Origin of the sequence: Pontibacter ummariensis (assembly GCF_900188175.1) — a bacterium.
In the GTDB taxonomy this organism is placed as follows: domain Bacteria; phylum Bacteroidota; class Bacteroidia; order Cytophagales; family Hymenobacteraceae; genus Pontibacter; species Pontibacter ummariensis.
The window spans coordinates 230,379-288,049 of record NZ_FZOQ01000003.1 but is presented as its reverse complement, the minus strand read 5'-3'; the positions used below and the strand labels follow the sequence as shown (position 1 = coordinate 288,049).

Here is a 57,671-nt window from a genome sequence, read left to right as displayed (position 1 = left end):
TCCTACTTCCTTCTCGATCTCGCTTATCATTTCCGCCAGGTCCTGGTCCAGGCGGAGGAAGATATCTTCTGCCTCCACTGAGTTAGGACCGAATTTATGGCCTACATAGTCTGTAGAAGAAAAGCTAACCGCCAGAAAGTCTGTAAAGGCTCCCTTTCCCAGGTTCTCATTTTTAAGGGCCGCCAGTGCAAAGTCTTTGGTGAGGGTATTACCCGCCGGTATGGAACGGATCAACTCATAGTCTTTTCCACGAATAGCAGGAATGTTGTGTGGAAAAACAGGTTTTTCTTCCCCGGGTAGAGTTTCCTCCCACGGTACATCATCGGCTGTGCTTTCTGTGTACTGCTCTATAGGAAGCAAGGTGGTCCAGGGCTGGCTCAGGTACTTGTCCGGGTACTTTTGCTCGTTAAACTCCTCTACCCACTCCGGCAACTCCTCGCTATAATATGTGCTCGTTATCCAATTCCCCGAGGGCGAATCAAACCAATACGCGGCATTTGCCAGATGACCCGCCGGTAGGATAGATCCTCGGTCCTTAAGGGCTACCCCTATTACCTTGGCTCCTCTGTTGGTTGCCAGGCGCAGTTCATCTGTTACAGTCGTCGTGAAAAGGTTCTCAGGAGACATTTGTCCTGCATCTGAATCGCTGCCTACGGTACGAACGCTTTTATCCTCTACGCAGTAAATAACCTCGTTTTCATCGCGCTTGTACCAACTGTTCCCTATAATTCCATTTATAGCCGGCACGCTACCTGTGTAAATAGAGGCATGGCCAGGCCCTGTATAGGTTGGCACATAGCTGTACTGCGCATTCTTAAACAGAAAGCCCTGCGTAACCAGCCTTTTAATGCCATCATTGCCATACTTATCCCAGTATCGGAACAAGTAATCGTAGCGCATCTGGTCCACCACAATACCTACGACTAGCTTAGGTCTTGAAAACCTGTCTGGATAGGTTTGTGCGTTGGCCTGTACAGCATTTTCCGTGCTAGCAGACTGTGGAGCCCCTGCACAAGCGCTTAGCAGCACAAGGGTTACGGCTGCCAGTTTGTTAAATATAGGATGCTTTGCTCTTCTCACTTATCTTTTTTGCGGATTACTTATTACAAATATAGCAAGTAACCATTTAAATACTTCAAGATCTGTGTTCAGACCTAGTTTTTACTGTTTAATAATGTTTGTGTAGCCGTAAAAAAGCAGCGCCCACATATTTGTGGGCGCTGCTTTTTATTTCTGTTTCAGTTCTTACTCTGAAGCCAACGCCTCGGCACCACCAACAATCTCCAAGATTTCCTTGGTAATGGCGGCCTGACGCGTCCTGTTATACGTTAACTTTAATTGCTTAAGAAGTTCCCCAGCGTTTTCCGTCGCCTTGTCCATGGCTGTCATGCGGGCGCCATGCTCAGAAGCATTCGATTCCAGCACTGCCTTATAGATCTGTATTTTCAGTGACTTAGGGATCAGCTCTTCCACAATCTGCTCCTTAGAGGGCTCAAAGGTATAATCAATAAGGTTGGTAGAAGCCACCACTTCCTCTGCTGGTTTTTCCTCTATTGGGAGGAAAGCCTCCTGCTGCACAACTTGTGTGGCAACGTTCTTAAACTCGTTATACACTACATCCACCCTGTCGAACTCTCTGCTAACAAAACCATTCATGGCACGCTCAGCAGCCTCCCGTACCGAGTCGAAAGAAAGGTTAGAGAAGATGTTGGTGTAGTCAGTAATTACGTTAAAGCCTCTTTTACGGAAGCCATCTGCGCCTTTCCGGCCAATGGTCAGAATGGTAACGTTGCCGGCTGCAAACTGACTGCTATAACGCTCATTAATCAGGGCAACAACTCCTTTGATGATGTTGGAGTTAAAAGCACCTGCCAGACCACGGTCAGAAGTTACAGCAATGATCAATACCCTGTTTACGTCCCGCTTCTCTGCATATGGGTTTGAAACAGATCTCTCCTCTGTTACCGAAGACAGGTTAGCCAGAATACCGCTTAGGCGCTGCGCATAAGGGCGCATACGCAGAATATTGTCTTGAGCACGTCGTAGCTTCGCAGCAGAAACCATTTTCATGGCTTTTGTAATTTGCTGTGTAGACGATACGGACGTGATGCGGCTTCTAACTTCTTTTAAACTTGCCATATTTTTATAAGCATAAAGCTAAAGGTTAGCAGCTTGTGCTACTAACCTTTAGCTCTTTTACTAAGACTATTTGTTATACTTAGCTGAAACCTCTCTTGCTACCTGCTTCAGAGCTCCTGTAATCTGGTCATCCAGTTTACCCGCTCTCAGTGCATTCAATACATCAGCATGCTGTGCACGCAGGGCACGGATGTATTCCTTCTGGAAGTTTCTTACTTCAGCAACTGGCACATTATCCAACAAACCGTTTGTAGCAGCATAGATAACAGCTACCTGCTCTTCTACGGCAATCGGAGAAAACTGCGGCTGCTTCAGAATCTCGAGGTTACGACGACCACGCTCAATAGTCAGCTTGGTAGAGGCATCCAGATCTGAACCGAACTTCGCAAAGGCTTCCAATTCACGGAACTGCGCCTGATCCAGCTTGAGGGTACCGGCTACCTTCTTCATCGACTTGATCTGAGCCGAGCCACCCACGCGAGATACCGAGATACCCACGTTGATCGCCGGACGGATACCTGAGTTGAACAGGTTTGTCTCCAGGAAGATCTGACCATCCGTAATCGAAATCACGTTTGTCGGGATATACGCAGAAACGTCACCTGCCTGCGTCTCGATGATTGGAAGCGCTGTAAGAGAACCGCCACCTTTAACCAGGTGCTTGATAGACTCTGGCAGGTCGTTCATGTTACGGGCGATCTCGTCAGAGTTGTTGATCTTAGCTGCACGCTCTAACAAACGAGAGTGCAGGTAGAACACGTCTCCAGGATAAGCCTCACGTCCTGGTGGTCTTCTTAACAGAAGAGACACCTCACGATAAGCCACGGCCTGCTTAGAAAGGTCGTCATACACCACCAGTGCCGGACGGCCTGTATCGCGGAAAAACTCCCCGATAGCGGCACCTGTAAACGGCGCAAAGAACTGCATTGGAGCAGGGTCTGCAGCAGAAGCCGCAACTACTACCGTATAATCCATAGCGCCACCTTCCTGCAAGGCTTTCACCACCTGTGCTACTGTCGATGCTTTCTGGCCAACGGCCACATAGATACAGAATACAGGCTCACCTCTGTCGTAGAACTCACGTTGGTTCAGGATTGTATCGATGGCCACAGCAGTCTTACCTGTCTGGCGGTCACCGATGATCAACTCACGCTGTCCACGGCCAATCGGAATCATAGAGTCAATCGCTACGATACCAGTCTGCATAGGCTCATTTACGGGCTGACGGTAGATTACGCCCGGGGCTTTACGCTCCATAGGCATTTCGTACAGTTCACCAGCGATCGGGCCTTTGCCATCGATTGGTTGGCCAAGTGTGTTCACTACACGACCGATGATCCCGTCACCTACTCGGATAGAGGCAATACGGTCTGTTCTACGGACAGTAGCCCCTTCTTTTATTTCGCTGTAGTCGCCGAGCATAACGGCACCTACGTTATCTTCCTCCAGGTTCAGTACCAGAGCCTGAAGTCCATTTTCAAATTCAATTAGCTCGCCAGACTGTGCCTTTGAAAGGCCATAGATACGAGCGACACCGTCACCCACTTGTAGAACAGTACCTACTTCTTCCAGCTCAGCTTCTGAGCGGAAGTTCGACAGCTGTTCTCTTAATATGGCTGATACTTCGTCAGGTCTTACTTCTGCCATGATTATAGTTGATTGATATATGGGTTGTCTTTAAATTTATTTCTCAGCTTGCGAAGGCTGTTCTTCACAGAGCTATCTATTTGCTTGTCCCCAACACGAAGCAAAAACCCTCCGATAAGTGTTGAGTCCACTTCTTCTTCCAGAACAATTGTTTTTCCGGTTTGGGCTACCAGCTTTCTGCCCAACTCTTCGCGTAACGCGGCAGACAACGGAACGGCAGAGACCACCTTGGCCAGCTGAATTCCCTTAAACTCGTTGTACTGCTTTTCAAACTGCTCTGCTATGTCTTCTAACAGCGTCTCACGATCCTTTCGTGCCACGATGTTGAAGAAAGACTGTGTCATTTGCTGTATTTTCCCCGAAAAGACAGCGTTGATTACCGCCAGCTTTTTATCAGATTTGATAATGGGGTTCTGCAGCATCAGCTTAAAATCCCGGCTTTGCTTTACGGTTTTAGAGAACAGCTGCATGTCCTGCTGCACTTTCTCTAGTACTCCTTGTTCATCTGCCAGTTCGAGCAGTGACTTTGCGTATCTGGAAGCAACTCTAATGTCTGACATGGTGCTTAGTTTTGTTGCAGCTACTTGTTAGCAGCCACCCTTGTCTTTTCTACTGATTAAGAAAGTGTTACTTCACGAACATAATCCTGCGCCAGGGCCTCCTGTGTCTTCGGGTCGCTCAGTTCGCGCTTCAGGATTCGCTCCGCAATGTCAAGAGAAAGGACTGCCGCCATGTTCTTCACCTCGGTGATGGCAGCACGCTTTTCATTCTCTATCACTTCGCGCGCGTTAGTGATCATACGAGACCCTTCTTCCTCAGCCTTTTGTCTGGCAGTTTCAACAATGTTGTTGCCAGCCTCTGTTGCCTCTTTTAGAATTCTGTCACGCTCCAAGCGGGCTTCCGCCAACAGCTTCTCGTTGTCAGCTTTCAACGCCTGCATCTCCAGCTTTGCCTTCTCAGCAGCACTCAATGCATTCTCAATAGAAGCTTCCCGGTCATTAAGCGCTTTCATGATCGGCTTCCAAGCAAACTTAGCTAACAGGAACAGTACGATCAGGAATGTAACTGCCTGCCAGAAGATCAAACCTATACTAGGGGTTACTAAATCCATCTTGTATGAATATTGAAATTAGATTCTTTGAAAGAGGCCACTTTAACAGCAGCCCTTAACTATAACGTTACTATGTTTTAAAGATCTCAACGTCTGGGCCATGCGCCCAGACGAGAGATCAGCAAAAGCTTGTTAGCCTTTGATAATTAAGCAATAGCGATCAGAAGACACACTACCACACCGAAGAGGGAAACACCCTCGATCAGTGCTGAAGCAATGATCATGGCAGTCTGGATTTTACCACCAGCCTCTGGCTGACGAGCGATAGACTCCATAGCGGAACCACCGATTCTACCGATACCAAGACCAGCGCCAAGGGCAACTAGACCAGCACCGATACCAGCACCAAGAATACCAAGACCAGCACCTTCTGCAACAGCTTGAAGCAAGATTGCTAACAACATAGTTATAGTTATATATAGTTAAAAATAAAATTCTTAATGATGCCCCTCTGCGTGGTCGTGCTCTTCAACGGCACCACCAAAGTACATGGCAGAGAGCAGGGTGAAGATGTAAGCCTGTAACAATGCTACGAACAACTCCAGGAAGTTCATAAAGATGGCAAAGGCAACGCTAAGCGGCGCAACCGCCAGGCTTTCAAAGATAAAGATCAAGCTAAACAGTGACAGGATGATGATGTGACCTGCTGTGATGTTTGCAAAAAGACGAACCATCAGGGCGAAGGGCTTCGTAATGATACCCAGTAATTCCACCGGAATCATAATAGGAGCTAACCACCTTGGCACGCCTGGCGTAGCAAAAATGTGACCCCAGTAGGTCTTGTTACCACTAAACACAGTCACGACCAACACGATCACAGCCAAGACTGCTGTTACTGAGATGTTGCCTGTCAGGTTAGCACCACCTGGCATCAGGCCAAGCAGGTTATTGAACCAGATAAAGAAGAACACAGTAAGCAGAAACGGCATATAACGCTCATACTTAGGACCTATATTCGCCTTGGCAATATCGTCGCGGATAAAAATAATGATGGGTTCAAAGAAAGACTGTATTCCGCTAGGAGCCTTACCGGGGTTTTTCTTGTAGCGTGCAGCTATAACAAAGAAGATAACAAGCAGCAGCGCCACACTTATAAACATCGAAGCAATGTTCTTGGTAATGGAGAGATTGTATAGGCCCGGGTAATCCTCCAACACCTCGCCATCCGCACCTACTTTAAAGATATGCCCGTGCAACATGGCATAACCCTTATAAGGCACCCGCTCATGATCCTCATTATAAAAGTTGCTTGAAGAGAATGTCACTAACTCGCCATTGTCCCAAAGGATCACCGGCAGGTATAGCTCTACGCCATGTGCAAACTCCCACAGGTAATCATCTGCAATGTGGTGTAGAATCATCGGACCTGGCTCAAACTTACCGCCTTCTGCGGCCTCCTCAGCAAAAGCTGACGTAAGTGTCAGGAAAGAAAACAACAGAACTAATAACCGCTTCATTCAGAATTATTTAGGAGCAAAATTTAATCAGCAAAACCAACTTTTAATTCTGCCTTTTCAAATTGGGCCGCAAGTTAGCCAACAAACTGTAAATTTCAAACCCAGTAAACAGGAAATATAACGCGAAGAAGTTGAAAACGAACTGCAAGCGGCCTTCCTTATAAAAGTAAGCGAACAGGGCCACTACCCCAATGCTTAACACCATCCGGAAACCCATAGAGGCAAAGTAATATGCCTGAAAATTATCAGGGTCATTTTTATAGCCTAAATCCGTGAGATAATGGGTAAACCCAGTGACAAAAACAAAGAAGCCGAGCATGTGCCATATAAAGGAGTGCACCACTGCATTTCCGCTAAACTGTAGCAATACGGCAGCCACCACGCAAAGAGCCGCGGCGAGGATAAACAGGTTTCGAAAGAACTTCACGTTGATTATTTTTTATTTATAGACAAAATGGTCAGCACCATAGAGGCGACTACACCAATCAGGAGGAGGGCTATGGTGAACCAGGGTTTCTCGTTGCCCACGTACTCGTCCAGCTTTCTGCCAGCCAGAGCCACCACCACCAACACCCCGATCATCTGAAAGGCCATGCCCGAGTACTTTACGTAAGGCTTTATACCCTCCTCCCGTCGCTCTTCAGGCTTTTTATCTTCCGGCGTGTTTTCCATATTATGCAGTGGCTTACAAAGATACTTCTTTTTACGATGCCCCCTCAAAGCAGGCCCACTACTTATGTGGCCCTGTCTGAAACCATTTAGAATTTTGGTTAGTTCAATAGCAGGCTGTAGAACAGCCACTTGCTTTACTATTGGCAGATTATTGTATTTTTGTAGGAGGCTTTTGCTTAATTTAAGATTCAGCTACTTGCCGGCTCTTTTACAGTTGGCAGTTCCTATACTTTAAGCACTTGTCGCGTCGTTTATACTTTATACTATAGTGCTCAAACATCCTGCACGCCTTATTGCCTTGAACAAGAAACCACTGCACGTACTCTTTCTCCTGACAGGACTACTGCTGGCTGGCTGCTCTGCAGAGCGCAACAACCCGCTTAGCAAAGCTTACCACAATACCACGGCACGCTACAACGGCTATTTTCTGGCCAAGGAGAAGATGCGCCTGGTAGAAGAAGGGCTAAAGGAGAAAACGCAGTATGACTACAACCAGGTACTGCCGATTTACCCGCCTCTCGACTCTCTTACCGCTAAGGCAATGGCTGCTGAGTTGGAGGATATCAAAAAGAAAGCGTCTCACCCCATACAATATCACAAGAACAGTAAGTGGATCGATAACAGCTACATTGTTATCGGAAAGGCTAACTTTTATGAACTGAACTACCAGGAGGCCGTACGCACCTTTAAGTATGTAAACGCCAACAGCAAACAGGCGGCAGACCGGCACGAGGCCCTGGTGTGGCTTATGCGCTCTTTTATACAGCTAGGCGAAATGGAAAACGCGCAGCAGGTGTCTGAGCACCTGCGCAAGGAACGCCTGAACCGGGAGAATGCGCGCGAGCTTTACCTGGCCCGGGCCCAGTACCACTTTTTAGAAGGAGACACAACAAGCCTTATAGAGAACCTCGCCCTGTCGCTTCCCAACTTTGAAAATAGAGATGACCAATCGCGGGCAAGGTTTACCCTGGCCCAGCTCTATCAACTGACAAACCAAAACCAGGAGGCCTACGAGCACTACAGCCAGATACTGGGCAGCAACCCTCCTTACGACCTCGGCTTTTTCAGCAGGCTTTACCTGGGGCAGGTAACAGAGCTATCAGACGCACAGGATAAAGAGCGCATTGAGAAGTACTACGAAAAGCTGTTAAAAGACGAGAAGAACAAGGAGTACCGCGACAAGATCTACTACGAGATGGCGCAGTTCGAGCTCCGGCAGCAGCATTATGATAAAGCGCTGAACCTGTTGCAGCAGTCACTGAAAACACCGGGCACGTTAGCCAACCAAAAAGCTTATAGTTATGTAGCAGCTGGGGAGATCTACTTTGATAAGCTGCACAAATACGACCTCTCAGCCGCTTATTATGATAGTGCCGTGCAGGTATACCCTAAGGGTGCGCGGGAGTATGAGGCGGTGGCCGAGCGCCGTGATGTGTTGGCAGACTTTGCCCTGCAGTACAATACCATCCAAACACAGGATAGCCTGCAGCACATAGCACGTATGCCGGAAACAGAGCGGACCACTTACCTGGAGCAACTGGTACAGCAAGAGGAAGAGGCCCGACAGCAAGCTTTGGCTCTACAGCAAGAAAAACAGGAGCAGGAAAAGCAACAGAACAGGAGTAACAGCCGCAACCAAAACGATAGCGCCTTCCCAACAGAAAGTAGCGCCAATGGGGTGTGGTACTTTGATAACCCGACGGCGATGGCCTCTGCACACGCTGAGTTTGTGCGCCGTTGGGGCGACAGGCCGAATCAGGACTTCTGGCGTACCCGCCGCCGTGGAGAGAGCACAAACGAAGCAGAGGTAGTACGAACTCCTGCCGTAGCCACTATTGAAAAACAGCTTAGCCCAGAAGAGCGGGCGCAAGTTAAACTGCAGGAGTACCTCAAAGCCCTCCCGCTGACAACTGCTGCTATGCTCCGCTCTGAAAAACAGGTCGAGGAAGCCCTATTCAGGCTTGGGAATATCTATGCCCAGCATTTAGCGGATACGGAACGGGGTATCACCACTTACGAAGAGCTGCTAAAGCGATTCCCTAAAACAGAGCATGCGGCAGAGACTTACTATAGCTTGTACTTGCTCTATGGTAAGTCGGGTGATACGGCAAAACAACAGGCTTACTACCAAAACATTAAACAGCAGTTCCCGAACACCACCTTTGCCCGCCTGTTGGATGATGCGGGTTTTATGACCAAAAATGCAGCAGATAATGAAAAGGCGCATGTTCTGTATGATTCGGCCTATGCCCATTACCGGGCACAGGAATACGCTGAAGCCAAAAAGCAGATAGACCAGCTTGTTAGCCAGTACCCTTTAAATGACATCCAGGACAAGGTCGCCTTTCTGGAGGCCCTGCTTATAGCGAGAACCGAAAAGCCGGAAGTGCTGAAAGAGCACCTGCAGCGGTTTAAGGCCAAGTTCAAGGGCAGTTCGCTCCTGCCACAGGCTGACCAGCTTTTAGCAAGCTATCAGGAGTTGGAGCAAACGAACCAACTCCGAAAGGATGCCCCACCGGCTCCTGCACCTAAACTCGTTATTACGGCACAGGCAACGCCAGAGGAAAAAGTTAGCACAGAAATTGCTACTGCTACAGCATCGGTCAGCCATGTACTGCCGCAGACTCCGCCTGCTACCCCAACGGTAAAAGAGCCATTTAAGGAGGAGGCGAAAGCGGTGGCAGCGCAAGCTGAGGCTGCAGCCCCTAAACAAACGGCGATAGAGCCTGATATAAAAGAAGAAGCCGCAGGAGAGCAGACAAAAACGGCGGAGTTAAACTTACAGCCTGATTCCGCATCTACCTCTGCTGTACCCATTATGCCAGATGTAGATGCCCTGGCTTATGAGGCAGCTGTAGATTCTGCTTATTATTTCGTACTGGTTTATCCGTCTGGCGAAGCAGCTTTTAAGGATGTACTGCTGAAGTATGAGAAGTACAATAACACGTATTATAAAAACCAAGGTCTGGCAATTGATTCAGCGTCTTTTTCTGCCGGTAAGTCTATGTTGGTGATGCGCACTTTCACTGATCCGAAGCTGGCACTGTCTTATAACATCAAACAAAAAGCGCCACAGGCCCCTGTGGGTAGGATAAGAGGAGTAGATTTCACTACCTTTGTCATCTCTTCGGCAAATTACCAGAAGTTCTTGCAGAAGAAAGACTTGGACGCTTACCTGACCTTCTTCAAAAACAATTACTAAGTACATGACCACGCGTCAAAAAACCACTAAACCGAAAAATAACCTTTACCCTAAAGTTATTTCGGCTTTATGGCTGCTGTTTGTCGGCGGCTTCGCGGCCTTTATACTTTACCTGTACGCTGTTAGCATCAACTTCCTGAACCTGTTTGGGGAGCTGCCGAACCTGCGTACCCTTGAAAACCCTAAAAGTGAACTGGCCTCTGAACTTTACTCTGCCGACAATGAGCTCCTGGGCAAGTACTTCCGGGAGAACCGAACCCCTGTAGAGTACAGTGACCTGCCGGATAACCTGGTGAATGCCCTTATTGCAACAGAGGATATCCGTTTTGAAGAACACTCCGGCATAGACCCTGAGGCAATGGCTCGCGTGGCAGTTGCACTTGCTGTAGGCCAATCAAGGGGAGGAGGAAGTACCTTAACACAGCAAGTGGCAAAAAACCTTTTCCGTACACGGGGAGAAGAGTTGAACGGTGGCGTCTTGAACGACGTCCCCGGCTTGCGTATCCTTATCCAAAAGACAAAAGAGTGGCTGATGGCCGTAAAGCTAGAGCAGTCTTATACAAAGCGGGAGATACTGGTGATGTACCTGAATATCTTTGAGTATGGCAGCAACGCTTTCGGTATTGAGTCCGCAGCAAAGACTTTCTTCAATAAAAAGCCTAAGGACCTGGAGGTACAGGAATCCGCTGTACTGGTAGGGCTTTTTAAGAACCCTACCTACTATAGCCCAAAGTTTAACCCTGAGAACTCAAGGCGTCGCCGCAACGTGGTTTTGTCGCAGATGGTGAAGTACGGTTACCTGCCGGAAGAGGAATACGAGAAGCTGAAAAACACAGAGATCGCTCTTGATTACCGGGTAGAGAACCAAAACATCGGCCTTGCTCCGTACTTCCGCACCGAAGCGAGTAAGTTCCTGCGCCAGTGGTGCCGCGAGAACGGCTACGACCTTTACGCCGATGGACTGAAAATCTACACCACGATCGACTCCCGGATGCAGCAGTACGCCGAGGAAGCCGTAAAAGAGCACATGAAAGACCGGCAGAAGGCTTTCTTTGAGCACTGGAAAGGGCGCAACCCTTGGGTAGACAACAGTGGAGCAGAGATCAAGGACTTCCCAATGGCTGCCATAAAGCGCACCGAGCGTTACAGAAACCTAAACGAGCGCTTCGACGGCAACGAGGACTCTATTAACTACTATCTCAACAAGAAAGTCCCGATGACCATCTTTACCTGGGACGGGGAGAAAGAGGTAGAGATGAGCCCGATAGACTCGCTGAAGTATTACAAGCACTTCCTGCAGACAGGCTTTATGGCCATGGAGCCCCAAACAGGCCATATTAAGGCTTGGGTGGGTGGTATCAACTACAAGCACTTTAAGTACGACCACGTAAAGCAGGGCGCTCGTCAGCCAGGCTCTACTTTTAAACCATTCCTGTATACCACTGCTATCGAAAATGGCTACTACCCCTGCTATGAGGTAATTGACACGAAAACCTGTATTCCTTTACCTGATGGCAATATGTGGTGCCCAAGTAATGCTGACAATAAGTACAGTGGCGAGAAGTATACCTTGCGCAAAGCCCTTGCTGAGTCCGTGAACTCGATCTCTGCTTTCCTGGTGAATAAGCTTGGGGCAGATAACCTCGCACAAACAGCCAAGCGTATGGGTATCACCACACCCTTAGATGCTACGCCTTCCCTGGCCCTTGGCACCAGCGATGTGACCCTTTATGACATGGTTGGCGCTTATGGTACTTTCGTTAACGGGGGCACCTGGATAGAGCCTAATTTTATTACCCGCATCGAGGACAAGCATGGTAACGTTATTGCAGAGTTTGCCCCCAAGACAGTAGAGGCCCTTAGTGAAGAAACAGCTTACCTCATGGTGCACATGCTCAAAGCTACTGCTGAGCCAGGGGGAACTGCTTATTACGGGCTTCGCTATCGAAATGGCCTGAAGAATGAGATAGGCGCTAAAACCGGTACCACCCAGAACCAATCGGATGCCTGGTTTATGGGGCTTACCCCTAACCTGGTTACCGGCACCTGGGTTGGAGGCGAAGATCGCTCTATCCACTTCCGTACTCTTGCGGAAGGACAGGGAGGGAAGCTAGCCATGCCTATTTATGGTGCTTTTATGCAAAAGGTGTACAACGATAAATCGCTGGATGTTTCAAAAGAGCCTTTCCCTAAACCTTTGGCGCCTTTATCTGTAGAATTAGATTGTGCTAAGTACAACCATGGAATTCAACCGGACTCTACCCAACAGGATGAGTTCCTGAATCTGCCTACTGAGATAGACTTAGACGCGGAGATCTAACAGAAGAAATATTGTATGCCAGCAAATGAAAAGCTGAAGGAGAAGATTTCGCACCTGCCGCACAAACCCGGCATCTATAAGTTTTTTGACGAGAAAGGTATTATTTATGTAGGCAAGGCGGTTGATATCAGGAAGCGCGTCAGCTCCTACTTCAATCGCTCTGCCCAGCATAATAAGAAAACGCTCAAACTAGTGTCTCAGATAAAGGACATCGAGTTCACCATTGTAGACACAGAGGCAGACGCTTTTCTACTCGAGAACAATCTGATTAAGCAGTACCAGCCCAAGTATAACATCCTGCTGAAGGACGGGAAAACCTATCCTTACATTTCCATCTTAAACGAGCGCTTCCCGCGGGTTATCAGTACGCGTAATAAGGTGAATGATGGCTCCCGCTATTTTGGGCCTTATCCGAGCGTGACCACCATGAACGTTTTGCTGGACCTGATTCGTACGCTATACCCACTGCGCACCTGTACTTTTAACCTATCGCCTGAAAATGTTACGGCAGGCAAATTTAAAGTTTGCCTCGAATACCATATTGGTAATTGTAAAGGACCTTGTGAAGCGCTGGTGGATGAGACGGAGTACAACCAGAACATCTCTCAGATAAAGAACATCCTCTCTGGTAACCTATCTGTAGCCAAGAACTACTTTAAAGAGCAAATGGCTGCTGCCGCCGCTAATTATCAGTTTGAGGTAGCGCACCAGTTCAAGCAGAAGCTTGATTTGCTGGACGACTTCCAGGCAAAATCTACCGTGGTTAGTAATACACTTACCAACATCGATGTCTTTACCATTACCAGTAACGATGACTGTGCCTTTATTAACTATTTAAAAGTAATGAATGGCTCCATCATTCTGACACAGTCCCTGGAAATACAGAAGAAGTTGGATGAGGAGGATGCAGATATTCTAGCCTCTATTATCGTACGGCTACGGCAGGAGTTCGAAAGTACTTCTCGGGAGGTAATCACGAATATTGACGTTTCTCTACCTCTAGATAACATTACGATCACACATCCGCAGATAGGAGATAAGAAGAAACTGCTGAATCTTTCGCTGAAGAACGCCCTTTACCTGCGCAAAGAGCGGGAGGGACGCCAGGAAAAAAACAAAGGCCTGAGCGAACAGCGAGAGCTTCGGGTGTTGGAGACATTAAAGAAAGACCTTCGCCTAACAGAGCTGCCTCGTCAGATCGAGTGCTTCGACAATTCCAACTTTCAAGGGGATGTCCCGGTGGCGTCCATGGTGTGCTTCAAAAACGGTAAGCCAAGCAAGAAGGACTACCGCCATTTCAACATAAAGACCGTGGTTGGCCCGAATGACTTTGAGTCGATGTACGAGATTGTGACCCGCCGTTATAAACGGTTGTTGAATGAGAACCAACCACTGCCCCAGTTGATTATCATTGATGGGGGAAAAGGGCAATTAGGAATGGCTGTCAAGGCGCTGAAAGACCTTGACATTTATGGAAAAGTAGCTGTTGTAGGTATTGCTAAAAGACTGGAAGAGATCTTTTATCCAGGAGACTCCCTTCCCCTTTATATTGATAAAAAGTCAGAGTCTCTGAAACTTATTCAACGGCTCAGGAATGAGGCGCACCGCTTTGCAATCACCTTTCATCGAAGTAAACGGGATGCCGGCACGCTTAAAACTGCCCTTACCGATATAAAAGGAATAGGCCCTGCAACAGCCGAAGCTTTATTGTTAAAGCATAAGTCTGTAAAAAAACTAAAAGAACTCTCTTTTGAGGAAATTGCAGGGGAAATAGGCCAGGCAAAAGCTACTGTACTTTATGAGCATCTTCATGCCAACAACCCGGCTGGTTAAGCTTTAGGGAAACGACAGACAAGACAGAAGTAAGGTTAAATAAAAAAGGGGGGCTTTCGCCCCCCTTTTTTATTTAACCTTATTATACGCTTAATAGCTCCAAAGGCTGTACTCATACTCAATCAATGCTTCTGCAGCTTCCTGCGCAGCTAACAAACCTTTTTTCCCACCACCGTAGATGTCTGCCAAAGCTCTGTCTCCAGGATTCGCGATCTTTGTGATATAAGAGCTAAACAACCACAGATCAAAAGCATCAGCCAGGTTTTTATGCTGCGCATTGTTCTGAGTGTTATACCAAACGGCCATTTCTGGGTGGCTTCTGAAAACACGAACCAGATCGCTCATTTTAAAGCTTCCAACGTTTTGCTCAAAACCCAGTGGGTTAAGGGTTGCAGGTACTTTAACGCTAATGGTCTGAATATCATGGTACAGGCGAGAGCGTTTTTTATCAAACACGACGTTCTCCTTTAGCTCCAGAAGGTACAGTTGCTTGGGGAAGTACTCCATGCTTACAGGGGCAGCTTCTGTCTGTACTGCCTCTTCTCCTAAAGCAGCACCCCAGGCATCCAACTCTTCTTCCTCTTCCTCCTGACCAAACCCCGCGGCAATTTCTGCCTCACTTAAGCCCCCTCCAGTATTTTTAGGAGTCATATTAGCAATGAACTCCTCCCTCGTCAAAGGGGTGCTTACGGAGTCATTTTTATAGGCAGTCAATTCTCCACTTTTAACCGCATCGATGATAATCTTTGTGATTTCTCTGTTCGTGGAGAACATGGGGGTGTTCTGCTTCTCGCGGAGGTCAATTTTTCGCCACACGATCTTCTTGAACATAATGTCATGTTCAGGAATAGGTCTTGCAGAAGGACTGCTGGCGGTTGTATTTGACACCTGCTGCGCCATTGCGCCTACAGATAACATCAAACCAGCGGCAACTCCTATAATTTTAACTAATTTCATACTCCTTGTACGCTTCTTAAATTAATTTAACGGAACCGTGAAGTTGTCTTCTACATTAACATCAACCGCATCACCTCTATAGTTCAAGCGCTTCACGTCAAGTACTTCCATAATCACTCGGTCCCCTTTAGTAGCTTTCGCGGCAAAGCTTGTCAGGTTGGCAGATGGCCCGTTCACTTCTTGCTGCGCAATTGGCTGGTTGTTTCTTACCAGGTAAGCCATCCACTTTGTTACTCTGTAACGAGCTTCGTTAGGCAAAGCCTGTTTGAAACCCTCGTCTGGCACAGCCTGAATTTCTACAGCTCTAAAAGAGGCAGCAGGAACACCGCGTTTAAAGTCTAAAGGCTTTCCATTAACAAACGCTACCAGTTCTGGTTTTGGTATCGGACGCACTTTGAAAGTTTCTTTACCGATTGCGTTACCCCCACTGCTTACGTTGATAGTTACCTCTGTCGATGTAGGAATAATGGTTACCTCACCTTTTTTCGAACCTTTGATGGCAGAACCGCCACTGGCGCTAAAGCTTGGATCATAAACAGCTCCTAAAGCCGGAACCTGTATGTTTAGCTCATTGGCTGCCTGGAAGTACAACGCTTGTACTGCCGCTGACTGCACCTGAATAACTGGCTTAGCTACTACATATTCTTCCGTTACAGTAAAGGTGGTATCTTTACCGTTCTGGTTGATTGTTACCTGTCCTTTCCAGGTTTGCTTGGAGTTACCATCAGCATCATAATTAGAGGCTGCGGCTACGAACTCTACTTGTCCCATACCATTTACAACTTTCACAGGCTTGCCCTGGAAGGTCATTTTTGGTACGATGTTGTCAGAAGAGGCAGCAATAAACATGTCTGCCTTATACTTTGTACCGGCAGCCACTGTTTTAGACTCCGCACGGGCCATGGCAAAGATCTTCTCAAACTTGATGATGTCTGCACCAACCTGCTGTGCTAGCTTCTGCAGGGCGTCCGCCTCATACTTCAGCACTTCACTTTCTTTCTGAGAAAGCACTGCCAAAGCAGCGACCATTGGCGTTTCTTCGAAGTTCAGTTCAGCAAAATCCTTTCTTTTTTGCGCCGGATCATTGCTTGCCACTGGATCTTCAGCTCCACTTAGCGCTAACTTATCCGGCATTGCAGGATTGTACTCCTTCAGATACCTCGCATACTCATTCAGTTTCTGCTCTAATTCGTACGCTTTACCATTACGCTTATTGGAAGCACCAATCATGTTGATGGCCACTACATCATTCGATTCCGGATTAACGTAGTGTCCTTCCTCGTTCAAGCCTCCTGTTTCCTTAATCAGCTCTTCGCGTAAGCCACGGATATAGCTAACTATTTCGGAGGTTCTTTCGCGTACTTCCTGTGCATTCTTCAGAACGCGCTGGTCGTTAGCAGAAGGGTTTTTATTTTCTGCGACAGCAGCTTGTATATTAGATACTACCCCGGCGTTATCACTCACTGTCTTCTGATTCACGCTCTGTAAACTTTCGTCTAAGAACTGAAACTTTAACAGGATCGCCGAGCTCACGTTAAGGGCCAGAAGGGCGGTCAGTACGATGTACATCATACCGATCATCTTCTGCCGTGGTGTCTCTTTTCCTCCAGCCATTTCTTACTGTTTAACTGTTGTTTTCTTGTTGATTTTAGAACTATTAGAAAAAGACTAGCTTCTCATCGCCGTTAGCATGTTACCATACACATTGTTAAGGGAGTGCAGGTTCTGCGTTAAGCGGGCTACTTCTTCTTTGAACTGTTCTGTATCCTTGCTGGCATCTGTCAGGTTCTCCATCGCCATGCTCAGGTTACCATAGAACTTGTTCATTGCTTTCAGATGGTTGTTTGTGTCCTGCAGTTCAGCCTCGTAAACAGCATTAAGGGCACCCAGGTTCCTTGTCATGCTCTGTACCTGGCCATGGTATTCCTGAGCGTCTTTCGTAGAGACAGCCAGTTGTGAGATAGCATCAGCTGTTGTAGCGTATGCTTTGTTTATTTCACCTAACTGATCCGCTGCGGCTCTAACTTTAACAGTATAGTCGTTTGTGGCTACTACTGCTTTCCCCATATCGGTCATTTGAGCAGCTGTTTCGCTTAGTCTGTTAAGTCCCAATCCGAGGCTGTTAATTGTCTCAGGCGTGATGTCCGCATTACGCATCATTTCATCCAGTTTGCCTGTAACAGAAGGGCCTGAAGCGGCAGTTGCTCTGGCTGGCACAAGGGCTTCACCTGTATAGTCATCTGCCAACTGCGGATAAACCCTCGCCCAATCCGGATCATGTGGTTGTGGTTGGAAAGCACTCAGGAAGAAGATAATCGCTTCTGTACTAAGACCTATGATAAGCATGGTGTCTGCTCCGTCCCAGTGCTGAATTTTAAACAACGCACCCACGATTACGACAGCTGCACCGATACCATAAATCTTAGGCATCAACACGTCGTATAAAAAACTGCGGCCTTTAGCTTTGCTCATTGTGATTTGGTTAAGAATGTGAACGATTAAATAAGGTTAAAGGAGTTAGGGAGTTTTAAAGTATAGGATTATCTAAACTCATTGCCAGATGACCGGCCCAGGTAGAACATAACATTGCGGAAACCAATGTATGACCTGGCAGAATCCTGAAATTCAAAGTTACGGGTACCTGTCTCCAGGAAGTAAGCTATATCCTTCCATGAACCGCCCCTTACTACTTTACGCGGCTCGCTTGGATCATTGTATACCGGGTTCAAGTCCCACACGATCGGAACTGCGGCTTCTGCATAAGCATCCTCGCACCACTCGGCAACGTTACCAGCCATGTCATACAGGCCAAAGTCGTTCGGGAAGAACTGTGCTACCGGTGCCGTATAAGTAAAGCCATCGCTGTAGTAATCTCCACGCCCTGGCTTGAAGTTAGCCAGCAAGCAGCCTTTAGCATTACGCAGGTAAGGACCACCCCAAGGGTAAACAGACATATCGCGGCCACCTCTGGCAGCATACTCCCATTCTGCTTCTGAAGGCAAACGGAACGCTGGCATTGGTGCGATCCCCTCCTCAGCATTCGCCTGGTTCTTTAGCTTTGTACGCCACTCGCTAAAATACTTAGCAGCCCACCAGTCTACACCCACTACCGGATAATCATCAAAGGCTGGATGAGAAAAGTAATATTCCATCAGAGGGTCTCCCATGTGGTAAGAATAGTCCTTCACCCACACCGTAGTGTCAGGATACAAGCTAGTCATCACATACTCTTCGCCAAGCACGTCCAGTGAGTCCTGCATCATGACTTCAATGAACTGGCGATACTCATTATTGGTAATCTCAGTCTCATCCATGTAAAAGCCGCTAATGGTCACCTGTTTGTTCAGGTTGGCCATAGACGCAGCAATATCCTGATCAGCCTGTCCCATATGGAAAGTACCGCCAGGGCAAGCGACCATGCCGTAAGGAATAGCTTGCGGGTTATACTCTGGACGGTCGATAGCACCGACTAGATCTCCCTGCGGTCCTCGTCTTAACCCACAGCTCGCAAGCAGCACCACCGCCATGGCGAAGGAAGACAGCTTTAATAGTTTGTTCATGATGACTGTAAAAAGTAAAATTTTCTGTTACGTATTTTAGCACACTTTTACAAGTGTAGCAAATATATAAGAATAAAAAGCAAATTAAAAAACAATTCTTTCCAACAGCATTTTATAATTTCTGAACGCGGTAAGCTGCTGATTATTATAAGAATAAATAATTAATTTTTTAGGCAATACTGCCGGAGCAGATAGCCTTTCAGTACAATATTGTACCACCCGGTTCTGTCTACCGCGGAAAGTAGTATCGGGGAGTTCTAACTGGAGGTTTAAACCTAATGATTGGCTCTGGTAAACGGTAACTAAGCATTACCTCATGCGAGGTAGCAGCTTTTGCTGCTTCTTGGAAAGTTGTCAGATCCAGCGCATACCCAACTCGCAGTGCATTGTCCTCTAGCAGAGACACTCCCACAAGCGCACTAACAGCTTCTTCATATCTATAATTCACTCCTGCCCAATATTTTTCCAAATAAGTAACGCGTCCGCCTACATCAAACGAGAAAGTCTCCGTGTCATGCTTTAGCAGCACCGTTGGCGTTAGGGTAATATCGGTTGTAAGCGGCAGGTGGTACCCTGCAGTAACATAAATGTGATTTTCACCTAAAAGGATTCCTCTTCCAGAATAGGTTGTATCGGGGAACTCATACAGAGCAGACTCAAAGGCGTACTCGGCCTGCAAAAGGTTCGTTACACCGCCACCTCCGTAGAACGTCTCCGACTCGTACCAAATGCCTGCCCCTATATCAAACTTTGTGTCGGAACTGTTAAGAGGCACGTTAGGGTCACCTACGTCTATGACCCGGTAGCTCCCTTTCTTGATGTTGTTGATGTTACCCTGTACCCCCAGACCCAGCCTGCCTGTCTCCCCTATGTTGACATGGTAAGAGTAAGAAAGGGCGGCAGACAGAACAGTAGTGTTGGCGATCCTGTCCCGCATCAGGCTAAGCCCTACTCCCCCGTGCAGCAAGCGAACAGGAGTGTGGGCTGCCAGGAAAAGCGTTTGTGGTGAACCACCGTCGTCAAAGGTTGCATCGTACCCAAGCCACTGGTACCGGTAAATAGAAAGAAACTCCGGACGATTTGTAATACCGGCATAGGCAGGACTAATCTGTATGCCGTTAAATCCATAATGGGTGAATTGTGGCTGCTGCTGTCCTTGGGCATAGGTTCCCCACAGCAACATCAGCAACAACACAGGCAGTAACTTTTTCATAGATCGCGAACAGGTGGCAAGGAAGGCTCCAGAAAAGGGCACTCTTTCCAAATATAGCTATTAAACGCTAAAACGCAAATGCTAGCCTGCACCGGGCAGCACTTGCGTTTGCGTTTTAGTAATATGGAAAACAGGAATAAAAGTTACATTTGCAACTACTTTTTTAAATGTTGCATCTGGTTCTGAATGTACACCTCAATGGCCCCGGTCATAGAAGGAGCATTAGGCATAGGCGCTTCAATATCCAGCTCCAACCCTGCATCGCGCACAGCCTTGGCCGTAGTAGGTCCAAAAGCAGCAATCCGGGTGTTGTTTTGCTTGAACTCCGGGAAGTTGATAAACAACGAGCTGATACCAGACGGGCTAAAGAAGGCAATAATATCATACGTCACGTCATCCAGGTCGGACAGGTCAGCAGCCACCGTCTTATAGATGATAGCCTCTGTGTGCTTGATCTTGTTTGCCTTCAGGAACTCCGGAATATCGTCCTTCCGAATGTTAGAGCACGGGAACAGGAACTTCTCTCCCTTGTGCTTTTTAATTACCTCGAACAGGTCTTTCGCTGTTTTCTCGCCCACAAACAACTTGCGCTTACGCAAGGTGATGTACTTCTGCAGGTAATAAGCTGTTTGATCTGAAATACAGAAGTACTTCATGTCTGCCGGCATCTCAATTTTGCTCTCCTGGCAGATCCTGAAGAAGTGATCTACCGCGTTGCGGCTAGTAAAGATAACAGCCGTATGCGCCAGAATGTCCACCTTGTCTTTACGAAACTCTTTGTAAGGGACAGGCTCTACCTCGATAAAAGCCCTAAAGTCAACCTTGATGTCATACTTCTCTGCAATAGACAAGTACGGGGAGTTGTCTGTAGTAGGCTGTGGTTGCGTAACCAGAATACTCTTGATCGGGATCTTATGTCTCTCAGGGTTCGCAGAGCCCTTTGCTTTGCTTTCAGCCATGTTTAATAGATGCGGTTATTAACGTTTCACCTGCTGCAATACTGCCAGCACTGCTCCCTGTTTGTGCTTTTAAAAGTTAAAGACAATCAGTTTTAGCATTATCGCCAGCGGAATTACTTCTGTGGCGCAAAGGTATGAAAATAAATGCAAATTTAGTACTGATGCCTTTTTATTTACCGTTGTGAACACCCGCAGAAGGGTGATAACCAACACAAACGAAACGGCCAGGCTGGACACCAACAGCACCATTTCCGGCAGCATGGCGTTGAGCGACAGGTAGAGCAGCATGACCAATGGCAGAAATATTCCCAGAAATAGTATAGATCTTATAAACTCGCGGTACTGCACCTGCACGAGTTGCTCTAGTCCATAAATGAAAGCCATTACCTTCAGGAAAAGGTACTTTAACAGGATAACGACAAAGATGAGCAGGGTATAGAAGAGTATTTTGGTGGTAATGTCTGCCTCAGAAACCGGAAACAAACGGTTGAAAAGCTTAATCTGCTGCACATTCGTATGGATGGCGGCTATTAGCAGCGCCAACGAAAGCGAAAAGGCCAGCACAAACAGAATGCTGGAAAGTGCCCCTATTGGTTTAGCGAGTAGCCCTTCATCCAGCGAGTTTTTGCCTATAAACGAATTTACCCTAAAAAGGCTGCTGAAGTCGGCCGGATAGTTCACCCGGAGGGCGCCGTATAAAAGGCCAATAAGCAGCATAAAGATGATAAACGTGTTTTGATTGACGTACTCCCGCACCTGTACTGCCACTGGCCGCTCACCGGGTTCACGCACAGTAGCTGTTTCACGTGGTTGGTTCCGGAAGGAGCCAACATTTGGCTGCTGCGTCGGATGCCAAACAGAGAGGAGGTACTTCCCCTCTACAGGCTCCGCTTTCTGCGTAAACCGGTTCAGGTCTAAGGTATAATTGGCAGCGGAATCCGCTTTAAAAATTAGCTGGTTGTTCAGGAAGAGGCAGAGCCCACTGGGCGCTGCAAAGCCCACCTCAAAGGGTTGCGCCTGTGTAACAGACAGCCATTGGTGTAGTGCATGGTGGTCTGTGTGCAGGCCTGCTATAAATGGCACTAACTGAGAGCCGTCCTCTTTCTTTACCAGCCAGTCTCCTGTAAGCGTATTTTTCTGTTCTAGGGGCAGCACTTGCCCCCTTACAGGCAGCACCCTGAAGCCAAAGCAGACAAGAAGAAAAAGGGGAATACTAAACTTTAGAAACGACTTGAGCACTACGCAATCTATTAAACTCTAGTAAAGCACTAAGGATGGCAGAGAAAACCAGTAAAACCAACAATATGTAGTGATTACCCCATTCTCCGAAGCCCAAAACAAATAGAATAGCCAATGTGTTAACTGACCCCAACACAAGCACAGTGGTTACCTGACCTAATCCCATGGCGGTTAGCCGGTGATGCACATGATTTTTATCAGGGGCAAAAGGAGACTTCCCGCTCATAGCCCTAATGAGCATAACCCGAACAGTGTCGAACAAAGGCACAAACAAGACGCCCAGCGCTACAGAGGGCGTTGCGGGCACTGCCCGCATTTCTATGAACTGGATCGCCAGCACAGACAGAATAAAACCGCACAGAAGAGAGCCAGTGTCCCCCATAAAAATGGTGGCTTTATGGAAATTATACCGTAAAAAACCGAGTACGCCACCTATCAGGCAAAAAGCGACGGACGCATAACTACTGTAAGCGGTTCCCCCATAAAAGAAGAAGCATAATCCAAACGTAAAAGAAGCAATCAGCACAATAGTTCCGGCAAGACCATCCAGGCCATCGATCAAATTAATAGCATTGGTTATGCCAACAATTACGAAGAAGGTAAAGGCATAGCTAGCTCCTAATTCCAGCTCCCAGAGCCCAAAAATACCCTGAAAACTTGTGATGCGAATATCGCCCATGAACATGACAATGCCCGTGGCCAGCACTTGCACTGCAAACTTCTTTAGTGCCGATATGGTAATCATATCGTCCTTCAAGCCGATAAAGAACAGGATAATACAACCAGCCAACAACTGCTGCACCCCATTATTAAGACCTGTAAAGATGGTGAGTGCAGACATAAAGCCAGCAAACATAGCCATTCCTCCTAAGCGGGGAGTCGACTCCCCGTGCATGGTTCTCAAATTTGGCTTGTCCAGTATGTTCTTGAGATGTGCTACCCGGATAATGGATGGGACAGCAAACACAGCAATGAGAAAAGCCCAGCTAGAGGCAAGTACAAGGGGTAGAATTCTCTGCTCCATAAGCTCAAGGGTGAAGTAAAGGAAAGCTGCTCCTGTTAAGACTAACAAAAGTACCGAACACCTTTATGGTCAGCAACAAACAAATATAAATATACAAGCTTTTAGACTAAAAGGGCTCTTTCGCTTTACAAAAGCTGCAATACACTGAGTTTCAGGAATGCAACACGCCACGCATTTGCAGCATGCCTATCTCTATCAGGTTTTCCTCTACCACAGAATCAGGCACAAACACAAACTTCTTGTCGTATATCTTCCTGTCAACGTAATAGCTTACCCAATACTCGTTGTTGATATGAAATATAGCAGAGTCTATAGGCTCGATCTGTACAAAGCTCTTCTCTGATACCTGCTCGAACATATGCCGCAGCACAGAAGTCTTCACTTCTTCGCCATCTACTATACCATAACCCTTTGAAGTTACCAGCACGTTCTCAATAGGTAAGGGATTCGTATTAAGCAGGTACACGTTCCAGACGTCCTCTCCGGTGTCACCTGCGCTTCTGGCAATGGCGACGGAAACTCCCTCTACCTGGTCAAAATTAATATCCTTCTTCATGCGTTGCTGTTGTAACTGTAGCTCCAAACAATGCTGCTAAATGCTTAAGCAGTTTTTCCTCTACCTCTGCGAGGGGTACTTCATGCCCCAGCTCTTTCGCTAGGGATGTCACCTGCTTGTCCGAGATGCCACAGGGCACGATGTTATTGAAGTAACCCAAGTCTGTGTTAACGTTAAAGGCAAAACCGTGCATGGTTACCCAGCGGCTGCACTTTACGCCCATCGCACAGATCTTTCTTGGGTTTTGCTGCTGCTCGTGATCAAGCCAAACCCCTGTAAGCCCTTCTATACGGCCAGATGCTATGCCATACTCTTGCAGGGTCAGGATGATAGCCTCCTCCAGAAAGCGCAGGTACTTGTGGATGTCTGTAAAGAAGTTCTCCAGATCCAGTATAGGATAACCTACGAGTTGCCCTGGCCCATGGTAGGTAATGTCGCCACCACGGTTGATCTTGTAATAGGTAGCTTCTTTTTCCTTCAGCCCCTCCTTGTTGAGGAGCAGATGCTCTTCGTGCCCACTCTTACCCAAGGTGTATACGTGCGGGTGAGAGCAGAAAAGGAGGTAATTAGGCGTTGGCCGCTGTGCCCCCGGAGCAGCTTGTCGGTTCTGCACCTTTAAGTCCAGGATGCTGGTAAACAGCTTGTCCTGGTAGTCCCAGGCTTCTTTGTAGTCTATCAACCCCAGGTGTTCGAATTGTATCTCGGTATTCTTTTGCACGTTTATGCTTTAGAAAGCGCAGCTTTCAGGTAGTTAATATTTTTCTCTTGTGTCGGATCCACCCCGTTGGACTCTGACAGAGACCCAGACTCCCAGTCGGACAGGTGAACGAGGTATAGGACCTGCTCCAGAAAGGTAACATCTACGGTCTCAATCTCCAAAATGTCCTGTACTTTTTGCTCGAAAATAGTCTTGCATAAGTCCATACGCAAGCGCGTACACTCCTGCCATAGGAGAACTTGCTAGTAAGAACAATAACTTGCTTAAATAGTTTCTCGGGGCATAGCCAGACCGCCATTACGTTATGCCCCATCTCCGGAAAGACATTCTCATGCGCCAGTTGCTTTATACTTTCATTTTGCTGCTGCTGCTGATGCCGTGCAGCAACCTATTTAATAAGGGCACCAGCATACAGGGGCGGTAACTCTCCTTAAACACCCGCTACCACAACATTTTAGAAGGCCGGCCCCGTAAAAGGGACGGGGGCTTTTTCGCTGTTTCAATAGCGTGGCGCAGCTGCCGTACAAAGTCCCCAACCAATTACTTCATGGTCAGCTTACGTTGCTTGTTCTAAACTCATCTTTGCTTTATGCAAAGCATCAAACAAATTGGCATCTCAACCTAACTCCCACCTTCAGACCGGACAAGCCGGAGAGAATCGGGCTGCTGCTTACCTACAGCAACAAGGCTATACTATTTTAGAACGAAACTACAGGTACAAACGGGCAGAGGTAGACATCATAGCGCGAAGAGAAGACCTGCTCATTTTTGTGGAAGTTAAAACAAGGGCCACTGACAGGTACGGATACCCGGAAGCAGCAGTCAGCACGAAGAAAGAGGAGCTGTTGCTCTCTGCTGCAGACGCATTCATACGCGAGACAGGCTGGCAACACGAAGCAAGGTTCGACATAGTCGCCATTACGCTCACCACACCACCTTCGATTCATCACATAGAGGACGCCTTTTACTAACGCTGGGCCTGTGAGCGTTTATCCAACTTATCCTTCTCGAAGATCGTGGTGCCGTGCCGGTCATACTCCTTTACGAGATAGGGTTCGAAGGGCTTTTCATAAATGGTTTCGGGGTACTGGTATTCATAGTGGCGACGCCCTCTGAAATCATAGTAGTTAATCCAGATACCAACTTTTCGCCCCTTGTCATACTTGCCGGACCACTGCACCTGCCCGTTTTCGTAGAAGCGGTAATACATCCCCTGCACCTCGCCGTACTCGTAAGGAATCACCTCTTTTATTTTCTTGCCTGCCCCATCGTAGTAGGTCACCACAGCATCGCGCGGAAAGCCCTTTTCATAGTGCTTCTTGTCTGCCAGTGTACCCTCCTCATCACGGCGGTACTTTTCCCAGCGCAGGTGCTTCGTGCCCACATAAAAGTACCCTTCTTCCACCACTTGCCCGTCAATCTTCTTTACGTAGGGGCCATGCAACACTTTATAGCGGTCCGGGTCTTTCTCATCGCTGCCTGAGCGGTGCAGCACTTTCTTTTTGGTATCGTAAAAGTACTTCTGAGGGGCGTATGGGTTAGGCGCCTCATACTCGGGTAGGTAGCTAAACGTCTCCAGTTCTTCCCGGGCACGCCCGCCTGACCGGATAAAACCCCGCTTCACCTTGTAACCCAGGAAGTAGCGTTTGTTCCGCTTTTTCTTTCGTTTATTGTCCTGCTCTACCTCCTCCCGCTCCATCGGTGTCTTTACCTCCACAGTAGGTTGTGCAGTATCTGCTGAGGCCAAGGCATCTTCCTTGGCCCCGTCTTTGAGGCGTGCCTGGTTTAGGTTATAGTCGCTGTTCCACTTCGGTTTGCCACAGCCCCCCAAGGTGAGCAACCAAAGGCCTGCCAGCAGAGCAAAAACAAATCGAAGAGGGTACCTCATTTAATCTTGTGCGACTTAGTTTCAAACAATTCATTACTAGTTGCCGACTATCCCAACAAAAGACACCGACAAACCAAGCAATCAGCTAATAAGTGTAACGTAAAGATGTGCATAAATCATATAAGCACCAACACGCTAATTGCACCCTATAACTACACACCAGGTTGCTTAGTTTCATCCAGGCGGGCAGCAAAACAAAAGGCAGCCCCACCAGGAGGCTGCCTTTTAACTGTAGGTATAATAAATAGAGGTGTTATTCTTTTGTCATCAGCTCAAAGCTACGCTTCACAAAGGTGGTCAGCGCGGCGCCGGAGAGCATGTTCTGCGACAACAATGCCAGGTCGAAAGCCTGACGGGCAACAGTGGCCTTGCTTTCGCCCGCATTTAGCACCCGCTGGTTCAAGGGGTGGTTCGCGTTGATCGTCACGTTATACGTGTCCGGCATGTCGCCCATGAACATCATACCGCCACCGCCAGTACGGTTCATGTCCTTCATACGGCGCATGAATTCTGGCAGCGTGATCACCACTGGCGCATCGTCCGGCGACATCGGTGTTACTTCCACCGTCATGTTCTTGTTGTTGATGGCCTGCTCGTACACGCCCTTCAGCTCCTCCTTCTCTTTGTCGCTCAGCACGCTTTCCTTGGTCTCGTCGCGCTCGATCAGCTTATCGACGGTCTCAGAATCCACGCGCTTCAGGGTCGTTTTCTCCAGTTTCTGCTCCAGTAAGCCGATAAAGTGGCTGTCGATCATAGAGTCCAGCTTCAGCACGTCATAGCCACGGTTCTGAGCAGCCTCCACAAAGGCATGCTGCTTATCAGCATCCGTCGTGTATAGCATTACCAACTGCTCGTTCTTGTTCGTCTGGTTTGCCTGCACCAGTGCTTTGTACTCTTCTATGGTGTAGTACTTGCCCTCGGTATTCTGCAGTAGCGCAAAGTCCTTGGCTCTTTCATAGAACTTGTCGTCGGAGAGCATGCCATATTTCACGAATACGTTCACATCGTCCCAGTTCTTCTCAAATGTCTCGCGGTCTTTTTTGAAGATCTCGTTCAGCTTATCGGCTACCTTCTTGGTGATGTAGGTGTTGATCTTCTTCACGCTGGAGTCTGCCTGTAGGAAAGAGCGGCTTACGTTCAGCGGAATGTCCGGCGAGTCGATGATGCCGTGCAATAGCATCAGGAACTCCGGCACTACGTCCTTCACCTCATCAGTGATGAACACCTGGCGGGAGTAGAGCTGTATCTTGTTACGCTGTAGCTCAAACTCGTTCTTGATTTTAGGGAAGTAGAGGATACCCGTCAGGTTGAAAGGATAGTCTACGTTCAGGTGAATCCAGAAAAGCGGCGGCTCTGAGAAAGGATAAAGCTCTTTATAGAAGTTCTTGTAGTCCTCGTCTGTCAGGTCGGAGGGCTGCTTTGTCCAGATCGGGTTCGGGTTATTGATCACCTCACCCTCGAACTCCACTGGCACGGGCAGAAATTTGCAGTACTTGTCTAGGATGTTGCGAATGCGCGCTGTTTCGAGGAATTCGTCCGAGTCCTGGGCGATGTGCAGGATTACGTCGGTGCCCCGGTCTTCTTTCTGGGCGTCGGTAATGGCAAACTCCGTGCTGCCGTCGCAGGTCCAGCGGGCAGCTTCTGCCCCCTCCTGATACGACTTGGTCACAATGTCCACACGGTCGGCCACCATAAAGGCAGAGTAGAAGCCCAAACCGAACTGACCGATGATCTGGTCCTTGTTCTCACCGGCATCCTTGAAACGCTCCACAAACTCAGAAGCGCCGGAAAAAGCGATTTGGTTGATGTACTTCTTGATCTCCTCGGCTGTCATACCGATGCCGTTGTCTGAAATGGTAATGGTGCGGTCATCTTTGTTCACGGCTACCTTTACCTTCAGTTCGCCCAGGTCGCCCTTGTACTCACCAACAGCAGCCAAGCGCTTTATCTTCTGGGTGGCATCAACGGCATTACTCACCAACTCACGCAGGAAAATCTCGTGGTCAGAGTATAAAAACTTCTTGATGATCGGGAAAATATTCTCGGTGTGGATCGAAATATTACCTCTTTCTTCCATGTTTATACTTTATGATTTAGAAAATTTTAGAATCGACTGGATACTTCTGCCAAAGGGCTTTCAAATCCTGTTCCACTCTGGCAGCGGCAGGCATAAAGTGACAGGTTGTCAGAAAAGCCGTAGGATAAAATTTAAGAGTGGCTGCAAACGGCAGAAAAGCGGCAGGAGAAGCAGGCAAGGTTCTTGTACGGGCCTCTCCGGCCTAAAAGGCAACTTGAAGAATTTATCGTACCTTTGCTAAAGCTCTAGTTTAAAGTGCAGCGCTATCTAACCTATATCGCCCTCATCCTGCTCCTGCTTTTTTGCAGGGCGATGGTACCTGATGCCCTGCTGTCAGAGCTTCACCCACACACGCACACAGCTCACCCCGAACATACCGACTCCAACAAGGCACAGGTAGGGATGAAGCACAAGCACTGCCCGGTAGAGGACGTCTTCAACATTCCGTTCCTGGGCAGCAGCACGAGTATTTGGTTTAAGCCGGTGGTGCACGCCTCCGTGTATAACGGCACTTATAGTAGTAGCTGGCATAGCCTTTCTGTTTCTTTTCAGCCTCCCCGGGGCCCTCCCTTCCTCTAGTTTTAGTCTACGAGATGTTCCTGCCGCCACAGTAAAGCTTCACTTGTGGCAGGGCGCTGTTTTATCTTCCGTCTTTTGTTCATCTTCCTCTTTCGGGTGGGTGGCCATAAAGGCCTGGCTGTTGCTTTATAGCAGCCTTATATCACTAAAACTATCCTTGTGTTTAACTTAAGATACACTTCCAAGGCACTGTCACTGGTGCTGTTTCTCGGTACAGCCGTGTGGCAGCCGCTGCAGGCGCAGACCGAACCGGCTCCTGTTCCTGATTCAGAAGCTGGCGGCGTGCAGGACTGTGGCCTGACCTTGTCCGGTAAAGTACTGGACCATGACAACCGAACTCCCCTGGTAGGTGCTACCGTGTATGTTCCGCAGCTGAAAAAAGCTGCTGTGGCAGACGAGTACGGGAACTACCATTTTCACCACCTGTGCCAGGGCACTTATACCCTTCAGGTAACCTATGTAGGCTATGCCCCGGAAAGCTTCCCCCTCCGGCTCAGCTCCTCTACAGTAAGAGACTTACCCTTACATGTGGACGCGACTACGCTTGGTACGGTAGAAATTACGGGCGCGCACCTGCAAGAGCATGCACAGTCGTCACAAACACTGTCGGGCCAGGAACTGGAAGCAACACGCGGCCTTTCGCTGGCAGAGTCACTGAAAGGAATCGCAGGGGTAACGACGCTACAGACGGGGCCCACCATAGCGAAGCCTGTGATCCACGGCATGCACAGCAACAGGATACTGCTCCTGAACAATGGTGTGCGGCAGGAGGGGCAACAGTGGGGCTCAGAGCATGCTCCGGAAATAGACCCTTTTGTTGCCAGCCAGCTAACGGTGGTAAAGGGGGCCGCTGGAGTCCGCTATGGCTCTGATGCGATTGGAGGGGTTGTTCTGGTAGAGCCCAAATCACTGAGAAGAGAACCAGGCCTGGGGGGTGAACTGAGCCTATTGGGCAGCACGAACAACCGGCAGCTGGCCGCTTCGGCCATGTTGGAGGGGAATGTCTCCAAACTGCCGCCTCTGAGCTGGCGCCTGCAGGGCACTTTCAAGAAAACTGGTAACGCCAGAACGCCAGACTATTACCTGGATAACACCGGCTTTGAGGAACGCAGCTTCTCGGCAGCACTTGGCTATACAAAGAAAAAGTACGGAGCAGAGCTTTTTTACAGCCAGTTTAATACAGAACTGGGCATACTTGCCGGGTCTCATATTGGCAATCTCACCGACCTAAACTATGCCATTGCCCGTGGCAGGCCCGTTGGCGCCGAAGAGGTGGAGTTTACCTACGACATAGACCGCCCTTACCAGGATGTACAGCATGACCTGCTAAAAGCGAAAGGCTACCTGCAAACAGGCAACGCAGGGAACCTGGAGTTTGTCTATGGCTGGCAGAACAACATCCGGCAAGAGTATGATTTACATGGCAACCAGTCTACCCCCGCACTACAGCTTAACCTGAACACGCACACTGCGGAGCTCGTGTGGGAGCACGCTCCTGTTGGCAACTTCTCCGGCATGGTGGGTTTGAGCAGTATCTACCAGAAGAACACCTGGGATTACTCCTCCTTTCTGCCCTATTATACCAGCACCACTGCAGGCGCTTTTGCCATTGAAAAGTGGCGCAAAGACAGGCTACAGGTAGAAGCGGGCATACGCTACGACTATAAGAACCTGCTGGTGCAGAAATGGGAGACGAATCCCAGCACGAAGGAAAAGTACCTTGATGAACCGGAGTACGACTTTAACAACGTATCAGGCACTTTAGGGGCCTTGTACGACGTAGGCTATCATCTTACCTTCGGTCTTAGTGCTACCTCAGCCTGGCGTGCCCCGAGTGCCAACGAGCTTTTCAGCGATGGCATCCACCACAGCGCAGCCTCTTACGAGATAGGGGACCCGAATCTGAACCCGGAGCAAGCCTATAACTTTGAGGCCTCTGTGAACTACTTCGGCAATGCCCGCCTGAACGGGGAGCTAAGCTTGTACTACAACTTTATAGACGACTACATTTTTGTGGCACCGCTCCCGGAGCCGGTCCTTACCATCCGCGGTGCTTTCCCAGCTTTTAAATACAGGCAGACAGACGCCACTCTTAAAGGAGTTGACCTGAGCTTGTCGTACCATTTTCTCCCGAACCTGGCCTTTAGCGCCAAGGCAGCCATCGTACGGGCACGAAACACGGAGACAGATGACCACCTGATCAACATACCGGCGGACAGGCTCAGCAGCAGCCTGCGTTATGAACTTGGAGGCTTAGGCAGCGCAGGACGCTTCTCAGGGGCATATGTTTCGTTAGGGGGCACCTACGTGGCAGAGCAAACGCGGGTACCTACTAAGACTGTGGAAGACTTTGCCCCAGCGCCAGATGCCTACTTCCTGCTCCAGGCAGAGGCGGGCACTACGGTACACCTGGGTAAGCAGCCACTTGAGGTAGGCCTTACGGGCAACAACCTGCTTAACAGCTCGTATCGGAGTTATCTGAACCGTTTTCGTTATTTTGCTGCTGAAACCGGCCGCCTGATCATGTTCCGGGTAAAAATCCCGTTGGCCTTTAACAGGCCCTAACCATATCGTTTATCATAGAATTACCGTATTGTTGTATCATTCTTAAATCCATCCCATACTCATGAAAAAGTTATTCCGACCTTACTTTGCCTTCTTAATGCTAGGATCTTTGTTATTTACCGCCGCATCCTGCGGAGATGACGATCCTGCGCCAGACGAGGAAGAAGATCAGGAGTTGATTACTACTGCCACCCTTACGTTAGTGCCTGAAGGCAAAGGGCAGACTGTTACGGCTACTTTTAGCGACCCAGACGGTCCGGGCGGCACCAATGCCACCATCGAGACTTTGAATTTAGCGCCTAACACAACCTATAATGCGGCCATCACCTTTTCGGACGACAGTCAGACACCACCCGTGGATATTACTGCGGAGATAGAAGCAGAAGGAGATGAGCATCAGATTTTTTACGAAGTGCTGAACACAGTAAGTGGCCAAAACCTGCAAGAGAACCTTGCCGTGACAAACAGAAACAACGACGTTAACGGGCTGCCCCTTGGCTTAACAGCAACCGTTACGACAGAAAACACCAGCAGCGGTGCTTTGCGCGTGACCCTGAAACACCAGGGAGAGAAGAAAAACGCAAGCAGCGGAATTTCTGTGGGAGAAACAGACGTGCAGGCAGAGTTCCCGGTTGTAATTCAATAGCAATAAAATACCTGACAGGAAGGGGCAACTTGCGTTGCCCCTTTTTTATGCCTGTACCTGTTGCTTTTGGCGCAGCTGCTCTACAGCCTTACTGATACGCCTGGCCCGCGTCTCCGGCTTCTTGGCCTCCAACACAGACACGACGTACTCTTTCCGGTGTGTAAAGGCCAGGCTGTTGAAGTACTCCAGCAACTCAGCCTCTTCTAAAGCTACCCCCAGGTCTTCTGGCACAACCACGGTCTTTGCCCTCCTATCGATGCCGAGCATGTCTACACCAAAGCGTGAGGCTTCTTTCCGCTCTGAACGGGGCTTGAAACGAAGCGCAGACCAGGTTTCATCCATCGCGACCTGCCGTACCGCCTCAAACCCCAGCGTTGTGAGGGCACTCCAGCCTTTGTCGCGCGTCAGGTCTGTTTTCATACCAGACGATTTCTTTGGGTAAGCTATCCAGAGTACTGCGTCTGGCTTGCACGCAGCAGCCTTAGGAGCAAGTGCCTCCAATTCTGCTGCGTTCCTCACAAACGCCAGCACGGCCTCATACGTCCCTGTTCCCGCCACTTCTTCTGCTGTTGAAAGCAGGTACCCCTCCTCTGAGAGGATTTGGGCAAATACCTGTGGCTCATTTACAAGTAACAGTTTCTGTGCAGGCTTTAGCTGTAGTTTTTTCCCGAGCACTGGCATAAGCATATTTTTTAGAGGTTTTTTCAGCCCTAAGCTACAAAAATATCTCTGCTGCGGCACCTCCATATACCCTCTTTGCAGTATGCAAGACAAGAGCTATCTTAGGAGATATAAAAGGGACTATATATGCCAGACCTGAAAACAACTCCCCAGAACAAGTCGCTGTTTAATGCCTCTGTTATTGTGGCTGCGCTAGGCTACTTTGTGGACATCTACGACCTGGTGCTGTTTAGCATTGTGCGCATCCCCAGCTTGAGAGATCTGGGTATTGTAAGCCCGGCTGCTTTGCTCGAAGAAGGGGTGCTGCTATTAAACATGCAAATGGCTGGCATGCTCATCGGCGGCGTGATATGGGGTATTTTAGGGGATAAAAAAGGACGCCTGTCCGTGCTGTTCGGTTCTATTTTCCTGTATTCGGTAGCCAACATCATGAATGGCTTTGTTAACGACATCCCAATGTATGCTTTCCTGCGCTTCGTAGCCGGCTTGGGCCTGGCAGGGGAGCTAGGAGCAGGCATTACGCTGGTATCAGAGGTGCTCCCGAAAGAGAAACGCGGCTACGGCACCATGATCGTGGCCACCATCGGCATATCCGGTGCCATCCTGGCCGGCGTGGTAGGGGAGTACTTTGGCTGGCGCACGGCTTACTTTATCGGGGGTGGCTTAGGTCTGCTGCTGCTCTTCCTGCGGATTGGCGTGTATGAGTCAGGGATGTTTAAAAGCCTGCAGAGCTCATCCCATGTTACACGTGGAAACTTCCTGAGCCTCTTCACAAACGGCAAGCGCTTCCGGAGATATCTTAAGTGCATTTTGGTAGGAATCCCTATCTGGTACGTGGTAGGTATCCTGATCACTTTCTCTCCGGAGTTTGGTGTTGTGTTGGGCGTTACAGAGGCTGTCTCGGCGGCTAAGGCTGTTTCTTTCTGCTACCTGGGGCTGGTGTTCGGTGACTTTTTCAGCGGTTTCCTGAGCCAGCGCTTTAAGAGCAGGCGCAACATTATCCTTGTTTTCCTGCTCCTGACGGCCGGATTTGTTGCCCTCTATCTACTTAGTGGGGGCTTAGCTGTAAACTCTTTTTATGTGCTCTGTGCTGCGCTCGGCTTTGCCAGTGGCTATTGGGCTGTGTTTGTCACGATCGCAGCAGAGCAGTTCGGCACAAACATCCGAGCCACCGTTACCACCACTGTGCCTAACTTTGTGCGCGGCGCGGTCGTACCGCTCACCCTGGCTTTTGAGGCCTTCAAAGACAGCTGGGGACTTGTGCCGACAGCCATGGCCCTGGGTGGTCTGTCTCTTACAGTGGCAGCTATCTCCATACTTACTTTAGAGGAAACTTACTCAAAGGACCTGGATTACCTGGAACCAGTATAATTTGAGTTTGAACAGAGTTCCTTTCCTCATCCCACCTCAGAGCTAAAACCCCTATAACATTTTGGTAACCAGGCAAAAACAGCACTAAATAACAACGTTTTGCCCATAGGCGGGTATAAATAAGTATAATTTTTATACTTAAAATATTATGGCCTATGAAAGCAATTTATACCCCCCGTTCTTCCGCTTTAATTTTGTGGGCTTTACTTCTTTTTTTCCTGCCTTTCTTTTCTTCCTGTACCAGGCACAGAGAACCGGAGGCAGACGAACTATTAGCGAAGCGAGAGACCGTAACCGCTAAAGAAATGCCTCCGGTTACGCTGGCCGCCATTCACGATAGTGCTGATGAGGTTTACTTCGACCTGATTGCCAACACATCCGGTTGCTTAGGGGAGGACCTTTGGCTAGGCGGCAAGCTGGAAACTAACAGCAGAATAACGATGGCGAGCTCCGGAGCCCAATCTTCTGCCAGAGAGTACACAGTGACAGAGCTAACAGCAACAGGTCTCAACTCGAACAACAGCTTCTTTGTGAATAACCCTTCGGGCTCTCTAAGAGCTGTTTGTGATGCAAATGGTGTTATTCACCTACAGCTTAACGAAGGCCAACTACAATTAACCACTAAAAACAAGCTTACCCCTATTGTTGTGGCTTTTCAGGCAGACCAGGAGAATGAGACTGGTGAAATAGCGGGTAGCTGGAGCTGCCGGTAAACCTGCTAAGGTAAAGTAACAGCAGGCTCAGCCTGCCTTACTAGGAAATAAGCTGTGCTTACTCATTTCAGCTCCCAAAAACAACTAACTTCCCCTAGCTCCAAAAACCTGTAGCAGACCCCTCCCCAAAAGGGCTAAAATTCGTACCTTCGGATATGATTTTGTATAACGAAACAGTAAATATCGAAAACGGAGTAGCCGAGGAGTGGCTACAGTGGATGAAGGAGGTGCACATACCGGAGGTAATGCGCACAGGTTATTTTCTGCGCAACCAGGTTGCCCGTCTGATAGGAGAGGTAAACAACGGCGGCACGACTTACGCCGTGCAGTACTCCTGCCGTAACATGGCAGACCTGGAGGAGTACAAGCGGGAACATGCCGATGCGCTGTACCGCAAGCAGCTGCAGCGCTACGAAGGCAAGTTTGTAATTTTCAGCTCGATGCTGGAAGTTGTAGGCGTGGACGTAGAGCGCGACCAACAGGAAGACTAAAAGGAAATCCCTCTGCAGATACCTGCAGAGGGATTTCCTTTTATATATGCACAGCAACTAAGCTGAGAAATTCTGGATCTGTGCCTCTGTTAGCGTACAGTTGATCCATTCTTCACCTAAGTCTGCTCCTACGCTTTTATAGAAGGTAATGGCAGGCTCGTTCCAATCCAGTACCTGCCATCTGAAGCGCTTGGCCCCTGTCTCTTTTGCCTCCTGGGCTACTGCGTTAAAGAGCTTACGCCCGATTCCTGCCCGACGCAGGCGCTCCGTTACCACTAAGTCCTCCAGCCAAAGCGTTCGTCCTTTCCAGGTGGAATAGGCGGTGTAATAAAGTGCAATCCCCACAATCCTCTCTTCTGACTCTGCCACAAAAAACTTGTAAACAGGGTTCTCTCCGAAGCCGTCGCGGCGCATGTCCTCTACAGTATTCGTCACCTCTTCCGGCGCCCGCTCAAACACTGCCAGCTCCTGTATAAGTGCATACACCTGTGGGAGGTCCTCTTCTGTACCTCTTCTAATCTGTACCATGTAATCTGATTTGTCTCGTGTGTCTTTTATAATACTCTCTATTCCAGGGGGCTCCAGCTTGTTTTTGCCTGTACCAGTTCTTTCCCTGTCTCCTGGCTGCTCAGTTTGTGCAAGAAAACCCCTTCTTCGTCGGCTGGCGCCACGGTTGCCACCACGGTGTCTCCCAGCACACTTTCTGCCCGGAAGATGATGTCTACCTCGCACAGTTGCTTTTGCTCCAGCACTTCCAGTGGCGTTGTGTCCAAAGCCCACTGCAGAAAGCGGGTATTCGTCACGTGCCGGTTCAGGTCAATATCATGCCAGCGGACCAGGATCTGCTCCTCCACTGTTGGCTCCTGCAGCGCTGGCAACTTGCCTTTAGCAAAAGGAAGCGGCTCCTCCGTCGGCATTATCTCCAACGCAGTGATAAAGTCAGGCAAAGAGACCAGTTGGCGCTTCACCATGTCCATCACCAGCCATACACTGGTTGCCTGCCCCAGCAATTCCCTGTCCGGACCATATATCCGGAAGTCGCGGTGCATGAAAACACGTTCACGCGCGGAGGCCCAGGTTTCCACCCTTATTTGTTCCCCGTGCTTTGGATAACGGAACATCTCCACGCGCAGGCGCTGCAGCACCCAGGTAAGGTCTCGCTCTAACAGATCATACATAGATATACCCAGGGTAACCGTGTTATCCCAGGCAGACTCATGCATGTAGTTTACCAAGGCTGGCAGGGTAGCCTGCCCCCGGAAGTCTATCTCACTTGAGCGGATCGTAAACGTGCTAAAGCTTCCTACTGCTTTCATTGCTTTCTGCTTGTTCAGTTGCTAAGGTACGGAAGAATACCTGCCCCTGCCACCCTAGGCCTCTTAAAACAGAAAGCACACCCGCTGGCAGGTGTGCTTTCTGTACTAGAATATGCACGCTTACATCATCGAGCCAATGCCCATGCCAATAAACATGAACAGCAGCGCCAGCGCATAAAAGCCGAATACCACAATGGTCAGTATCCCCACAAACTTGAGCAGTGACTTCAGGTTCTTGAACGACGCTGTCACCAGGTCCTCATTTTGCGTGCGCAAGCCATCCTCCATCTTTGCTGAGAACCTGTAAAGGTACAGCACCGGGAAAAAGTACAACAGCGCAAACAGCAGGTAAAAGACGGTAAAGAAGCCTCCGCCCATCATACCTGCCATCCCCTCCATGCCTTCCATGGCAGAGCCAAACATGGTCCCGGCAAAAACACTCATCACCACCATCAGGCCAATTACCACAAAACCAACAATAGCTAAAAACTTACCCCATTTAGCCGCGCTACGTAAATAGTCGGCTGAAAGGGCGTTGATGCCTAAAGGCTGCGGGGCAGGGGCGTTGTCGTAGAAGTCGGCTTCCATAAATGAATAAGTTCGTTTTAGATGATGTTCTAAAATATGCAAAAATACCTATACTATCTACAACAGTAGCTGAATATTCTAAACCCGCTAAAAAGAAAGCCGGGCTGCCTGATACAGGCAGCCCGGCTTTTAGTAAAAATCAGACTTACACCCTACTACTGGTTCTCCGGGTAAGGGTTCACGCCCATGTTTTTATAAACGAAGGCCCAGGTATCGGCATATTCCTGTATTAGCAGGGAGGTCGGCTTTCCGGCACCATGACCGGCACGTACATCCACACGAATCAGATACGGATTGCCTGGAGCACCTTTCTCCTGTAGTTCTGAGATAAACTTAAAGGAGTGTGCTGGCACCACCCGGTCATCATGGTCAGCGGTCTTCACCAGGGTAGCCGGGTACTTCACCCCCTCTTTGATGTTGTGCAGCGGCGAGAAGGTATACAGGTTCTTGAACTGTGCCTCGTCCTCAGAAGAGCCGTACTCTGGTACCCACGCCCAACCAATGGTAAACTTATGGAAGCGCAGCATGTCCATCACGCCAACAGCCGGCAAGGCCACTTTAGCAAGCTCTGGGCGCTGGGTCATAAAGGCTCCTACCAGCAAGCCACCGTTAGAACCACCTGATACAGCCAGTTTTTCACTGGACGTATAGCCTTCCGAAATCAGGTACTCGGCAGCAGTAATAAAATCATCAAAAACATTCTGCTTGTTCGGCGTCATACCGGCTTTATGCCAGGCCTCGCCGTACTCGCCGCCGCCGCGCAGGTTCGGCATGGCATACACCCCGCCATTCTCCAGCCACAGCATGTTCGAAATGCTAAAGCTTGGTGTCAGCGATACGTTAAAGCCGCCGTAGCCATACAACAGGGTAGGGTTATCGCCATTTAGCTCCAGGCCTTTTTTGTGCACAATAAACATCGGCACCTTTGTCCCGTCCACGGAGGTATAAAAGACCTGCTTCGTCTCAAAGGCTTCTGTGTCCACGTTCACCTCTGTTTTGCGGAAGAGGCTTACTTTGTTATTCGGGATATCGTAGCGGTAGATGGTTGGTGGATAAGTAAAGGACGTGAAGGTGAAGAACACCTCTTTATCTTCCTTCTCACCGTTAAAGCCACTCACCGTACCGATTGCAGGAAGCTCTACTGTAGTCAGTTGCTTGCCGCTCTGGTCATACACCACTACCTGGCTGGCAGCGTCCTTCATGTAGGTCACAATGACCCTGCCACCGGCCGTAGACACGTTGGTGATTACATTCTGGTTTTCCGGCACTACTGTTTTCCAGTTCTGCTCCTGCGGCTTCTTCGGGTCAACCAGAACCAGGCGGTAACGCGGTGCATTCTTGTTCGTCATCACCAGCAGCTTATCCCCGAAGTTATCCACCACGTTGTACTCGTTCTCGAAATTCTCCACGATAGGCTTTATCGTCGCCTTCGGATCTTGCAGGTCTTTATAGTACAAGGCATTGGCACCACTGGCACCTTCAGACACATTCAGGACCAGGAAGCGCTCATCATCTGTCGTCTGCCCGTAAAAATTACGCAGGGCGTGTGCTTTATCCTCGTACACCAGCTTGTCCTGGCTTTGCGGCGTGCCTACTTTGTGGTAGTACACTTTGTGGTACTCGTTCTTGTTCGCCAGCTTGTTTCCTTCAGTAGGAGCATCATAGCGGCTGTAGAAGAAGCCGTCCTTGTACCAGCTCGGGCTGGAGAACTTCACCCACTCCACCTGGTCGTCCAGCTTTTTGCCAGTTGTGGCATCCATCAAATGATAGGTGTTCCAGTCAGAACCGCCGCTGGAAGTACCGTAGGCCACATACTTCCCGTCTTCGGAGAAGTTAAAAGCGGTAAGGGCTACCGTGCCGTCTTCCGACAGCTTGTTCGGGTCAAAGAATACCTTCGGCTCGTCTTCGAGGCTCTCCTGTACGTACAGTACGCTTTGGTTCTGCAGACCATTGTTTTTAAAGAAGTAGTACTTGCCACCCTCTTTAAACGGAGCCCCATATTTCGGATAATTCCAGATCTCTGTCAAACGGGCCTTGATCTTATCGCGGAACGCGATGTCGTTCAAATAGCCAAAAGTTACCTCATTTTGCTCCTCTATCCACTCGTCCACCTCTTCGGTATGTGTTTCCAACCAACGGTAGGGGTCTGCTACCTGGGTCCCGAAGTAATTATCCACCTGGTCCACCTTTTTGGTGTCCGGGTAATCAAACTCTTTCTCAGCTGAAGAAACAGCTGCAGTCCTATTTTCTGTCGTCATGCCTGTGGCAGTTGTATCTGTTTGGGTTGACTTACAAGCCGACACAGCCGTAAGGCCGCCGGCCAGCAACATTATTTTAGTTTTATTCATAAAGGGCTACGCCTGTAAAATTGTTTAAGATATAGTCAAATAGAATTGTCCAATATACGCATTTCACTTCTCTTTTCAGAAACCTTGCCATTTATGCCCCTTGTTACACAGTCTACTTTCAGCCTTAGAACCAGCTTGTTATAGGTTGATGATTTCTTATTGCCTTACCTGTACAAGTGATGTATTTAGTCACTACTTTTGCCCACTTTTTACCTCTCATGTAGCCTAAAAAGGAATCTGTAAGTATAAAAGGACAAACAAGAAAGAGGGAACCACATGGTCGAAGAACTGGACGAGAAAACACTGCAGAAGTTTGAGCAGATCGCCGACAGGCTTTCTGAAAAGGGCTATGCCATCATTGATAACTTCCTGACACCACAGGAGGTGCATGACATTTTGGGCGTACTGGCACACCACCAGGAGCAGGGCACCTTCAGAAAGGCGGGCATAGGCGCTGCCGATCAGTTTACAGTGGACAAGGAAGTACGGGGTGACTATATCCGTTGGATTGAACCAAAGGAGGCTCTGCCCCCTACAAAAGTGTTCCTGGAGCGAATGGATGAAGTGATGCGCTACATAAACCGCACCTGTTTCCTGGGGCTAAAGGATTATGAGTTCCATTTTACGGTCTACCCTCCGGGCACCGTGTACCAGCGCCACATAGACCAGTTTCAGGCGAATGACCACCGCCGTCTTTCTTTTATCTGTTACCTAAACGAGAACTGGCTACCTGAGCATGGGGGTAATCTGCGTTTGTATTTACCGCAAGAAGACGGCGCAGAGGAGGAAGTGGACGTTCTGCCAATCGCCGGTCGCCTCGCCTGTTTCCGCGCCGACCTGATTCCACACGAGGTACTGATGGCGACCCGCCACCGCTATAGCCTTACCGGCTGGATGCTGGACCAGCTGAACGAGCTGACGTTTTTGTAACAGTCCCGGCGCTATAAGTTGAACGCCACCCTTCCACACACTTTCAGAACCTGCAGATGCTACGAGATCTACCAGCTACTGCCCAAAATTAATCTCGGTGCTGTCGCCGATGTTCAGGCTGTGGCTGAAGCCTCTAAAGGAAGCATCACTGCCAATGATAGAATCCTGCATTACGGCGAAGCGCAGCTCGGCATAGGTACCAATAATGGAGTTGCTCAGGATACAGTTCTCGATAGTCGCGTTGTCCCCGATCGCCACATTCGGACCAATAATCGAGTTGTAGATGGCACAGTCGCTGCCAATACTAACAGGTGGAATGATAATGCAGCCCGGAAACTGGTCGCTAGGGGGATGCGCGCGGAACTTAGGGCGGTTCAGCAGGGTAGCGTTTGCCTCCAGTAAGGTTTCTTTCCGGCCACAGTCAAACCAATGGTCCACGCTCCAGGTCACCATTTTCTCTCCGTTCTTGATCATGTGCATCAAGGCATCCGTCAGGTGATACTCCTCCTGCGTGCGAATGTCTTCCTTGATGATGTGCTCTAAAGAGGCAACCAGCTTCTTCGGTTGCACGATCTTGTAAAGGCCTACCAGGGCAAAGTTAGATTTCGGGATTTTTGGCTTCTCCACCAGCTTTACGATAAACTCATCGTTTCCTACCTCTGTCACCCCAAAGAGGGAGGGCTTCGCTACTTTCTTTATTCCCAGCACTGAGTAGGGGGCCTCTATAAAAGCTTTCAGGTCTACGTCTACAATTGCATCCCCGAGCATGATGAGCACACTCTCGTCTTGCTCATAAGTATGGCGAGCCACCCACAGGGCATGCCCCAGGCCTTCGCGCGGCTCCTGCACCACAAACTCGGCATGCAGTTGGGGGTAGGTACTGCGCACGTAGTGCTCTACCTTCTCACCTAAATACCCGATTACAAAAACAAACTCCTGCAAGCCCGCCTCCAACAGCTTGTCGATGATATGGCCAAGTATAGTTTTATCCGCTACAGGCACCAGTGACTTGGGTTGTGTATGCGTGTGTGGCCGAAGCCTTGAACCAACGCCTGCTACGGGAATAACTACTTTCATATACTATACTTTTCCTGCAATATATCTATACAAAACTATAACTTCAAGAAAGGCAAAAGGTTCGCGTACCGGTTAACAGCTTTACGAACAAGTGAACCACCCAGCGATAAAAAACCGCTGTACCCTCTACAAAAGTAAAAGCAAGCCGGGCTTTTGCCCCTCATGAAAGACAGGTTAATATAGACATTATCAAATATTAATAGCCTTCTTAACGTTGCCTTCTTAACTTCGTAGTTACAATGCCCGCAAAAACAAAGGGAAACGTATACCACCTTATACCCATACTAACTTATGAAAAAACTGTTTTTTTACCTTCTCGGATTTGTGATCCTGGCTTCTCAGTCTTCCTGCGGATATAACGAGATCGTACAGAAAGACGAAGGCGTGGAAGCCCAGTGGGCCAACGTGCAGAACGTTTACCAACGTCGCGCCGACCTGATCCCGAACCTGGTCAACACTGTAAAGGGTGCCGCCGACTTTGAGCAGGAAACGCTGACACAGGTCATAGAGGCACGTGCAAAGGCCACCAGCGTCAACATTAGCCCCGACAACCTGACCCCGGAGAACATAGAGCGCTTTCAGCAGGCACAAGGGGAGCTCTCAGGTGCCTTAAGCCGTTTATTGGTTTCTGTGGAGCGCTATCCGGAGCTGAAAGCAAACCAGAACTTTCTGGAGCTGCAGGCCCAGCTGGAAGGAACGGAGAACCGCATTGCCGTAGAGCGCCGTAAGTTTAACGAAACGGTACAGGACTACAACTCCTATATCCGCGCATTTCCGCGTAACCTAACCGCTAATATGTTTGACTTTGAGCGAAAAGGCTACTTCGAGGCCGAAGCAAGTGCACAGGAGGCACCAACTGTGCAGTTCTAATGAAGATTGAGTAAACACGAACGCCATGCCGAGAGACACGATAACACCAGCTGACGAGCAGCAGATTATGGCCGCCATACAGGAGGCCGAAACAAACACCTCCGGGGAAATACGCGTGCACATTGAGAGCAACTGCGAAGGCGATGTGCTGGACCGCGCCACAGAGGTCTTTGCGGAACTGAACATGCACCACACGAAATTGCGGAACGGAGTGCTGTTTTACGTGGCCCTGGAAGATCACCAGTTCGCTGTGCTGGGGGACGCGGGCATCAACGCCATTGTACCAGACCATTTCTGGGAAGACATCACGGCGGAGGTCATCAAGCATTTCAAGCAAAAGAAGTATGCCGCAGGCCTGGCCAAGGGTGTGCTGATGGCTGGTGAGCAACTCAAAGCACACTTCCCTTATAACGAGAGGGGAGACATCAACGAACTGAGCGATGATATTTCGTTCGGAGACTAAAACCTATGAAGCACTTCATTCTACTTTTGCACTGCTGCCTTCTGAGCTTGCTGGCTCTCGGGCAAAACAGTGATTTCCCGCCACGCCCTAACCCACCGCGCCTGGTAAACGACTTGGCCGACATGCTAAGTGCAGAAGAGGAGCAGGCGTTGGAGCAAAAGCTGGTTAATTACAACGACACCACCTCCACGCAGGTCGCTGTCGTTACCCTTATCTCCATCGGGGATTACGATATAAACCAGTATGCCGCCGCGCTAGGCGAGCGCTGGGGAATAGGCACGGAGCAAAACGACAACGGTCTGATCATACTGGTGGCCAAGAACGAGCGCAAAGTAGCGATACAGACCGGCTACGGCATGGAAGCCCTGGTACCGGACGCGCTCGCAAAACGGATTACCGAGCGCACACTCAAGCCTAACTTTCAGGAGGGCGAGTACTATAGGGGGCTCAACGAAGCAACCAGCCTGATCATCAGCCTGGCTAGCGGAGCCTACCAGGCTGAGCCTGACGAGCAGGAAGAAGGGGGCTCAGGCCCCTCCCTGGTGTTTATCATGATCATTGTACTCCTGGTTGTCTTCATTCTCTCCCGGATGGGTGGCGGTCGCGGAGGCAGAGGCGGCGGTAGGCGCTACTCCCGTACGTTTGGCGGCCCTGTTATCGTGCCGGGAGGCTTCGGCACCTTCCGCTCCGGCGGGGGCGTTTTTGGAGGTGGCGGCGGAGGCGGAGGAGGCTTCGGCGGCTTTGGCGGAGGCTCCTTTGGCGGAGGAGGAGCCAGCAGTAGTTGGTAGTTAGTGGCTTAAACACAAAACAAGAAGGGCCGGGGCAGAAAGGGTTAGAACTTTCTGCCCCGGCCCTTCTCTATAGGCACACCCCCTAAAGCATTAGCTATCAAGACACTGTAGCTATAGCTTGTTCCTTCTTACAGCTGATTCACCTACCAGTGCTGGTACAATCATTTCTCTTTTTCTGTCGTTATAGAACTTTATGCCGCAAAAGCTGCTTTAGGTAAAGAGAAAAACTACCCCATGAAGAAACTTGGAGATAGCATACGGGTAAAGGTAGTAATTGGCTTCGGGCTGGCGCTTAGCATATTCGTGTTTGCCATCTACCTCACCTATACGAGCTTCACTCAGCTGCTTCACTCTGTGAACGTGCTGTCGAAGCCCAACAGGAAGTTGATAGAACTACAGCACACTTTGGCCACTATCTCCACGGCTGAAAGCGCCATACGTGCCTATACCCTCACCACAAAGGAGGAGCACTTCAAGTCTTACCTCTGCCACCTCGACACGATCCAGAACCAGATCGACTCTTTACAGCTGCTCATGAAAAATAGCCCCCAGGAGCTGGCACAGGTCGACTCGGTTTCTGCTTTGTTAAAGGAAAAGCAGAAAAGCATGGAGCGCTTTGTCGCGCTGAAGAAGCAACAGAAGAAAAACAATTACTCCAACAAAGCCCTCCAACAGATTGCCTCTACGGCAGAAGAAAAGCCGCTGGCCACCACCATCACCCAGCACACAACCACGACCATATCAGACCGGCTAAGCCTGCACCAGCAGGAAGACGAGCAAAAGGAGACGAGGCGGGAAAAGGAAAAACCCCGGGAAAACAAACGCGGGCTCTTTAGCAGAATATTCTCCAAGAAAGAAAAGCAGGTGCCTGAGGATACCATGCCTCCTAAAGTAATCGTGCCACAGCTGAACGTGACACGTGAGGTAGCCATAGATACCAGCGCCAGTACGGCCCCCGTGGCTCCCTTGGCCAAAGTACGCCGCATCCTGCACAACGTGCAACGGGAGGCAGACCAGAAAGAAGAACAGCTGGAGGCCGAAGAACTGGCCTTGCTACAGAACGATAAGCAGATCATGGACCAGGTCCGGGACATGATGTACAAGCTAGAGCATTACGAACAGGACCAGGCACGGCAGAACGCGGAGCAGGTAAAGGCTGTAGCCCATGAAACATCCGTTACCCTGCTTATTATCGGCTTACTGGGTCTGGGTAGCGGCGGCGCTTTTATGCTGCTTATCCTTCGTGATGTAACGCGCAGTGATAACTACAAGTCGAGGCTGATAAAGGCGCAGAAAGAAGCCGTGCAACTGGCACGCGCCAAAGAGGCTTTTGTAGCGAACATGAGCCACGAGATGCGCACGCCCCTTAACGTAATCCTCGGTTTTACACAACAGCTGAACCATACAGCCCTAGACACGCAACAGCAGGAACACCTGCAGGCAGTGAACGGGGCAGGGCAGCACCTTCTGCATATCGTAAACGATGTGCTCGACCTGTCTAAAATAGAAGCTGGAAAGCTGGACATTACCCCCACTCCTTTTAGCCTGAAGCAGTTGCTTACGGAAGTGGAGCAGGCCTTTGCCCTAAAGGCCTCGAGCAAACATATTGCTTTTAAGTGCCAGGCAGAGGAAACGATTCCTGATGCGCTGCAAGGGGATGTGCTTCGTTTAAAGCAGGTCATGTTTAACCTCGTGGATAATGCCATCAAGTTCACGCATGAAGGGCAGGTACAGGTAAACGCGAAGCTAAAAAGCCGGCGAAGGAGCCGGGTCGTGGTCAGCATAACGGTGGCCGATACGGGCATTGGCATTCCGGAAGAACGCCTGCAGCATGTGTTTGGGGAGTTTAACCAGGCAGACGACTCCATTCTGCGCAAGTACGGAGGTACGGGGCTTGGCCTGTCCATCAGCAAAAAGCTGGTAGAAATACAGGGCGGTACCCTGTCGGTAAGCAGCCAGCATAACCGGGGCACAGCCTTTACGGTTGTACTGCCTTTGCAGGAAAGTAAAGAGACCGTGCCTGCCACCCCTGCTGTAGCCGTTCCGCAAGCACCTGCTTTTAACGGCTACACTGCGCTGGTAGTGGATGATGATGCTTACAGCCGTACGCTCTGTAACCTGATTCTGAGCAGGTGGGGCATAGAGGTGCACCTGGCCAACGACGGGCAGGAGGCCTTGGCGCTGGTACAACAGCACCAGTATGATGTGGTACTGACAGACATACAGCTGCCTGGCATGAGTGGTAAAACGGTAGCCCGCAACATTCGCAAGCAGGACAAGAAGGTGCCGATCATTGCCCTCACAGCCAATGTACTAAGTAATGACAGTGACTTCTTTAAGAACACGCCTATTAAGACTCACTTATTAAAGCCTTACACGGAGCAGGAGTTGCACCAAAAACTCGCCGAAACGCTACCAACCCTACCTGTTACGATTGCCCCAGATAAGGAGCAAGTTGAGGCCCAGCCTAATGAACCTACTGGTGAGACAGGCCTTTACAGCCTGCATGAGATGCGCCTTTTCACGGGGCAGGATAACCAAACGCTGGCGGCAGTACTGGAGGTACTTCTCGCTGATCAGCAGCAGAGCCTGGAGCAGCTGTCTGCTGTAGCCAAACAGGAGGATTGGGAGAAAGCCGGGAACATTGCCCATAAAATGCTGACCGGCTTCCGGCACCTGCAGGCATACACTGTGATACCGCATCTGCAGGAGCTGGAGCAGGTCCTGCATGGCGCTAAGGCAAACACAAAAGACCTGCAGAAAGTGGTGGCCGAAACAGAGCAAAAAACGCAACGGGTACTGGCGGCGCTTCAAAAAGAGCTGGAAGCGCTCAGGCGCTCGGTTGCACAGCAAGCGCAAGCTATAGCATAACCCGGCTAAGCCTCGATATTATACAGCTTTAGCTTGTTGTAAAGGGTCTTGCGGTCTATTTTCAGCAGTCGGGCGGCTTTGGATTTGTTGTATTTCACGCGCTCCAGCATTTGCACGATCAGCTCCCGCTCATTGCGCTCGTTAAGGCTCTTAAGATCAATATCGGCCGTAATGGGCTGTGGAATGACGGTGTGGGCTGGCACCACTTCCTCTGGCTCTGGCTTAAAGTCTACAATTTCTTTCGGTAGCTCCTGTAGCGTTACCTGATTTGTTTTAGCCAGCAGCACGGCGCGTTTCACTACATTGCGTAGTTCCCGCAGGTTTCCGGGCCAGTTGTAGTTCTCCATGGCCTCCTCCACTTCATCTTCAAAACCGGCGACGTTTCTTTCCAGGTCCTTATTTGCTTGTTGCAGAAAGTGCCTGGCAAAAAGCAGTACATCTCCATCGCGCTCGCGCAGGGGCGGGATGTTAATCTTAAACTCATTTAGGCGGTGATACAGGTCCTCGCGGAACTGCCCGTTGGCCACGGCTTGCTGCAAGTCCTCGTTGGTAGCAGCTAACACCCGTACATCCACGTCCAGGTCCGTCGTACTTCCCACTTTCCGCACTTTCCGCTCCTGCAGGGCGCGCAGCAACTTTACCTGTACCTCATAGGGCAGGTTTCCAATCTCATCCAGAAACAGGGTGCCACCCTCTGCCGCTTCAAACTGCCCCTGCTTGTCTTTCATGGCTCCGGTAAAGGCACCTTTCACATAACCAAAAAGCTCACTCCCCGCCAGTTCCTTAGAAAGAGCCCCGCAGTCGATGGCCACAAAAGGCTTATCGGCCCGCTTACTGCTCCGATGGATCATACTGGCTACATATTCCTTGCCCGTACCGCTCTCCCCTTCAATGATAACAGATAGGTTAGTAGGCGCCACCAGTGAGATAAACTCTTCGATCTGGGAAGCCTGCGGACTCTGCCCCCGCACAAACTGGAAACCGCCCACTACGGCGGCAGGTGCTGCAGCTTTGGCAGGTGCTGTTTTTTTGCTAAGCGCGTTTTGCACAACCAACAGGGTTTCGTCGGGGTTGATAGGCTTGGTGATGTACTCAAAAGCGCCCATCTTGATGGCTCTAACGGCTGTGCGGATGTCCGCGTAATGCGTCATCAGGATCACAGGCAGGTCCTCGGACAGTACCCGTATCTGTGGTAATAGTTCCAGGCCGTCTTTGTCCGGCAACCGGAAGTCTGTTAGCACTAAGTCAAAAGAGGACGACTTGAGTGCCTGCAGCCCATCATTAGCAGTATAGGCGGTTTCCACCTCATATTGCTGCCGCTGCAAAAAAGCCTTCAGCATCAGGCAGAAGGCTGGGTCGTCATCAATCAGAAGAATCTTTGGCATAGATCGTTAAATACTGTGGTAACATGCAGTCTCATAGACTTTATGCAGCTAATACATAACGACCAAGACACTATAATTGTTCTATTGGTTCGTTTATCTATCTCACCTATGAAGCACCGCGCTGCTGTACCTTCTTATCTAACGCCAGACCGAATAATAATAGTACCCAAAACAGCAGGAGCTTCCGCGCCAACGGAAGCTCCTGCCATAACTTATATAATAAGCAATAAAGCTCTACTACTTACTGCTTAACTGGTTACCTTGTTACCAGCCTCATCATAGCGTACTACAATGGGTTCTTGCTCCCCTTTCTTTAGCTGTAACTCAAAGATAGTGGCCTCGCCCTCTTTCACCGGCGCTATCTTGTAGATTTCGCCATACGTAAAGCCCTTGTACTCACTGTTCTCCACGGCCGCTTTCACTGCTTCCGGAAGCTCTTCAGCTGTTACCTTCTGCTTTTCTTGCAGTACTGTTTGTGTTTGCGGCGAGTCCTGGGCCTGCGCATTCATAGCGACAGTTGTTCCCAACAAGGCAAAGGCCAGGGCTAAAAAAGTTGTCTTCTTCATGATTTACTATGCTTAAAATCAATTATTGCTTCTACTGTTAGGCTTACTCTGCACTAGCCAATGGTTTCCCCGCCTCATCGAAACGAGCTACCGCTTGCTCCTGCTTCGCGTTTGTGAAACGCACCTCGTAGGTTGGTCTAGCGTCTGGAGTCTGTGCGTCCGGAGCTACCTTGTACACTTCGCTTACTTGCCAGTCCTTCAGGTTATCGCTTTTCAGGGACTGCTTTACGGCATCAGGCAGTTCTTCTTCTGTTATCTTCTGCTTGCCTGTTTCCTGCTGCACTTGCTCTTGTGTAGCTGGGGTGCTGCTAACCTGTGCGTTGGCTTCAGTGGACAAAAAGCCGAAGGCGGCTATTACGAAGGCGAATACGGTTGCTTTTTTCATGACTTTGTTTCTTAAAGTGTTTACAATGTTGATTGTTTCTCTGCTGTTCCCTTATGACATAACTGTGCCAAAGGCCACACTTAAACCGTAACAATCTTATTACCAGCACCTTAAAAACAAATCCCGGCATAGTTACCAGATAACCGAATAGGGGAAAGGCGTGGAGCATCTTCCACACCTTGCGTAAGGGCGCCGCATATTGGGCAACAGTTCTTGGGGCAAGGGAGGCCCTGTACAAAACAATTTTCGGCCTTTACCCCTTACTTTAGCAAGCGCCCTGCCCGTACTTGGGTTAGGGAAAATTGACTACCTTTATACCATGAGTGAACCACGTAAGAAACTATTTCTGCTAGATGCCCTGGCATTGATATATCGTGCGCATTTTGCCTTCAGCAAGAACCCGCGCATCAACTCTAAGGGCATGAACACAGGGGCTGCCCTTGGCTTTACCAACACGTTGGTAGACGTACTGCAGCGAGAGCAGCCAACCCATATTGGGATCGCCTTCGATTCAGCAGCAAAGACTTTCCGCCACGATAGTTTTGCCGACTACAAGGCAAACCGCCAGGCCCAGCCGGAGGATATCTCTATTGCCATCCCCTACTGTAAGAAGATCGCGGAGGCTTTCAACATTCCTGTGCTGATCCTGGACGGCTATGAGGCGGATGATATCATCGGTACGATGGCGTGCAAAGCCGAGAAAGAAGGCTTTGACGTGTACATGATGACACCCGACAAGGACTACTGCCAACTGGTTACAGAGCATGTGTTTCTTTACAAGCCTGCTTTCCTGGGTAATGCCGTGGAAGTATGGGATGTACAAAAGGTGCTGGAGAAATGGGAAGTGGAGCGTGTAGAGCAGGTGATCGACATCCTGGGCCTGCAGGGCGATGCTGTGGACAACATCCCGGGGATCCCGGGAATAGGGGAGAAAACGGCCAAGTCCCTGATCCAACGCTTCGGCTCTGTTGAGAACCTGATCGCCAACAGCGACCAGTTGAAGGGCAAGCAGAAAGAGAACGTGGAGAAGTTTGCCGAGCAGGGGCTTATGTCCAAAGAGCTGGCTACCATCCATTGCGATGTACCACTTACTTTCAGTGCCGAAGCCCTGCATTACGATGGCCCGAACGAGGAGCAGCTGACTGAACTGTTTGCTGAACTGGAGTTCCGGCAGCTGGCACAGCGTGTATTAGGGCAGTCATTAGCCGATGCCACGACAGCCACGGCTACCAAGCCAGCACGTAAAAGTAAAGCCGCTGCGCAAGGCCAGACCTCTCTGTTTGATATTGCGACTGCAGAAGAAGAACAAACGGAAGCAGAGTCGGTGCTTACCCCTTTGCAGAGCATCCATACCAAACGGCACGACTATCACCTCATCAATACCCCTGAGTTACGCCAGAACCTGATGAAGTACCTGCTGCGGCAGGACGAGATCTCCTTTGATACCGAAACGACCAGCACGGACCCTATCACGGCCAGACTAGTGGGCATGTCCTTCTGCTATCGTCCCGGTGAGGCTTACTATGTGCCGGTGCCTGCTGATAACAGAGAAGAGGCCCTTCGCATTGTAGGGGATTTTAAACCTGTGCTCGAAAGCCCGAACATTTCCATGATCGGTCAGAACATCAAGTACGACATCCTGGTGATGAAAAACTATGACGTGGAGGTGCAAGGCCCTATCTTCGACACCATGCTCGCCCATTACCTGCTGGAGCCCGAAATGCGCCACAACATGGACGTGCTGTCGGAAACTTACCTGAACTACAGTCCGGTACCCATCACAGACCTGATAGGGCCAAAAGGCAAGAACCAGAAAACGATGGCAGACCTGACTCCGGAAGAGGTAAAGGACTATGCTTGTGAGGACGCTGACATAACCCTGCAGCTGAAGCAGTACTTTGAGCCTCTGCTACAAGAGCAGGGCTTGATGAAACTTTTCCGGGATGTGGAGAACCCCTTGGTGCAGGTATTGGCCGCTATCGAAAAGGAGGGAATCAGCATAGATGCCAACGCGCTGGCTGACTACTCGACAGAACTTGAGTCTGAAATAGCTGGTATAGAGAAACGTATTTTCGAAACAGCAGGAGAGGAGTTTAACATCGGCTCCCCCAAGCAACTCGGCGAGATCCTGTTCGACAAGCTGCAGCTCCATGGCAAGAGCAAGATAAAGAAGACGAAGACGGGACAGTATGCCACCGGAGAGGAGATCCTGATCAAATTGGCCTCAGAGCATGAGATCGTGCGCCTGATCCTGGATCACCGCCAGCTCACAAAGCTAAAGTCAACCTACGTAGACGCACTGCCGCAACTCGTGTGTGAACAGGACAACCGGGTGCATACCTCCTTTAACCAGGCGGTAACGGCTACCGGACGCCTCAGCTCCACCAACCCGAACCTGCAGAACATCCCTATCCGCACAGAGCGGGGCCGCGAAATACGGAAAGCCTTTGTTGCCCGCAACAGCAGGCACCTCATCATCTCCGCTGACTATTCGCAGATAGAGCTCCGCATTATGGCGGACTTTAGCGGAGACCCGACCATGAAAGAGGCCTTTAAGAACGGACAGGACATTCATGCCTCAACAGCCAGCAAAGTGTTTCACGTGCCATTAGAGAAAGTGGACAGCGAAATGCGACGCAAGGCAAAGATGGTGAACTTCGGGATCATCTACGGCATCTCTGCCTTTGGCCTGGCAGAACGTCTAAGCATCCCGCGCCGGGAGGCAGCCGACATTATTGAGGCCTACTTTCAGGAGTTCCCGGCCGTAAAGGAGTACATGGACAGCGCCATTGAGAAAGCCCGTGAACTGGAATATGCCGAGACAGTATTGGGCCGCCGCCGTTACCTCCGGGATATCAACTCCCGTAACCAGAACATGCGGGCCTTTGCGGAGCGTAACGCTATCAATGCTCCTATCCAGGGTACTGCCGCCGACATCATCAAGATCGCGATGATCAACATACACGATTATTTACGCCAGGAGAGATTGCAGACCCGCATGATCCTTCAGGTGCATGACGAACTTTTATTTGATGCCCCAAAAGAGGAAGTGGAGATCGTGACACCAAAAATAGTCGAGCTGATGACGAACGCCCTGCCGTTAAGCGTACCGATGGAGATAGGCCTAGGCGTTGGGAAAGACTGGCTGGAAGCACATTAAGAATCAGAATTTGCAAGGTTCTTTTATCTGAATCAAAATGTACAGGTTTTGGGATGAGCAGGATACTTGTATTAAAATAAGCTTTACTGAAACGGTTTCCCAATTTGTGTTTACAGCCGTCCTATAAATTTATAAATCCTGTGCATCCTGGCTCAGACAAAAAAAGCACCTCAAAGGAGGTGCTTTTTTTCTTTAGAGCTTCTTTAAACTTTAGTTGTTGTTAGGGAAAACTACCGTGCGATATTGGGTTACATCCACAGTAGGAATGCTTGCATTATAGTATTCGTTGGCTACCCGAATAAACTCGTTCGCGATGATGGCATATCCCCGGGGCGTTAGATGTATGCCATCCAGCGAGAAGAGGTTACCGCTGATAAAGGCAGGAGAGTAAGTCACCTCGTCTATCTTAAAGCCTCCTTTAATGGAATTAAAGAAAGCATTCACATCAAACACAGGAATGTTGTTTGCAGCGGCTATCTCAGCAATAGCATCGTTAAGCAGTTTGGTGTGGTTCTTCACTTCCACCACCTCATCCTTGTCCAGCACCTCGTTATCGTTCAGCGGGTTGGCAGGGTTAAAACCGTGCGGGATAACCACCGGGCCGTTAGGCGTCTGTACCTGGTCCGGACGGCCTATGTTTGCCTTGGCAGACAAAAGCACCAGATCATCAGCAGTTAGTTCACGAACATCAGACGGTGCCGGTCCTACTTTAATATACACCTTCAGGTCAGGAGCTCCCGCACCCTGTCTAATTGCAGCGAGCGTTACTGTGTTAAAAAATGGCACAGCTGTTACATCCGGGATGTTAGCAATAACCCCCTCCACTTCCCCGCCATCTGTTAGCTCATTAACCAACAGGGAATAAATAGTCTTAAAGCTAACCACTGGGGTCTTATCGCTCAGAGGGTTGGCTGGATCTGCGACAGCACCGTTCGTGGCATAGGTCAGGATGTCGTTGTTGCCCAGCCAGAGCGTAAAGAACGTAGGGTCAGCTTCTGCCACTCGCTGCAGGTAGCTTTTCGTGCCCACTTCCGCATCCGGAAGCAAACGCTCGAAGTAAGGGTTAATAGCACCGTACTGCGTAGAGTAGCTTGATAGCACAGACATGCCTGGAACTGCGAGGTTGTTTACAGGTTGTGTAAACTTCGTGAGGCGGGGCCCACCTGGCAAAGGCGGAACATCTGTTCTGACAGCAAGGTTATCTGTAACACGCTCCGTAACAGGAGAGGTTGGGGTAGGCAGTGCCGCCAGCCTTAAATATCCGGAACCGTTTCTTTGTGCTGCTGTAAAAAGAGGCTGCACAAACTCACCACCACCTACTTCCTCGAACTGATCTGCCAGAATAGCCGGATAAGAGTACAGCTGCCCCTCCAGGTACAAGCCGCCATCCTGAAAACCAGCAGTAAGAGAGTTTCCTACAGCAACGTAGTTACTGAAGTCTAGTTCTTCGCCTGCAGATGGATTAACCTCATAGTCCACCTCCGGCTCACAGCTTGTAAACAGCACGCTGCCGAAAAGGGCCAGTACACTTACTTTATAGATATACTTTTTCATATTGATCAGGAAAGAAAATTAGAATTTATAGTTCAGGCCTATGCCCGGGATATAGGCTACGGACTTGAAAGTACCAGCTACACCACCTGATAAGTTGGCAGGGTCTGTTCTTTCTTCTTTGTTCACGTACAGGAAGGAGGCATCCACACTGAAGTCATCAGAAAGATGGTAAGTGAGGCCGGCAGACAGACCAAGAGCGTTAGCATCCGGCGTCTCTGGGGTTAAGTAGCCATTGTTTACAGGCGTGGTGTCATAATACACCCCGGCACGCAGGGTAAGGGCATCACTGGACTTGTACTCTCCACCAATGCGGTAGATGTAGGCATCGTCATAGTTGCGGGCATTCTCAGAAAACAAGCGGCCACCTACCGGCTTCGTATAGTCGAAGCGTAATTTTTCATAGGCGCTCCACCCAACACGGCTAACATCCACCGCCAAGGTCACGCGATCGTTTGGACGGTAACCAACACCCACCGTAAGCGTGGAAGGCAAGGGCAATTCAGCAGAGAACTCTGTTCCCGGCTGAAACAAGGCAGAGGCAGAAGAGGGGAGGTCAGAGAAAGACACTTCTCCGCCTTCTACCTGCAGGTCGATTCTGGAGCGGTAGTCAATACCGATAGAGAATGCCTCGGTTGGCTGAAAATAAATACCGGCGTTAAAACCGAAGCCTGTGTTTGCACCACCATCCAGCTCAACGCCCGGCTCTGTACCGTCTGGCCCCTGCAGTGGTAACTGGCGCTGCAGGTTTACGCCGCCAGTAGCTATCACCAGACCCGCCCCAACGCCAACTTTATCAGATATCTGGTAGCTCAGGGTAGGCTGTATAAAGGCCGCCTCTAAGGAGAGCTGGGTTAAGCCAAAGCGGCCGTTCCACTCATCCCCCCAATTTACTGTGCTTCCAAATGGCGTGTACACTCCCAAGCCTGCTTTTAGCTTTTCGGTAATACCATACACGGCATACACTTCGAACGGAGTGCCTATCGGGTTATCTGTATTCGCCGTAGCACTGGTAAACTCGGTAGAACGGTAAGCGATTTTAGAAACGATGGCGCTTGCACCGATTGTTACGCCGTTCTCGCGCAGGAAGCTCATTGCACCAGGGTTAAAAAAGATACTTGAGGTACCGGCAACTATGCCTGTGCCTGTATGGCCCATCCCGATCTGTCGTTGGCTTGCCAGGTTTACCTGGTACCCTCCGGCCATAGCCGATGCCGACAGTAAAGTACCACCTAGTAAGGCTAAAATTTTGCTTTTCATAAATGCGGCTTTAATAAAGTAGGGTGATAATTAGTCCAAACAAATATAGAGTAATTGACTCACCATGCAAGGGGTTTTCAAATATTTTTACAAATGAGTCGAAAAGCAAAAAAAAGCGCTTCCTGTGTTCTTAATAGGTTCTTTTAAGCTACGCACAAGTATTTACTCACCTGGAACAGCCCGCCCGTTTACCTTTTTTCTGCCAGCCCCTCAACTGAGCGGAGAAAGGAAATATAAGGTGCGCTGCCTCCCGCTCACCAGGTAAAGTGCAAATTTATCATAGCTTTTACGCTACCTTATTTTGCTGCACGCCGTTTACAAGACTTCGAAATAAACCAGGACAGAGCATGTATGATGTCATCATAATTGGAGGCGGGCCTGCCGGGCTTAACGCGGCGATGCTGCTTGGTCGCTCCAGGCGCAAAGTAGTAGTGTTTGACGGAGGCAAGCCCCGTAACCGCTGGGCAGCATCACTAAACGGCTTCCTGACCAGCGATGGGATGCACCCCGGCGAGTTTCTTCAACGCGGTAAAGCAGAGCTGTCTAAGTACGGTGTGGAGATGAAAGAAACAGAGGTATCCTCTGCCACATACAGCAAAGGCCAGTTTGTAGTGAACGACGCCGACGAAAACGTGTACCGCTCCCGAAAGTTACTTTTAGCCACTGGCCTGAAAGATAATCTACCGGAGCTTGAAGGCCTGGAGCCGCTGTATGGTAAAAGCGTTCACCACTGCCCCTATTGTGATGGCTGGGAAAGCCGCGATAAAGCCATTGCGGTGTACGGACCCAAAAGAAAAGGCATAGGGCAGGCGCTGGCAATGAAGAACTGGAGCAACGGCGTGACCCTCTACACAGACGGCACCAACACTTTGCGTCGGGCCGACCTGGAATTATTGGAATTGAACGGGGTAAAGGTGTGCACCCAAAAGATCCAACGGCTGGAAGGAGAGGAAGGCATGCTGCAGTACATCGTACTGGAGGGGGGCGAAAAGCGCCCCCAGCAGGCCTTGTTCTTTTCGCTGGGCACCAAGCAACAGTCATCTTTAGGTGAGCAGCTAGGCTGTGAGTTTACAAGCAAAGGCGTCATTAAAACCCGTAAACTACAACACTCGAACATACCCGGCCTGTTTGTAGCCGGAGACGCTGCCCGCGACATGCAAATGGTGGTGGTGGCAGCTGCAGAAGGGGCACGGGCAGGAGTGGCCATTAACATGGAACTACAGCGGGAAGAACGAAAAAAGGTAAGTTAGCCAAATGGCGGTGTGGGCTTGTTCACTGCTGCGGCACCTTGGTGCTTGCCTTCTCGCAAAACAAAAAGCCTTACTTATTTGGTACTGCGATAGAGTTGGGGGCGTCCGCTTCCTGCACGGGTTGGAAGAGATGCTCCCGGAGGCAATAACGGTAGCCGCTTACCAAGAGGTGCATTTTCAGGTTTTCGACAGCAATGGGTTCATTTTCCTCTACCTGCCGGGTATTGGAGAAGCGAACATGGCTTCCGTCTATGATTGTGACGACTCCAGGGCCGAACACCTCTACCTGGTCGCCTTCTTTGATGATAATGCCGGTTTCCTCACTCAGCCCAATCCCGACGTAGTCCGGGTCATGGGCAACGGCATGGGCCAGTCGCCCAAAGCGCCCCCGCTCTACAAAATGCGTGTCGATGTACACATTACGGATAAAGGAACAGCCGTCGGTTGTTTTCATTTCGCCCTTGATTAGTGAGTAGTGCCCATAGCCATCATAAATCATGCGGTCAGACATCACCGCTGCCCCTGCGCTTGTTCCCGCTATGATAATGTCCTCCGCATGGTACCGGTAGCGCATGATACGCAATAACTCAGTACCATTTAGGAATGCCGCCAGCCGTACCTGGTCTCCTCCTGTAAAGAAGATGACATCAGCGCTCTGGATGCGCTCCAGGTTGTTTGGCGTGTCTGCCTCGTGCTCCTCATCTATGTGCATAAAGTGGGCATTGCTACAGCCTAGCTCCTCAAATGCCTCTTTATAAGCATTACCCGACGATTTGGGCTCCGTCGCGGCTGTCGCAATTACCTCTACCCGAGAGTGCAGATCGCATATCTCCGATTTGATTAGTTTAATCATCCCTTCGTCATCCCCTCCGCCAAGCGCTATCAATTTTCCTTTTACCTGCTCCATAGATACATTAACACCAAAAGAAGTATCTTATACTTACTTCTGTAGCAGGAAGTTTATCATTAAGCAGTATTTAAAAACAATGGTAGCTGCACCAGCCTTCCGCTCCTCTAAGGCAGCAACAGCGCCTTGTTGGGCCCTTCCTCCCGCTCCGGCACAGTACCATCTGGTAATTGCCAGGGGCGCAGCTGCTCAAAGGGCAGCAGAAAAAGGTGCTTTATCGTCTGCTCAGCTGGGTCGCGGTAAGAAGGCACACCAATCGTAACAGCCTCTTGGGGCACGTTAAGGCGAATAGTCCGGTGCAGGCGGTCCCACCAGGAGAAGATAACAGAGAAGTT

The 57,671-nt window shown here is 49.6% G+C and carries 52 protein-coding genes and 1 pseudogene (2 of these 53 cut by a window edge); 18 read left to right on the top strand and 35 right to left on the bottom strand.

Annotation, left to right across the window (positions count from 1 at the left end; translation table 11 throughout):
- From pafA to CHB92_RS05260, 9 genes are all read right to left on the bottom strand, one after another.
- A protein-coding gene (pafA, locus tag CHB92_RS05300) for an alkaline phosphatase PafA (protein ID WP_245842297.1) crosses the window boundary here: on the bottom strand, positions 1-1,080 show its 5' portion. The gene continues 627 nt to the left of window position 1, outside the view; the window shows 1,080 of its 1,707 coding nt (coding positions 1-1,080); the start codon lies at positions 1,078-1,080; its stop codon lies beyond the left edge, outside the window.
- Between the two features lie 165 nt (positions 1,081-1,245).
- On the bottom strand, positions 1,246-2,139 hold the full coding sequence (atpG, locus tag CHB92_RS05295; RefSeq protein ID WP_089318136.1) for an ATP synthase F1 subunit gamma: 894 nt from the start codon (positions 2,137-2,139) through the stop codon (positions 1,246-1,248).
- Positions 2,140-2,205: 66 nt separating this feature from the next.
- Positions 2,206-3,786 (bottom strand): F0F1 ATP synthase subunit alpha, encoded by a 1,581-nt coding sequence (gene atpA / locus CHB92_RS05290; RefSeq protein ID WP_089318135.1) that lies wholly within the window; start codon positions 3,784-3,786, stop codon positions 2,206-2,208.
- A 2-nt stretch (positions 3,787-3,788) separates the two neighbouring features.
- A complete protein-coding gene (gene atpH / locus CHB92_RS05285; protein ID WP_089318134.1) occupies positions 3,789-4,346 on the bottom strand; it encodes an ATP synthase F1 subunit delta in 558 nt (185 codons plus the stop codon).
- Positions 4,347-4,402: 56 nt separating this feature from the next.
- Positions 4,403-4,897 (bottom strand): F0F1 ATP synthase subunit B, encoded by a 495-nt coding sequence (locus CHB92_RS05280; protein WP_089318133.1) that lies wholly within the window; start codon positions 4,895-4,897, stop codon positions 4,403-4,405.
- A 146-nt stretch (positions 4,898-5,043) separates the two neighbouring features.
- Positions 5,044-5,301, bottom strand: coding sequence for an ATP synthase F0 subunit C (gene atpE / locus CHB92_RS05275; RefSeq protein ID WP_089318132.1), 258 nt, complete (start codon positions 5,299-5,301; stop codon positions 5,044-5,046).
- A gap of 33 nt (positions 5,302-5,334) precedes the next feature.
- Positions 5,335-6,354, bottom strand: a complete 1,020-nt coding sequence (atpB, locus tag CHB92_RS05270; RefSeq protein WP_089318131.1) for a F0F1 ATP synthase subunit A — start codon at positions 6,352-6,354, stop codon at positions 5,335-5,337.
- A 43-nt stretch (positions 6,355-6,397) separates the two neighbouring features.
- Positions 6,398-6,781: a hypothetical protein gene (locus tag CHB92_RS05265; protein WP_089318130.1), complete on the bottom strand. Its 384-nt coding sequence runs from the start codon at positions 6,779-6,781 to the stop codon at positions 6,398-6,400.
- Between the two features lie 5 nt (positions 6,782-6,786).
- Positions 6,787-7,026 carry an AtpZ/AtpI family protein gene (locus tag CHB92_RS05260; RefSeq protein ID WP_089318129.1) on the bottom strand — a complete coding sequence of 80 codons (240 nt, stop codon included), beginning with the start codon at positions 7,024-7,026 and terminating at the stop codon, positions 6,787-6,789.
- 298 nt (positions 7,027-7,324) lie between these two features.
- Here CHB92_RS05260 and porW point away from each other — a divergent pair, with 298 nt between their 5' ends.
- Genes porW through uvrC form a run of 3 tightly spaced genes read left to right on the top strand, consistent with a single transcriptional unit; the run spans position 7,325 to position 14,381 of the window.
- Entirely contained in the window at positions 7,325-10,228 is a 2,904-nt protein-coding gene (gene porW, locus CHB92_RS05255; protein ID WP_089318193.1) for a type IX secretion system periplasmic lipoprotein PorW/SprE, read from the top strand.
- 4 nt (positions 10,229-10,232) lie between these two features.
- Complete coding sequence (locus tag CHB92_RS05250; RefSeq protein WP_089318128.1) at positions 10,233-12,548, top strand: penicillin-binding protein 1A; 2,316 nt, start codon at positions 10,233-10,235, stop codon at positions 12,546-12,548.
- 15 nt (positions 12,549-12,563) lie between these two features.
- Positions 12,564-14,381: an excinuclease ABC subunit UvrC gene (gene uvrC, locus CHB92_RS05245; protein ID WP_089318127.1), complete on the top strand. Its 1,818-nt coding sequence runs from the start codon at positions 12,564-12,566 to the stop codon at positions 14,379-14,381.
- Positions 14,382-14,471: 90 nt separating this feature from the next.
- Here uvrC and porN read toward each other — a convergent pair whose 3' ends face one another.
- The 12 genes and pseudogenes from porN to CHB92_RS26430 all read right to left on the bottom strand — a co-directional run.
- Positions 14,472-15,338: a type IX secretion system ring subunit PorN/GldN gene (gene porN / locus CHB92_RS05240; RefSeq protein ID WP_089318126.1), complete on the bottom strand. Its 867-nt coding sequence runs from the start codon at positions 15,336-15,338 to the stop codon at positions 14,472-14,474.
- 21 nt (positions 15,339-15,359) lie between these two features.
- Positions 15,360-16,952 (bottom strand): type IX secretion system motor protein PorM/GldM, encoded by a 1,593-nt coding sequence (gene porM, locus CHB92_RS05235; protein ID WP_089318125.1) that lies wholly within the window; start codon positions 16,950-16,952, stop codon positions 15,360-15,362.
- Positions 16,953-17,006: 54 nt separating this feature from the next.
- A complete protein-coding gene (gene porL, locus CHB92_RS05230) occupies positions 17,007-17,810 on the bottom strand; it encodes a type IX secretion system motor protein PorL/GldL (protein WP_089318124.1) in 804 nt (267 codons plus the stop codon).
- A 68-nt stretch (positions 17,811-17,878) separates the two neighbouring features.
- A complete protein-coding gene (porK, locus tag CHB92_RS05225) occupies positions 17,879-18,898 on the bottom strand; it encodes a T9SS ring complex lipoprotein PorK/GldK (RefSeq protein ID WP_089318123.1) in 1,020 nt (339 codons plus the stop codon).
- A 229-nt stretch (positions 18,899-19,127) separates the two neighbouring features.
- Positions 19,128-20,111 carry a PorP/SprF family type IX secretion system membrane protein gene (locus tag CHB92_RS05220; RefSeq protein ID WP_089318122.1) on the bottom strand — a complete coding sequence of 328 codons (984 nt, stop codon included), beginning with the start codon at positions 20,109-20,111 and terminating at the stop codon, positions 19,128-19,130.
- Positions 20,112-20,266: 155 nt separating this feature from the next.
- Positions 20,267-21,070, bottom strand: a complete 804-nt coding sequence (locus CHB92_RS05215; protein ID WP_089318121.1) for a uroporphyrinogen-III synthase — start codon at positions 21,068-21,070, stop codon at positions 20,267-20,269.
- 69 nt (positions 21,071-21,139) lie between these two features.
- Positions 21,140-22,225: a DUF4271 domain-containing protein gene (locus tag CHB92_RS05210; RefSeq protein ID WP_245842296.1), complete on the bottom strand. Its 1,086-nt coding sequence runs from the start codon at positions 22,223-22,225 to the stop codon at positions 21,140-21,142.
- A 58-nt stretch (positions 22,226-22,283) separates the two neighbouring features.
- Positions 22,284-23,333, bottom strand: coding sequence for an MraY family glycosyltransferase (locus CHB92_RS05205; protein WP_179222959.1), 1,050 nt, complete (start codon positions 23,331-23,333; stop codon positions 22,284-22,286).
- Positions 23,334-23,484: 151 nt separating this feature from the next.
- Complete coding sequence (locus CHB92_RS05200; protein ID WP_089318120.1) at positions 23,485-23,889, bottom strand: hypothetical protein; 405 nt, start codon at positions 23,887-23,889, stop codon at positions 23,485-23,487.
- Complete coding sequence (gene lipB, locus CHB92_RS05195) at positions 23,873-24,613, bottom strand: lipoyl(octanoyl) transferase LipB (RefSeq protein WP_089318119.1); 741 nt, start codon at positions 24,611-24,613, stop codon at positions 23,873-23,875. The genes CHB92_RS05200 and lipB overlap by 17 nt, the downstream gene beginning before the upstream one ends.
- Entirely contained in the window at positions 24,610-24,813 is a 204-nt protein-coding gene (locus CHB92_RS05190) for an SIS domain-containing protein (RefSeq protein WP_089318118.1), read from the bottom strand. The genes lipB and CHB92_RS05190 overlap by 4 nt, the downstream gene beginning before the upstream one ends.
- Positions 24,750-24,983 (bottom strand): annotated as a pseudogene (locus tag CHB92_RS26430) (hypothetical protein); the annotation flags it as partial. The pseudogene CHB92_RS26430 and the gene CHB92_RS05190, both read right to left, overlap by 64 nt.
- Before the next feature lie 232 nt (positions 24,984-25,215).
- Here CHB92_RS26430 and CHB92_RS05185 point away from each other — a divergent pair.
- Positions 25,216-25,578, top strand: a complete 363-nt coding sequence (locus CHB92_RS05185) for a YraN family protein (RefSeq protein WP_089318117.1) — start codon at positions 25,216-25,218, stop codon at positions 25,576-25,578.
- Here CHB92_RS05185 and CHB92_RS05180 read toward each other — a convergent pair.
- Together CHB92_RS05180 and htpG are read right to left on the bottom strand one after the other, a co-directional pair.
- Positions 25,575-26,495 (bottom strand): toxin-antitoxin system YwqK family antitoxin, encoded by a 921-nt coding sequence (locus CHB92_RS05180; protein ID WP_089318116.1) that lies wholly within the window; start codon positions 26,493-26,495, stop codon positions 25,575-25,577. The genes CHB92_RS05185 and CHB92_RS05180 overlap by 4 nt on opposite strands.
- A 253-nt stretch (positions 26,496-26,748) precedes the next feature.
- Positions 26,749-28,572 carry a molecular chaperone HtpG gene (gene htpG, locus CHB92_RS05175; RefSeq protein ID WP_089318115.1) on the bottom strand — a complete coding sequence of 608 codons (1,824 nt, stop codon included), beginning with the start codon at positions 28,570-28,572 and terminating at the stop codon, positions 26,749-26,751.
- A 255-nt stretch (positions 28,573-28,827) separates the two neighbouring features.
- Here htpG and CHB92_RS05170 point away from each other — a divergent pair, with 255 nt between their 5' ends.
- From CHB92_RS05170 to CHB92_RS05160, 3 genes are all read left to right on the top strand, one after another.
- Positions 28,828-29,151, top strand: coding sequence for a hypothetical protein (locus CHB92_RS05170; protein ID WP_089318114.1), 324 nt, complete (start codon positions 28,828-28,830; stop codon positions 29,149-29,151).
- Positions 29,152-29,310: 159 nt separating this feature from the next.
- A complete protein-coding gene (locus CHB92_RS05165; protein ID WP_089318113.1) occupies positions 29,311-31,716 on the top strand; it encodes a TonB-dependent receptor in 2,406 nt (801 codons plus the stop codon).
- 61 nt (positions 31,717-31,777) lie between these two features.
- Positions 31,778-32,362, top strand: coding sequence for a hypothetical protein (locus CHB92_RS05160; RefSeq protein ID WP_106219061.1), 585 nt, complete (start codon positions 31,778-31,780; stop codon positions 32,360-32,362).
- A gap of 45 nt (positions 32,363-32,407) precedes the next feature.
- On the opposite strand, the gene CHB92_RS05155 is transcribed toward CHB92_RS05160, so the two are convergent.
- Complete coding sequence (locus CHB92_RS05155; protein WP_089318190.1) at positions 32,408-33,043, bottom strand: YdeI/OmpD-associated family protein; 636 nt, start codon at positions 33,041-33,043, stop codon at positions 32,408-32,410.
- Between the two features lie 126 nt (positions 33,044-33,169).
- Here CHB92_RS05155 and CHB92_RS05150 point away from each other — a divergent pair, with 126 nt between their 5' ends.
- The 3 genes from CHB92_RS05150 (at position 33,170) to CHB92_RS05140 (ending at position 35,618) form a co-directional block, all read left to right on the top strand.
- Positions 33,170-34,414, top strand: a complete 1,245-nt coding sequence (locus tag CHB92_RS05150; protein WP_089318111.1) for an MFS transporter — start codon at positions 33,170-33,172, stop codon at positions 34,412-34,414.
- Positions 34,415-34,569: 155 nt separating this feature from the next.
- Complete coding sequence (locus CHB92_RS05145) at positions 34,570-35,127, top strand: hypothetical protein (protein WP_106219062.1); 558 nt, start codon at positions 34,570-34,572, stop codon at positions 35,125-35,127.
- 155 nt (positions 35,128-35,282) lie between these two features.
- Positions 35,283-35,618 carry a DUF4286 family protein gene (locus tag CHB92_RS05140; RefSeq protein ID WP_089318109.1) on the top strand — a complete coding sequence of 112 codons (336 nt, stop codon included), beginning with the start codon at positions 35,283-35,285 and terminating at the stop codon, positions 35,616-35,618.
- A gap of 57 nt (positions 35,619-35,675) precedes the next feature.
- Here the strand turns inward: CHB92_RS05140 and CHB92_RS05135 are convergent, their stop codons facing one another.
- The 4 genes from CHB92_RS05135 to CHB92_RS05120 all read right to left on the bottom strand — a co-directional run bounded on the left by CHB92_RS05135 (position 35,676) and on the right by CHB92_RS05120 (position 39,870).
- Entirely contained in the window at positions 35,676-36,146 is a 471-nt protein-coding gene (locus CHB92_RS05135; RefSeq protein ID WP_089318108.1) for a GNAT family N-acetyltransferase, read from the bottom strand.
- 38 nt (positions 36,147-36,184) lie between these two features.
- Positions 36,185-36,934 (bottom strand): acyl-[acyl-carrier-protein] thioesterase, encoded by a 750-nt coding sequence (locus CHB92_RS05130; protein ID WP_089318107.1) that lies wholly within the window; start codon positions 36,932-36,934, stop codon positions 36,185-36,187.
- 120 nt (positions 36,935-37,054) lie between these two features.
- A complete protein-coding gene (locus CHB92_RS05125) occupies positions 37,055-37,522 on the bottom strand; it encodes a hypothetical protein (protein WP_089318106.1) in 468 nt (155 codons plus the stop codon).
- Positions 37,523-37,677: 155 nt separating this feature from the next.
- The gene (locus tag CHB92_RS05120; RefSeq protein ID WP_089318105.1) at positions 37,678-39,870 is read right to left on the bottom strand and encodes a prolyl oligopeptidase family serine peptidase; all 2,193 of its coding nucleotides are present in this window, start codon (positions 39,868-39,870) and stop codon (positions 37,678-37,680) included.
- A 276-nt stretch (positions 39,871-40,146) separates the two neighbouring features.
- On the opposite strand from CHB92_RS05120, the gene CHB92_RS05115 reads away from it, so the two are divergent.
- Positions 40,147-40,800: a 2OG-Fe(II) oxygenase gene (locus CHB92_RS05115; protein WP_089318104.1), complete on the top strand. Its 654-nt coding sequence runs from the start codon at positions 40,147-40,149 to the stop codon at positions 40,798-40,800.
- 75 nt (positions 40,801-40,875) lie between these two features.
- Here the strand turns inward: CHB92_RS05115 and CHB92_RS05110 are convergent, their stop codons facing one another.
- A complete protein-coding gene (locus tag CHB92_RS05110; protein ID WP_089318103.1) occupies positions 40,876-41,877 on the bottom strand; it encodes a sugar nucleotidyltransferase in 1,002 nt (333 codons plus the stop codon).
- A gap of 291 nt (positions 41,878-42,168) precedes the next feature.
- Here CHB92_RS05110 and CHB92_RS05105 point away from each other — a divergent pair, with 291 nt between their 5' ends.
- The 4 genes from CHB92_RS05105 (at position 42,169) to CHB92_RS05090 (ending at position 46,872) form a co-directional block, all read left to right on the top strand.
- Positions 42,169-42,747, top strand: a complete 579-nt coding sequence (locus CHB92_RS05105) for a LemA family protein (protein WP_089318102.1) — start codon at positions 42,169-42,171, stop codon at positions 42,745-42,747.
- Positions 42,748-42,772: 25 nt separating this feature from the next.
- A complete protein-coding gene (locus CHB92_RS05100) occupies positions 42,773-43,210 on the top strand; it encodes a TPM domain-containing protein (RefSeq protein WP_089318101.1) in 438 nt (145 codons plus the stop codon).
- A 5-nt stretch (positions 43,211-43,215) separates the two neighbouring features.
- Positions 43,216-43,998, top strand: coding sequence for a TPM domain-containing protein (locus tag CHB92_RS05095; protein ID WP_089318100.1), 783 nt, complete (start codon positions 43,216-43,218; stop codon positions 43,996-43,998).
- A 237-nt stretch (positions 43,999-44,235) separates the two neighbouring features.
- The gene (locus CHB92_RS05090) at positions 44,236-46,872 is read left to right on the top strand and encodes an ATP-binding protein (RefSeq protein ID WP_089318099.1); all 2,637 of its coding nucleotides are present in this window, start codon (positions 44,236-44,238) and stop codon (positions 46,870-46,872) included.
- A 5-nt stretch (positions 46,873-46,877) separates the two neighbouring features.
- Here CHB92_RS05090 and CHB92_RS05085 read toward each other — a convergent pair whose 3' ends face one another.
- Positions 46,878-48,257: a sigma-54-dependent transcriptional regulator gene (locus CHB92_RS05085; RefSeq protein ID WP_089318098.1), complete on the bottom strand. Its 1,380-nt coding sequence runs from the start codon at positions 48,255-48,257 to the stop codon at positions 46,878-46,880.
- A 248-nt stretch (positions 48,258-48,505) separates the two neighbouring features.
- Entirely contained in the window at positions 48,506-48,823 is a 318-nt protein-coding gene (locus tag CHB92_RS05080; RefSeq protein WP_089318097.1) for a hypothetical protein, read from the bottom strand.
- A 170-nt stretch (positions 48,824-48,993) separates the two neighbouring features.
- Between CHB92_RS05080 and CHB92_RS26425 the strand changes: the two genes are divergently transcribed.
- Both CHB92_RS26425 and polA read left to right on the top strand, forming a co-directional pair.
- A complete protein-coding gene (locus CHB92_RS26425; RefSeq protein WP_144266270.1) occupies positions 48,994-49,299 on the top strand; it encodes a hypothetical protein in 306 nt (101 codons plus the stop codon).
- A gap of 228 nt (positions 49,300-49,527) precedes the next feature.
- Positions 49,528-52,368 carry a DNA polymerase I gene (polA, locus tag CHB92_RS05070; RefSeq protein WP_089318189.1) on the top strand — a complete coding sequence of 947 codons (2,841 nt, stop codon included), beginning with the start codon at positions 49,528-49,530 and terminating at the stop codon, positions 52,366-52,368.
- A 210-nt stretch (positions 52,369-52,578) separates the two neighbouring features.
- On the opposite strand, the gene CHB92_RS05065 is transcribed toward polA, so the two are convergent.
- The gene (locus CHB92_RS05065; protein ID WP_089318095.1) at positions 52,579-53,922 is read right to left on the bottom strand and encodes an SGNH/GDSL hydrolase family protein; all 1,344 of its coding nucleotides are present in this window, start codon (positions 53,920-53,922) and stop codon (positions 52,579-52,581) included.
- An 18-nt stretch (positions 53,923-53,940) separates the two neighbouring features.
- Positions 53,941-55,179 (bottom strand): OmpP1/FadL family transporter, encoded by a 1,239-nt coding sequence (locus tag CHB92_RS05060; RefSeq protein ID WP_089318094.1) that lies wholly within the window; start codon positions 55,177-55,179, stop codon positions 53,941-53,943.
- 347 nt (positions 55,180-55,526) lie between these two features.
- Here CHB92_RS05060 and CHB92_RS05055 point away from each other — a divergent pair, with 347 nt between their 5' ends.
- A complete protein-coding gene (locus CHB92_RS05055) occupies positions 55,527-56,429 on the top strand; it encodes an NAD(P)/FAD-dependent oxidoreductase (RefSeq protein WP_089318093.1) in 903 nt (300 codons plus the stop codon).
- 70 nt (positions 56,430-56,499) lie between these two features.
- On the opposite strand, the gene CHB92_RS05050 is transcribed toward CHB92_RS05055, so the two are convergent.
- Complete coding sequence (locus tag CHB92_RS05050; protein WP_089318092.1) at positions 56,500-57,336, bottom strand: cyanophycinase; 837 nt, start codon at positions 57,334-57,336, stop codon at positions 56,500-56,502.
- A gap of 107 nt (positions 57,337-57,443) precedes the next feature.
- Positions 57,444-57,671, bottom strand: the final stretch of a protein-coding gene (locus CHB92_RS05045; protein WP_179222958.1) for a sterol desaturase family protein. 639 nt of this gene lie beyond the right edge of the window; only the last 228 of its 867 coding nucleotides appear in the window; its start codon lies beyond the right edge, outside the window; its stop codon occupies positions 57,444-57,446.

What these genes read in the sequence shown, in the direction of transcription:
- atpG (WP_089318136.1), bottom strand. Translation starts at nt 2,139, where the DNA reads ATGGCAAGTTTAAAAGAAGTTAGAAGCCGCATCACGTCCGTATCGTCT.
- atpA (WP_089318135.1), bottom strand. Translation starts at nt 3,786, where the DNA reads ATGGCAGAAGTAAGACCTGACGAAGTATCAGCCATATTAAGAGAACAG.
- atpH (WP_089318134.1), bottom strand. Translation starts at nt 4,346, where the DNA reads ATGTCAGACATTAGAGTTGCTTCCAGATACGCAAAGTCACTGCTCGAA.
- CHB92_RS05280 (WP_089318133.1), bottom strand. Translation starts at nt 4,897, where the DNA reads ATGGATTTAGTAACCCCTAGTATAGGTTTGATCTTCTGGCAGGCAGTT.
- atpE (WP_089318132.1), bottom strand. Translation starts at nt 5,301, where the DNA reads ATGTTGTTAGCAATCTTGCTTCAAGCTGTTGCAGAAGGTGCTGGTCTT.
- atpB (WP_089318131.1), bottom strand. Translation starts at nt 6,354, where the DNA reads ATGAAGCGGTTATTAGTTCTGTTGTTTTCTTTCCTGACACTTACGTCA.
- CHB92_RS05260 (WP_089318129.1), bottom strand. Translation starts at nt 7,026, where the DNA reads ATGGAAAACACGCCGGAAGATAAAAAGCCTGAAGAGCGACGGGAGGAG.
- CHB92_RS05250 (WP_089318128.1), top strand. Translation starts at nt 10,233, where the DNA reads ATGACCACGCGTCAAAAAACCACTAAACCGAAAAATAACCTTTACCCT.
- uvrC (WP_089318127.1), top strand. Translation starts at nt 12,564, where the DNA reads ATGCCAGCAAATGAAAAGCTGAAGGAGAAGATTTCGCACCTGCCGCAC.
- porN (WP_089318126.1), bottom strand. Translation starts at nt 15,338, where the DNA reads ATGAAATTAGTTAAAATTATAGGAGTTGCCGCTGGTTTGATGTTATCT.
- porM (WP_089318125.1), bottom strand. Translation starts at nt 16,952, where the DNA reads ATGGCTGGAGGAAAAGAGACACCACGGCAGAAGATGATCGGTATGATG.
- porL (WP_089318124.1), bottom strand. Translation starts at nt 17,810, where the DNA reads ATGAGCAAAGCTAAAGGCCGCAGTTTTTTATACGACGTGTTGATGCCT.
- porK (WP_089318123.1), bottom strand. Translation starts at nt 18,898, where the DNA reads ATGAACAAACTATTAAAGCTGTCTTCCTTCGCCATGGCGGTGGTGCTG.
- CHB92_RS05220 (WP_089318122.1), bottom strand. Translation starts at nt 20,111, where the DNA reads ATGAAAAAGTTACTGCCTGTGTTGTTGCTGATGTTGCTGTGGGGAACC.
- CHB92_RS05215 (WP_089318121.1), bottom strand. Translation starts at nt 21,070, where the DNA reads ATGGCTGAAAGCAAAGCAAAGGGCTCTGCGAACCCTGAGAGACATAAG.
- CHB92_RS05205 (WP_179222959.1), bottom strand. Translation starts at nt 23,333, where the DNA reads ATGGAGCAGAGAATTCTACCCCTTGTACTTGCCTCTAGCTGGGCTTTT.
- CHB92_RS05200 (WP_089318120.1), bottom strand. Translation starts at nt 23,889, where the DNA reads ATGAAGAAGGATATTAATTTTGACCAGGTAGAGGGAGTTTCCGTCGCC.
- CHB92_RS05190 (WP_089318118.1), bottom strand. Translation starts at nt 24,813, where the DNA reads ATGGACTTATGCAAGACTATTTTCGAGCAAAAAGTACAGGACATTTTG.
- CHB92_RS05180 (WP_089318116.1), bottom strand. Translation starts at nt 26,495, where the DNA reads ATGAGGTACCCTCTTCGATTTGTTTTTGCTCTGCTGGCAGGCCTTTGG.
- htpG (WP_089318115.1), bottom strand. Translation starts at nt 28,572, where the DNA reads ATGGAAGAAAGAGGTAATATTTCGATCCACACCGAGAATATTTTCCCG.
- CHB92_RS05160 (WP_106219061.1), top strand. Translation starts at nt 31,778, where the DNA reads ATGAAAAAGTTATTCCGACCTTACTTTGCCTTCTTAATGCTAGGATCT.
- CHB92_RS05155 (WP_089318190.1), bottom strand. Translation starts at nt 33,043, where the DNA reads ATGCCAGTGCTCGGGAAAAAACTACAGCTAAAGCCTGCACAGAAACTG.
- CHB92_RS05150 (WP_089318111.1), top strand. Translation starts at nt 33,170, where the DNA reads ATGCCAGACCTGAAAACAACTCCCCAGAACAAGTCGCTGTTTAATGCC.
- CHB92_RS05145 (WP_106219062.1), top strand. Translation starts at nt 34,570, where the DNA reads ATGAAAGCAATTTATACCCCCCGTTCTTCCGCTTTAATTTTGTGGGCT.
- CHB92_RS05140 (WP_089318109.1), top strand. Translation starts at nt 35,283, where the DNA reads ATGATTTTGTATAACGAAACAGTAAATATCGAAAACGGAGTAGCCGAG.
- CHB92_RS05135 (WP_089318108.1), bottom strand. Translation starts at nt 36,146, where the DNA reads ATGGTACAGATTAGAAGAGGTACAGAAGAGGACCTCCCACAGGTGTAT.
- CHB92_RS05130 (WP_089318107.1), bottom strand. Translation starts at nt 36,934, where the DNA reads ATGAAAGCAGTAGGAAGCTTTAGCACGTTTACGATCCGCTCAAGTGAG.
- CHB92_RS05125 (WP_089318106.1), bottom strand. Translation starts at nt 37,522, where the DNA reads ATGGAAGCCGACTTCTACGACAACGCCCCTGCCCCGCAGCCTTTAGGC.
- CHB92_RS05120 (WP_089318105.1), bottom strand. Translation starts at nt 39,870, where the DNA reads ATGAATAAAACTAAAATAATGTTGCTGGCCGGCGGCCTTACGGCTGTG.
- CHB92_RS05115 (WP_089318104.1), top strand. Translation starts at nt 40,147, where the DNA reads ATGGTCGAAGAACTGGACGAGAAAACACTGCAGAAGTTTGAGCAGATC.
- CHB92_RS05110 (WP_089318103.1), bottom strand. Translation starts at nt 41,877, where the DNA reads ATGAAAGTAGTTATTCCCGTAGCAGGCGTTGGTTCAAGGCTTCGGCCA.
- CHB92_RS05105 (WP_089318102.1), top strand. Translation starts at nt 42,169, where the DNA reads ATGAAAAAACTGTTTTTTTACCTTCTCGGATTTGTGATCCTGGCTTCT.
- CHB92_RS05100 (WP_089318101.1), top strand. Translation starts at nt 42,773, where the DNA reads ATGCCGAGAGACACGATAACACCAGCTGACGAGCAGCAGATTATGGCC.
- CHB92_RS05095 (WP_089318100.1), top strand. Translation starts at nt 43,216, where the DNA reads ATGAAGCACTTCATTCTACTTTTGCACTGCTGCCTTCTGAGCTTGCTG.
- CHB92_RS05090 (WP_089318099.1), top strand. Translation starts at nt 44,236, where the DNA reads ATGAAGAAACTTGGAGATAGCATACGGGTAAAGGTAGTAATTGGCTTC.
- CHB92_RS05085 (WP_089318098.1), bottom strand. Translation starts at nt 48,257, where the DNA reads ATGCCAAAGATTCTTCTGATTGATGACGACCCAGCCTTCTGCCTGATG.
- CHB92_RS05080 (WP_089318097.1), bottom strand. Translation starts at nt 48,823, where the DNA reads ATGAAGAAGACAACTTTTTTAGCCCTGGCCTTTGCCTTGTTGGGAACA.
- polA (WP_089318189.1), top strand. Translation starts at nt 49,528, where the DNA reads ATGAGTGAACCACGTAAGAAACTATTTCTGCTAGATGCCCTGGCATTG.
- CHB92_RS05065 (WP_089318095.1), bottom strand. Translation starts at nt 53,922, where the DNA reads ATGAAAAAGTATATCTATAAAGTAAGTGTACTGGCCCTTTTCGGCAGC.
- CHB92_RS05060 (WP_089318094.1), bottom strand. Translation starts at nt 55,179, where the DNA reads ATGAAAAGCAAAATTTTAGCCTTACTAGGTGGTACTTTACTGTCGGCA.
- CHB92_RS05055 (WP_089318093.1), top strand. Translation starts at nt 55,527, where the DNA reads ATGTATGATGTCATCATAATTGGAGGCGGGCCTGCCGGGCTTAACGCG.
- CHB92_RS05050 (WP_089318092.1), bottom strand. Translation starts at nt 57,336, where the DNA reads ATGGAGCAGGTAAAAGGAAAATTGATAGCGCTTGGCGGAGGGGATGAC.